General features: G+C 73.7%; 39 protein-coding genes, 1 tRNA gene and 1 pseudogene. 20 read left to right on the top strand and 21 right to left on the bottom strand.

Going from position 1 to position 45,590, the window contains the following annotated elements; all coding sequences use genetic code 11:
- Window positions 1-407: 407 nt before the first annotated feature.
- Window positions 408-1,643 (bottom strand): serine hydrolase domain-containing protein, encoded by a 1,236-nt coding sequence (locus ACFWMZ_RS24110; RefSeq protein ID WP_383182360.1) that lies wholly within the window; start codon window positions 1,641-1,643, stop codon window positions 408-410.
- 333 nt (window positions 1,644-1,976) lie between these two features.
- On the opposite strand from ACFWMZ_RS24110, the gene ACFWMZ_RS24115 reads away from it, so the two are divergent.
- Window positions 1,977-2,447 (top strand): SsgA family sporulation/cell division regulator, encoded by a 471-nt coding sequence (locus tag ACFWMZ_RS24115; RefSeq protein WP_383182358.1) that lies wholly within the window; start codon window positions 1,977-1,979, stop codon window positions 2,445-2,447.
- 90 nt (window positions 2,448-2,537) lie between these two features.
- Here ACFWMZ_RS24115 and ACFWMZ_RS24120 read toward each other — a convergent pair whose 3' ends face one another.
- Window positions 2,538-4,790, bottom strand: a complete 2,253-nt coding sequence (locus tag ACFWMZ_RS24120) for an MMPL family transporter (protein ID WP_383182356.1) — start codon at window positions 4,788-4,790, stop codon at window positions 2,538-2,540.
- A 186-nt stretch (window positions 4,791-4,976) separates the two neighbouring features.
- Window positions 4,977-5,549: a TetR/AcrR family transcriptional regulator gene (locus ACFWMZ_RS24125; RefSeq protein ID WP_383182354.1), complete on the bottom strand. Its 573-nt coding sequence runs from the start codon at window positions 5,547-5,549 to the stop codon at window positions 4,977-4,979.
- Window positions 5,550-5,774: 225 nt separating this feature from the next.
- Here ACFWMZ_RS24125 and ACFWMZ_RS24130 point away from each other — a divergent pair, with 225 nt between their 5' ends.
- Both ACFWMZ_RS24130 and ACFWMZ_RS24135 read left to right on the top strand, forming a co-directional pair.
- Window positions 5,775-9,125 carry a S41 family peptidase gene (locus ACFWMZ_RS24130; protein ID WP_383204003.1) on the top strand — a complete coding sequence of 1,117 codons (3,351 nt, stop codon included), beginning with the start codon at window positions 5,775-5,777 and terminating at the stop codon, window positions 9,123-9,125.
- Window positions 9,126-9,225: 100 nt separating this feature from the next.
- On the top strand, window positions 9,226-9,420 hold the full coding sequence (locus ACFWMZ_RS24135; RefSeq protein WP_383182350.1) for a hypothetical protein: 195 nt from the start codon (window positions 9,226-9,228) through the stop codon (window positions 9,418-9,420).
- 72 nt (window positions 9,421-9,492) lie between these two features.
- Here ACFWMZ_RS24135 and ACFWMZ_RS24140 read toward each other — a convergent pair whose 3' ends face one another.
- Genes ACFWMZ_RS24140 through ACFWMZ_RS24150 form a run of 3 tightly spaced genes read right to left on the bottom strand, consistent with a single transcriptional unit; the run spans window position 9,493 to window position 12,856 of the window.
- Window positions 9,493-10,368 carry an SDR family oxidoreductase gene (locus ACFWMZ_RS24140; RefSeq protein WP_383182348.1) on the bottom strand — a complete coding sequence of 292 codons (876 nt, stop codon included), beginning with the start codon at window positions 10,366-10,368 and terminating at the stop codon, window positions 9,493-9,495.
- Window positions 10,365-11,303: an alpha/beta fold hydrolase gene (locus tag ACFWMZ_RS24145; protein WP_383204006.1), complete on the bottom strand. Its 939-nt coding sequence runs from the start codon at window positions 11,301-11,303 to the stop codon at window positions 10,365-10,367. Before ACFWMZ_RS24145 ends, ACFWMZ_RS24140 begins: the two co-directional genes overlap by 4 nt.
- Complete coding sequence (locus tag ACFWMZ_RS24150; RefSeq protein ID WP_383204008.1) at window positions 11,300-12,856, bottom strand: flavin-containing monooxygenase; 1,557 nt, start codon at window positions 12,854-12,856, stop codon at window positions 11,300-11,302. The genes ACFWMZ_RS24145 and ACFWMZ_RS24150 overlap by 4 nt, the downstream gene beginning before the upstream one ends.
- A gap of 132 nt (window positions 12,857-12,988) precedes the next feature.
- Here ACFWMZ_RS24150 and ACFWMZ_RS24155 point away from each other — a divergent pair, with 132 nt between their 5' ends.
- Complete coding sequence (locus tag ACFWMZ_RS24155) at window positions 12,989-13,672, top strand: MerR family transcriptional regulator (RefSeq protein WP_383204011.1); 684 nt, start codon at window positions 12,989-12,991, stop codon at window positions 13,670-13,672.
- Between the two features lie 114 nt (window positions 13,673-13,786).
- Here ACFWMZ_RS24155 and ACFWMZ_RS24160 read toward each other — a convergent pair whose 3' ends face one another.
- Window positions 13,787-14,581, bottom strand: a complete 795-nt coding sequence (locus tag ACFWMZ_RS24160; protein ID WP_383204014.1) for an exodeoxyribonuclease III — start codon at window positions 14,579-14,581, stop codon at window positions 13,787-13,789.
- Between the two features lie 63 nt (window positions 14,582-14,644).
- On the opposite strand from ACFWMZ_RS24160, the gene ACFWMZ_RS24165 reads away from it, so the two are divergent.
- Entirely contained in the window at window positions 14,645-15,187 is a 543-nt protein-coding gene (locus ACFWMZ_RS24165; RefSeq protein WP_383204017.1) for a GNAT family N-acetyltransferase, read from the top strand.
- A gap of 76 nt (window positions 15,188-15,263) precedes the next feature.
- Here ACFWMZ_RS24165 and ACFWMZ_RS24170 read toward each other — a convergent pair whose 3' ends face one another.
- The 3 genes from ACFWMZ_RS24170 to ACFWMZ_RS24180 form a co-directional block, all read right to left on the bottom strand.
- Window positions 15,264-16,067 (bottom strand): alpha/beta fold hydrolase, encoded by an 804-nt coding sequence (locus ACFWMZ_RS24170; protein ID WP_383204020.1) that lies wholly within the window; start codon window positions 16,065-16,067, stop codon window positions 15,264-15,266.
- A gap of 261 nt (window positions 16,068-16,328) precedes the next feature.
- On the bottom strand, window positions 16,329-16,982 hold the full coding sequence (locus ACFWMZ_RS24175; protein WP_383182334.1) for a hypothetical protein: 654 nt from the start codon (window positions 16,980-16,982) through the stop codon (window positions 16,329-16,331).
- Window positions 16,983-16,996: 14 nt separating this feature from the next.
- Window positions 16,997-18,493: an alpha/beta hydrolase gene (locus ACFWMZ_RS24180; protein ID WP_383204023.1), complete on the bottom strand. Its 1,497-nt coding sequence runs from the start codon at window positions 18,491-18,493 to the stop codon at window positions 16,997-16,999.
- Between the two features lie 192 nt (window positions 18,494-18,685).
- Between ACFWMZ_RS24180 and ACFWMZ_RS24185 the strand changes: the two genes are divergently transcribed.
- Both ACFWMZ_RS24185 and ACFWMZ_RS24190 read left to right on the top strand, forming a co-directional pair.
- Complete coding sequence (locus ACFWMZ_RS24185; protein ID WP_383204027.1) at window positions 18,686-19,882, top strand: sensor histidine kinase; 1,197 nt, start codon at window positions 18,686-18,688, stop codon at window positions 19,880-19,882.
- A gap of 60 nt (window positions 19,883-19,942) precedes the next feature.
- Window positions 19,943-20,560 (top strand): response regulator, encoded by a 618-nt coding sequence (locus ACFWMZ_RS24190; protein WP_383182365.1) that lies wholly within the window; start codon window positions 19,943-19,945, stop codon window positions 20,558-20,560.
- An 83-nt stretch (window positions 20,561-20,643) separates the two neighbouring features.
- Here ACFWMZ_RS24190 and ACFWMZ_RS24195 read toward each other — a convergent pair.
- The 7 genes from ACFWMZ_RS24195 to galU form a co-directional block, all read right to left on the bottom strand.
- Window positions 20,644-20,717, bottom strand: a tRNA-Ala gene (locus ACFWMZ_RS24195).
- A gap of 73 nt (window positions 20,718-20,790) precedes the next feature.
- A complete protein-coding gene (glpR, locus tag ACFWMZ_RS24200) occupies window positions 20,791-21,954 on the bottom strand; it encodes a gephyrin-like molybdotransferase receptor GlpR (RefSeq protein ID WP_383204030.1) in 1,164 nt (387 codons plus the stop codon).
- Window positions 21,955-22,176: 222 nt separating this feature from the next.
- Window positions 22,177-22,779, bottom strand: coding sequence for a GNAT family N-acetyltransferase (locus ACFWMZ_RS24205; RefSeq protein WP_383182326.1), 603 nt, complete (start codon window positions 22,777-22,779; stop codon window positions 22,177-22,179).
- Between the two features lie 17 nt (window positions 22,780-22,796).
- Window positions 22,797-23,315 carry a molybdenum cofactor biosynthesis protein B gene (locus tag ACFWMZ_RS24210; protein WP_383182324.1) on the bottom strand — a complete coding sequence of 173 codons (519 nt, stop codon included), beginning with the start codon at window positions 23,313-23,315 and terminating at the stop codon, window positions 22,797-22,799.
- Window positions 23,312-23,845, bottom strand: coding sequence for a cyclic pyranopterin monophosphate synthase MoaC (moaC, locus tag ACFWMZ_RS24215; protein ID WP_383182322.1), 534 nt, complete (start codon window positions 23,843-23,845; stop codon window positions 23,312-23,314). Before moaC ends, ACFWMZ_RS24210 begins: the two co-directional genes overlap by 4 nt.
- Window positions 23,846-23,927: 82 nt before the next feature.
- Entirely contained in the window at window positions 23,928-25,358 is a 1,431-nt protein-coding gene (gene glp / locus ACFWMZ_RS24220; protein ID WP_383204033.1) for a gephyrin-like molybdotransferase Glp, read from the bottom strand.
- Between the two features lie 4 nt (window positions 25,359-25,362).
- Complete coding sequence (gene galU, locus ACFWMZ_RS24225) at window positions 25,363-26,265, bottom strand: UTP--glucose-1-phosphate uridylyltransferase GalU (RefSeq protein ID WP_383182318.1); 903 nt, start codon at window positions 26,263-26,265, stop codon at window positions 25,363-25,365.
- Between the two features lie 144 nt (window positions 26,266-26,409).
- Here galU and ACFWMZ_RS24230 point away from each other — a divergent pair, with 144 nt between their 5' ends.
- Window positions 26,410-26,988 (top strand): 5-formyltetrahydrofolate cyclo-ligase, encoded by a 579-nt coding sequence (locus ACFWMZ_RS24230; RefSeq protein WP_383182316.1) that lies wholly within the window; start codon window positions 26,410-26,412, stop codon window positions 26,986-26,988.
- Between the two features lie 81 nt (window positions 26,989-27,069).
- On the opposite strand, the gene ACFWMZ_RS24235 is transcribed toward ACFWMZ_RS24230, so the two are convergent.
- Window positions 27,070-29,925, bottom strand: coding sequence for a penicillin acylase family protein (locus tag ACFWMZ_RS24235; protein ID WP_383182314.1), 2,856 nt, complete (start codon window positions 29,923-29,925; stop codon window positions 27,070-27,072).
- Between the two features lie 316 nt (window positions 29,926-30,241).
- Here ACFWMZ_RS24235 and ACFWMZ_RS24240 point away from each other — a divergent pair, with 316 nt between their 5' ends.
- The 6 genes from ACFWMZ_RS24240 (at window position 30,242) to mscL (ending at window position 36,598) form a co-directional block, all read left to right on the top strand.
- Window positions 30,242-31,696 (top strand): potassium/proton antiporter, encoded by a 1,455-nt coding sequence (locus ACFWMZ_RS24240; RefSeq protein ID WP_383182312.1) that lies wholly within the window; start codon window positions 30,242-30,244, stop codon window positions 31,694-31,696.
- A gap of 260 nt (window positions 31,697-31,956) precedes the next feature.
- Window positions 31,957-33,279: an MFS transporter gene (locus ACFWMZ_RS24245; RefSeq protein WP_383204036.1), complete on the top strand. Its 1,323-nt coding sequence runs from the start codon at window positions 31,957-31,959 to the stop codon at window positions 33,277-33,279.
- Window positions 33,280-33,346: 67 nt separating this feature from the next.
- Entirely contained in the window at window positions 33,347-33,709 is a 363-nt protein-coding gene (locus ACFWMZ_RS24250; RefSeq protein ID WP_383182308.1) for an FmdB family zinc ribbon protein, read from the top strand.
- Window positions 33,710-33,907: 198 nt separating this feature from the next.
- Window positions 33,908-34,798, top strand: a complete 891-nt coding sequence (locus ACFWMZ_RS24255; RefSeq protein ID WP_383182306.1) for an S-methyl-5'-thioadenosine phosphorylase — start codon at window positions 33,908-33,910, stop codon at window positions 34,796-34,798.
- Between the two features lie 693 nt (window positions 34,799-35,491).
- A complete protein-coding gene (locus ACFWMZ_RS24260; protein ID WP_383204039.1) occupies window positions 35,492-35,926 on the top strand; it encodes an RcpC/CpaB family pilus assembly protein in 435 nt (144 codons plus the stop codon).
- 141 nt (window positions 35,927-36,067) lie between these two features.
- Window positions 36,068-36,598: a large conductance mechanosensitive channel protein MscL gene (gene mscL / locus ACFWMZ_RS24265; protein ID WP_383204042.1), complete on the top strand. Its 531-nt coding sequence runs from the start codon at window positions 36,068-36,070 to the stop codon at window positions 36,596-36,598.
- Between the two features lie 143 nt (window positions 36,599-36,741).
- On the opposite strand, the gene ACFWMZ_RS24270 is transcribed toward mscL, so the two are convergent.
- Window positions 36,742-36,921 (bottom strand): hypothetical protein, encoded by a 180-nt coding sequence (locus tag ACFWMZ_RS24270; RefSeq protein ID WP_383182300.1) that lies wholly within the window; start codon window positions 36,919-36,921, stop codon window positions 36,742-36,744.
- Window positions 36,922-37,294: 373 nt separating this feature from the next.
- On the opposite strand from ACFWMZ_RS24270, the gene ACFWMZ_RS24275 reads away from it, so the two are divergent.
- Window positions 37,295-38,554, top strand: a complete 1,260-nt coding sequence (locus tag ACFWMZ_RS24275) for a P1 family peptidase (RefSeq protein WP_383182298.1) — start codon at window positions 37,295-37,297, stop codon at window positions 38,552-38,554.
- A 482-nt stretch (window positions 38,555-39,036) separates the two neighbouring features.
- A complete protein-coding gene (locus ACFWMZ_RS24280; protein ID WP_383182296.1) occupies window positions 39,037-39,789 on the top strand; it encodes a DUF6227 family protein in 753 nt (250 codons plus the stop codon).
- 346 nt (window positions 39,790-40,135) lie between these two features.
- Here ACFWMZ_RS24280 and ACFWMZ_RS24285 read toward each other — a convergent pair whose 3' ends face one another.
- Entirely contained in the window at window positions 40,136-41,134 is a 999-nt protein-coding gene (locus ACFWMZ_RS24285) for an RNA polymerase sigma factor RpoD/SigA (RefSeq protein ID WP_383182294.1), read from the bottom strand.
- 131 nt (window positions 41,135-41,265) lie between these two features.
- Here ACFWMZ_RS24285 and ACFWMZ_RS24290 point away from each other — a divergent pair.
- Window positions 41,266-41,900, top strand: a pseudogene (locus ACFWMZ_RS24290) (GNAT family N-acetyltransferase).
- Here ACFWMZ_RS24290 and ACFWMZ_RS24295 read toward each other — a convergent pair.
- Window positions 41,897-42,679, bottom strand: a complete 783-nt coding sequence (locus tag ACFWMZ_RS24295) for a dioxygenase (protein WP_383204045.1) — start codon at window positions 42,677-42,679, stop codon at window positions 41,897-41,899. The pseudogene ACFWMZ_RS24290 and the gene ACFWMZ_RS24295 overlap by 4 nt on opposite strands.
- 89 nt (window positions 42,680-42,768) lie before the next feature.
- Here ACFWMZ_RS24295 and ACFWMZ_RS24300 point away from each other — a divergent pair, with 89 nt between their 5' ends.
- The 3 genes from ACFWMZ_RS24300 to ACFWMZ_RS24310 all read left to right on the top strand — a co-directional run bounded on the left by ACFWMZ_RS24300 (window position 42,769) and on the right by ACFWMZ_RS24310 (window position 45,549).
- Window positions 42,769-43,287 (top strand): MarR family winged helix-turn-helix transcriptional regulator, encoded by a 519-nt coding sequence (locus ACFWMZ_RS24300; RefSeq protein ID WP_383204047.1) that lies wholly within the window; start codon window positions 42,769-42,771, stop codon window positions 43,285-43,287.
- A 349-nt stretch (window positions 43,288-43,636) separates the two neighbouring features.
- Window positions 43,637-44,914, top strand: coding sequence for a M6 family metalloprotease domain-containing protein (locus ACFWMZ_RS24305; RefSeq protein ID WP_383204050.1), 1,278 nt, complete (start codon window positions 43,637-43,639; stop codon window positions 44,912-44,914).
- 200 nt (window positions 44,915-45,114) lie between these two features.
- On the top strand, window positions 45,115-45,549 hold the full coding sequence (locus ACFWMZ_RS24310) for a hypothetical protein (protein ID WP_383182286.1): 435 nt from the start codon (window positions 45,115-45,117) through the stop codon (window positions 45,547-45,549).
- The last annotated feature ends 41 nt before the right edge of the window (window positions 45,550-45,590 follow it).

A 45,590-nucleotide genomic window follows, 5' to 3' on the forward strand; every position in this document is an offset into this window, starting at 1 on the left:
GAGGGCGGGGACGGGCCGGGGTGCCCCCGCAGCAAACTGACAACCTCGGCCGCCTTGAAGCGACTGACCCTTGAGCTGTCAGTTTGTGAGGAGGTGCCCCGGACCGGCCCCGCCCGCGCCACCCGGCGAACGAACCGCGAACCCCAAGCCCGGCCGGCGCTTGAGGCCATCTTGGGCCGGCACGGGCGAGCCGCGGCGCAGCCACACCCCAGCCCGGCCGGCGCTTGAGGCCAGCAGTGACCGGCACAGCCGAGACGGGCAGACGGCCAAAAGACAGCCCGGCCGGCGCTTGAGGCCAATCGGTGACCGGCACGGACGAGCGGCGGCGCGGCCAAAGACAGCCCGGCCGGCGCCTGAGGCCACAGCCGCGCCGCGGCGCAGCCAGGGCCCGACCGCCCCGGGGCCGGCTAGCCGCCCCGGGGCCCGCCGCGGACGGCCCGCACCAGAGCCTGGGCCCGAGGATCGTTGGTGACGGTCTTCTGCAGGCCGTTGGTGACATAGCCGAAGGCAACCCCACTCTCGGGATCGGCGAAGCCGAGCGACCCCCCGCGCCCGGGATGGCCGAAGGACCCGTCGGCGAGGAGCGGCGAGGCGGGGCCGTGCAGCATGAAGCCGGGTCCGAAGCGGGTGGGGACGACGAGGACGCGGTCCGGCCCCTCGGACTCGACGGTGCGGGCGAGGGCGAGCGTGGCCGGGGCGAAGAGCCGCGGCCCGTGCTCGACGGCACCGATGAGGGAGGCGTAGAAGCGGGAGAGGGCGTGCGCGGTGGCGATCCCGTTGGCGCCGGGGAGTTCGGCCGCGTGGTACGCCGGGGAGTTCTCGTCGGCCGCCGGCTGGACGGCGTCGAAGGCCCGCCGGGTGAGCGAGTCGGGGTCGCGGTAGGCGGCCTGGACGTTCCGCTTCGGCCGCAGCCGGGGCCCCTGCCCGGGGTGGTCGGGAGCGTCCACGGGCCCGGAGCGGCCGACCCGGTCCTTCTCGGCGGCGGGCAGCCCCACCCACAGGTCGAGGCCGAGCGGCCCGGCGATCTCCTCGGCGACGTAGCGGCCCAGCGATTCCCCGGTGACGCGGCGGACGAGTTCGCCGGTGAGCCAGCTGTAGGTCTGCGCGTGGTAGCCGTGCTCCGTGCCGGGCTCCCAGACGGGGGCCTGCGCGGCGACGGCCGCCGCGCCGGTGCCGGGGCGGGCGGCCTCCTCGGGGGTGAGCGGCCGGTCGAGGACGGGGACGCCGGCGCGGTGGGCGAGGAGGTGCCGGACGAGGGTGCGGCCCTTGCCCTTGGCGGCGTACTCGGGCCAGTAGGTGCTGACGGGCGCGTCGAGGTCGAGGCGGCCGCGCTGGTGGAGGAGGAGCAGGGCGGCGGCGGATACGCCCTTGGTGACGGAGTGGACGACCTGTGCCGTGCCGCGCTCCCAGGGGGCCGTGCCGTCGTGGTCGCGGGTGCCGGCCCACAGGTCGACGACGGGGCTGCCGTAATGGTGGACGGTGACGGCGGCGCCGCGGTCGCCGAGCTGGGCGAAGTTGCGGGTGAAGGCGGCGCGGACCGGCTCCCAGCCGGGGGCGACCGTGCCGTGGACGGCGACGGGGGCCGGCGCGGGCTCCTGCTCGTCGGGGGTGGGGTGGCCGGTGGCCTCGGCGGTCTCGTTCACCGTCCCATGGTCACAGACGCGGAGGTGGGGGCGTACGGGGGTCCGGGAGGGCCGGTTCGGCGGCCCGGTCACCGTGGGCAGGCGGGAGCACACGGAGAGCGGGAAAGTAAAGGTTTCGTCAGGTGGATTTCAGCCTTTTATGGGATATTCGTCGCATAAGGGCCGAGCTTCTGGGCGATAACAGCACAGGAGTACAGGGGTTCCGACGCCGTCGACGGACCGGGCGGCACCGTACGTACCGGTCCGGCCCGCACGCCGGGCGGCCGGAACCCACCGGACGAGTGCCGCGACGGCCCGGCCACCGGCCGCCTTCGCCCCAGGAGGACAGAACCGATGACTGCCGCAGTCGAGCAGCGCGCCCGTGGATACATCGTCACCGACGGCAACGACCACTTCGCCGTCCCGGTCCTGCTGCGGTACGCCCCCGAGGCGGCGGGCGAGGAGTGCCCGGTCGTCCTCCACTTCCCCGGCGGCGGCTTCGCCTCCCCGGACCGGGAGATCGCGCGCGCCCTGCTGGAGACGGGGCTGCGCAGCCCCTGTACGGAGGGCGCGGTGCGGGTGTGGCCGTGCGGGCGGGTGCAGACCGTCGTGGAGTTCCACGGTCCCGGCGACGAGCCGCTGGTCATCCAGTTCGACGCGGTGGTCCTCATCCGCTTCCTGCGGCGTACGCACGCGGAGGGCCCGCTGGCGGAGCCCGCGGTGGCGGCCGCCCCCGTCGCCACCACGCCCTCGTCCGGCCAGACCGGCTCCGCCACCGCGCCCGCCAAGGCGGGGGGTCCGGCCCCGACCGTCACACCCGGCTGACCAGGCGGACCGGCCACCCCCGGCGCCGGGCCCCCAACGCGGGAAACCCCGCGCCGACGAGCGGCGCGGGGCTCCCGAGGGGACGCGGGATCAGACGGAGACCGTCTCCCGGTCCTCCTTCCCCTCGGCCGAGGGGCCGTCCAGCTTCTTGCGGAGCTTGTCGCCCTCCACGTCGAAGTCGGGCAGGGCGCGGTCCAGCCAGCGCGGCAGCCACCAGGCGCGCTTGCCGAGCAGGGCGAGGACGGCCGGGACGATCGCCATCCGCACCACGAAGGCGTCGAAGAAGACGGCGATGGCGAGGCCGAAGCCGATCATCTTGATCATCTGCTCGGTGGAGCCGATGAACCCGGCGAAGACCGCGATCATGATGACCGCCGCCGCCGTCACGACACGGGCGCCGTGGCGGAAGCCGGTGGTGATGGCCTGGGCGGGCGACTCCCCGTGGACGTACGCCTCCCGCATGCGGGTCACCAGGAAGACCTCGTAGTCCATGGCGAGGCCGAAGACCACGCCGACCATCAGGATCGGCATCACGCTCATGATCGGTCCCGGCTGCTCGACCCCGAAGAGTCCGCCGAGCCAGCCCCACTGGAAGACCGCGACGACGGCGCCGAGTGCGGCGACCACGGAGAGCAGGAAGCCGAGCGCGGCCTTGAGCGGCACCAGGATCGACCGGAAGACCACCATCAGCAGCAGGAAGGCGAGGCCGACGACGAGCGCCAGGTACGGCAGCAGCGCGTCGTTCATCTTCTGCGAGAAGTCGATGTTCATCGCGGTGGCGCCGGTCACCAGGACCTCGGCGCCGTCCTCGGCCTTGAGCTCGTCGCCCAGGTCGCGGATGTCGTGGACGACCGTCTCCGTCTCGGTGGAGTTGGGCCGGTCCTTGGGGATGACGGTCAACATCGCGGTGTCGCCGGCCTTGTTCGGCTGCGCCGGGGTCACGGCGACGACGTGCTCGTTCTTGGCGATCTCCCCGGAGATCTGCTTCAGGGCGGCGTCGCCGTCCCTGCTGTCCTTGAGGTCGGCGACGACGACCAGCGGGCCGTTGAAGCCGGGGCCGAAGCCGTCGGAGAGCAGGTCGTACGCCTTCCGCGGCGAGCTGGACTGCGGCTGGGCGCCGTCGTCCGGCAGGCCCATCTCCAGCGAGGCGGCGGGGATCGCGATGACGCCCAGGCCGATCACACCGGCGAGCAGCACCATGACCGGGCGGCGCTGCACGAAGCGGGCCCAGCGGGTGCCGCCGTTGTCGCGCGGCGCGTCGCCGACGACGACCTCGCCGGTGGTGGCGGCCTGCTCCGCGGCGGCCTTGCGCGCCTTGCGGTCCTTGCGCGAGACGATCCGCTCACCGGCGAAGCCGAGGAAGGCCGGGATGAGGGTGATCGCGACGAGGACGGCCAGCACGACGGTGCCGGCGGCGGCCACACCCATCTTGGTCAGGATCGGGATGTTGACGACGGCCAGGCCCGCCAGGGCGATGACCACGGTCAGGCCGGCGAAGACCACGGCGGAGCCGGCGGTGCCCACGGCCCGCCCGGCGGCCTCCTCGCGCTCCCGGCCCTCGGCCAGTTCGGCGCGGTAGCGGGAGACGATGAAGAGGGCGTAGTCGATGCCGACGGCGAGCCCGATCATCATCGCGAGGGTCGCGGTGGTGGAGCCGAGGTCCATGACCGAGGCGAGCGCGGTGATGGTGGAGACGCCGATGCCGACGCCGATCAGCGCGGTGATCAGCGGCAGTCCGGCGGCGACCAGCGAGCCGAAGGTGACGACCAGGACGATGCCCGCGACGACCACGCCGATGACCTCGGTGATCCCGGTCTCCGGCATCACCATCAGCGCGTCACCGCCGATCTCCACGGTCATGCCGCCCTCACGGGCGTCCTCGCCGGCGCTCTCCAGGGAGTCGCGGGTCTCCTCGGTCAGCTCGAAGGAGCTGACGTCGTAGGTGACGGAGATGTAGGCGGTGGTGCCGTCCTGGCTGACCGCCGGGGCCTTCGGGTCGAAGGGGTCGGCGACGGACGCGATCTGGTCCGAGCCGTCCTTCAGCTCCTTGACGATGCCGGAGACCTCGGCCTGGTTCTCCGGGGCGGTGATCTTCTCGCCCTCGGGCGCCTTGAAGACGACGCGGGCGGAGGCCCCGTCGGCGCTCTGGCCGGGGTAGCGCTCTTCCAGCAGGTCGAAGGCGCGCTGCGCCTCCGTGCCGGGTATGGAGAAGGAGTTGGAGGTCGCGGTGGACGCGGAGGCGGCGCCGAATCCGGCGAGCGCCAGCAGCGCCACCCACACCAGGGCGACGAGGCGGCGGCGCCGGAAGGCGAACCGGCCGATCGAATACAGGAAAGTGGCCACGGAGGGCGTACTCCCGTTCAGGTCGTAGGGGTCGGGACACAGGTGCTCAGCCCGACGACGAGAGCGGCGTGTCGGTCAGGTACGGGCGGGCGGGTGCCTGCCGCGCCGGGGGCGCGGCGTGTTCGTACGCGGCTGCGCTGTGCGGTTGTTGCGGCGCCCGGCCCCTGGCCGGGGCGGGCGGCGCGGTCAGACTCCGAGGGCGGGGAAGACCACGGAGTGCACGTAGTGGCGGAGGAAGGCCCGGTCCACCGGCCGGTTCTCGATGAGCAGTCGCGCGGCGAGCGCGCCGATCATCATGTGCGGTACGTAACCGAGCGCCGGGTTGTCGGCCGCGACCTCGCCGCGGTCGACGGCCCGGCGCAGCAGTGTGTCGACGCCCTCGGTCTCCGGGTTGACCAGTTGGTGGATCAGCGCGTCGTGGAGTTCGGCACTGGCCGACGCCGCCTGCATCAGGCCGCGCATCAGCGCGGTGTCCTGCTCCAGGCGGTCGTCGTCGGTCATCTCCAGGACGGCTTCGAGGTCGCCGCGGAGCGAGCCGGTGTCCACCGCGTCGAGGAGGACCGGCTTCTCGCATCTGAGCGCCCGCACGACCAGTTCGGCCTTGCTCCCCCACTGGCGGTAGAGGGTGGCCTTGCTGATGTGGGCGCGGGCGGCGACGGCGTCCATCGTCAGGGCGTCGTACCCCACTTCACGGAGCAGGTCGAGCACGGCGGCGTAGAGCTCGCCCTCCCGCTCGGGTGTGAAGCGTGTGCCTGCCATGCTGGTGTCTCCTTGCCGCCTGCCGGCTCCGGGGCGCGGGCGCGCACCGGTGACGAACCCGTCCGCGAAACGAAACCGTTTCGTACAGCCGTATCTGACGGTACCCCGCTGGGGAAGCCCGCGGCGCCTCTTCCCGTGTGCCCTCGGCCACACGGCCGCAGACGCGGGAGCGGACGGCGGCCCGGCGCCCGAGTTGCCGCCCCGGCGCGGCGGGAAAAGCATGGAGTGGTGAGTGCCGACGCCGCATACCTCCGCTTCCCCGACCTCCACGAGGACCGCCTCTGCTTCGTCGCCGAGGACGACCTGTGGCTGGCCGACCTGCCCGGCCCCGGGCAGTCCGCGCCGGGCCGGGCGTGGCGGGTGACCGCCGACCGCACCCGCCTGGGTCTGCCGCGCTTCTCGCCGGACGGCAGCCACGTCGCGTACACGTCGTGGCGCAGCCTCGACCCGGAGATCTACCTCGCCCCCACCGCCGGCGGCCCGGTCCGCCGCCTCACCTACTGGGGGAACCAGGACACCCGGGTCCGCGGCTGGTACCCGCCGGGCCACGAGTCGGTCGGCGAGATCATCGCCGTCTCCTCCCACGGCCAGCCCTTCTCCTACGTCACCTGGGCGTACAGCCTGCTCACCGACGGCTCACCGGGGAGCAAACTCCCCTGGGGCCCGGTCACCGACCTGACCGTCGGCCTGGTCGGGGGCGAGTACCGCACCCTGCTGCTCACCGGCACGCCGCCGCACGAACCGGCGTACTGGAAGCGGTACCGGGGCGGGGCGCAGGGACGGCTGTGGCTGCACGGGGAGCGGCTGCTGCCCGGTCTCGACGGGCACCTCGACTCGCCGATGATCGTCGACGGCCGGATCGCCTTCCTCTCCGACCACGAGGGCATCGGCAACCTCTACTCATGCGCCCCCGACGGCACCGACCTGCGCCGCCACACCGACCACGACGCCTTCTACGCCCGGCACGCCTCCAGCGACGGGCACCGCGTCGTCTACCAGTGCGCAGGCGACCTGTGGATCGCCGACGACCTCGCCCCGGACTCCGTGCCGCGCCGCCTCGACGTCCGCCTCGGCGGGCCGCGCACGGGCCGGCGCCCCTACCAGGTCCCGGCCGCGCAACACGTCGGCGGCCTCTCGGTGGACGCCACCGGCCGGGCCAGCGCCGTCAACGTCCGCGGCAGCCTCTACTGGCTGACCCACCGCGACGGCCCCGCCCGCACCATCGCCGACGCCCCCGGCGTCCGCACCCGCCTGCCGGAGATGCTCGGCTCGGGCGGCACCGTCGCCTACGTCACCGACGCGGGCGGGGACGACGCCGTGGAGATCGCCTACCTGCCGCGCGCCACCGGCGGCCGCCCCAAGCGGCGGCTGGCGGGCGGGCGCCTGGGCCACGTCCTGGAGATCGTCGCCGACCCGGCCGGGGAACGCATTGCCCTCGCCTCCAACGACGGGCGGCTGCTGATCCTGGACGCCACCGACCCGGTCGGCGACACCGTGCTGGCCCCGGCGCCCGAGGGGGAGCGGGCCCCGGAGGCCGAGGTGGTCATCGAGGACGACGCACCGCTGACCGAACTGGTCCGCTCCGCCAACGGGCCCGTCCGCGACCTGGCCTTCTCCCCCGACGGCCACTGGCTGACCTGGTCGCACCCGGGCATCGGCCGCTCGCTGCGGCAGATCAGGATGGCCCGGGTCACCGAGAGCGACCCGCAGATCGTGGACGTCACCAACGGCCGCTTCGAGGACGAGAGCCCGGTCTTCACCCGCGACGGCCGCTACCTGGTCTTCCTCTCCTGGCGCGGTTTCGACCCGGTCTACGACGTGCACACCGGCGACCTCTCCTTCCCGCTCGGCTCGCGCCCCTACCTCGTACCGCTCTCCTCGGCGACCCCCTCGCCGTTCGCCCTGCTCCCCGACGGGCGCCCGGCGGCGGGCGGCATGGACCCCTCGGACGCGGACCCGGAGGACGGCGCGGCCATGGTCGAGGTGGAGGGGCTGGAGAGCCGGGTCACGCCGTTCCCGGTGGCCGCCTCCAAGTACTCGTCGCTCTGCCCGGTGGCGGGCGGCGGGGTGGTCTGGCTGCGCTGGCCGATCTCCGGCGCGCTCGGCGAGACCTTCGCCAACCCGGCCGACACCTCCGGGCGCCCCACCCTCGAACACTTCGACATCGTCCGGGGCCGCCGCACCGAACTCGTCCGCCACCTCGACTCGTTCGCCCCCAGCGGCGACGGCACCCGCCTGGTCGTGCTGGACGAGGGCGATCTGCGCGCCATGCCCGCCACCGAGCAGGGCGACGACGACACCTCGGTCTGGCTCGACCTGCGCCGCATCCTGCACGAGGTCACCCCTCCCGCCGAGTGGCGCCAGGCGTACGCGGAGGCCGGGCGGCTCACCCGGGACTACTTCTGGGACCCGGAGATGTGCGGCATCGACTGGCCGGGCGTCCTCGACCAGTACCGGCCGCTGGTGGAACGGGTCGCCACCCCGGACGAGTTCGCCGACCTGCTCCGCGAGGTCCTCGGCGAACTCGGCACCTCGCACGCCTACGTCTCCCCCGCCCGCCGCAACGAGGGCCCGCCCCACTACCAGCGCGCGCAGGGCCTGCTCGGCGCCAACCTGGTCCGGGTCGGCGACCAGTGGCTGATCCGGCGCATCCTGCCGGGCGACTCCTCGGACACCAAGGCCCGCTCCCCGCTGGCCGGGACCGGCATCCGCGAGGGGGCCGCGCTCACCCATGTCGACGGGCGCCCGGTGGACCCGGTGACCGGGCCGTACCCGCTGCTGGCGGGGGCGGGCGGCACCACCGTCGAGCTGACCTTCCGCGCGGCCGAGGGCGGGCGTTCGCGCCGGGTCGCCGTGGTGCCGCTGGTGGACGAGCGGCCGCTGCGCTACCAGGACTGGGTGGCCCGGCGCCGCGAGGTGGTCCGCGAGCTGTCCGGCGGGCGGTGCGGCTATCTGCACATCCCGGATCTGGGCGGCTCGGGCTGGGCCCAGTTCAACCGCGACGTGCGCATGGAGGTCTCCCGCCCGGCGCTCATCGTGGACGTCCGCGGCAACGCCGGAGGCCACATCAGCGAGCTGGTCATCGAGAAGCTGACCCGCACCATCCTCGGGTGGGACCTCACCCGAGACGCGCAGCCCGTCTCCTACACCTCGAACGCGCCGCGCGGCCCGATCGTCGCCGTCGCCGACGAGGCGACCTCATCCGACGGCGACATGATCACCGCCGCCATCAAGCTGATGGGGCTCGGCCCGGTGGTCGGTTCACGGACCTGGGGCGGCGTCGTCGGCATCACCGGCCGCCACCGGCTGGGCGACGGCACGGTCATCACGGTGCCGATGAACGCCGCCTGGTTCGAGGCGTACGGCTGGGGCGTGGAGAACCACGGCGTGGAGCCCGACCTGGAGGCGCTCCGCACGCCGCTGGACTGGGCCGAGGGGCACCACGCGGTCCTGGACGACGCGGTCCGCCTCGCCCTGGAGCTGCTGGAGCGCGAGCCCGCGAAGAACCCGCCGGACCACTCCGGCGTACCGGACCTGGCGAGGCCGCCGCTGCCGCCGAGGCCGCAGGACGAGTGAGCGGGCACCGGGGGATGCGGGCGGCGGCCGGGCGTGCCAGGCTGGACATTGTTCACATATGCCGCCCGTCGCCACCAGGGAGTGACCCGCCATGGGCCTCATGGACCAGTTCAGGAACAAGGCCGAACGCCTCGCCGACCAGGCCAAGGAGAGGATGTCCTCCTCCAAGGACGCCGCCTCGAAGGAGGCCGGCTCGCACGACCGGTCCGACTCCGGACGGTCGCACGGCAAGCACAGCCGCTCCCGCGAGGGCCACGAAGGCCACCCGAGGCGCGGCCACCACCACAACCAGTGACGCCACCGTCGGCACACCGGGGCCCGGTCCGTCCCCACGGACCGGGCCTCAGCGCTTCCCGGGAGTGGCCGCTCAGCCCGCCCGGTGCTTCTCGTCGGCCGCGCCGCCCGACCCGACCAGTCCGGTCGGGACCTGGCCCAGCCGGGGCCCGAACCGCCTCATCTCACGCTGCCCGACGGTGGCGATGATCCCCGGCAGGTACCCGCGGACCGACTGCATCCCGCGCAGCCACCGCTGGGCGTACACCTTGCTGGAGCGCCGCTCGATCCCCGCCACGATCCGGTCGACGGCCGGGTCCAGCGGGTACGTCTTGTTGGCCGGCCACGGCAGCCGCTGACGCAGCTCGCGCATGACGTCGTCCTCGTCGGCCCCGCGCACCATGTCGGTGTCGGTCCAGCTCAGGTACCCGATGCCGACCTTCACCCCCTGGTACGCCACCTCGGCCCGCAGGCAGTTGGCGTACGCCTCGACGCCCGACTTGGAGGCGCAGTACGCCGACATCATCGGCGCCGGGGTGATGGCGGCGAGCGAGGCGATCTGGAGGAGGTAGCCGCGGCTCTCCTTCAGCACCGGCAGGAAGGCCCGCGCGGTGACGGCCGAGCCGATGAGGTTGACCTCGACCACCCGGCGCCAGGCGACCGGGTCGGACTCCTCGAAGGGGCCGCCCGCCGCGACACCGGCGTTGGCGACCACGATGTCGATCTTCCCGAACCGCGCCTTGACCTCCTGCGCGACCTGCGCGAGCGCCTCGTGGTCGGTGACGTCGGCGTACCACCAGTCGGCCTCCGAGGGCAGCCGCCCGGCGACCGCCTTCAGCTCGTCCGGCTCCAGGCCGATCAGCGCCACCTTCGCGCCGCGCGCCGACAGCTTGCGGGCGAGCAGCTCCCCGACCCCGCGTGCGGCGCCGGTGACGACCGCGACCTGTCCCTCCAGGCTGACCTTGCTCATGCCCCCTCCTTCACCTGTGTGTCCCCGGCCCGCGGACGCGGGTCCCCGGGCGTGATGTACGTGGCGGCCAGCTCCCGGAGGCGCGCGGTGACGGCCTCGGGCGCCTCTATCGGCGTCATGTGGCCCTGGCCGGTGAGTTCGGTCAGCCCCAGCCCGGCGGGGAGCGCGTCGGCGAGCGCGCGGGCGTGCACCGCCGGGGTGAGCCGGTCGGCGGTGCCGACGAGGACGGCGGTGGGCACGGTGAGCTCCCGCACCCCGCGCCGCAGGTCCAGCTCGGCCAGCACCTTCGACCAGCCGACCCGGGCCCGGCGCGGGCAGGCGTGCACGATGCGGGCGCAGGCGTCGACCCGCTCCGGCGCCGAACCGGGGCCCATGGTCCCGTACTTGAGGAGCTTCTTGGAGAGCGGTGTGACCGGGCCGAGCGGGGCCCGGGCGCCGAGCACCTTGCCGGTCAGCCAGGTCCGGGCCCGTCCGGGCCGCAGCGGCAGCACCGTCGACTCGGCGACCAGGTCGGCCGGGCCGGTGGAGCAGAGCAGTACGGCGGCGGCGTGGGCGCGGAAGGCGGGCCGGCCGGCGGCGGCCATCAGGGTCATGCCGCCCATCGAGTGCCCGGCGAAGACGGCTTTCTCGCCGGGGGCGAGGGTGGCGGCGGCGACCGCTTCCAGGTCGTCGGCGAGGGCGCGCGTCGAGTACGCGGTGTACGCGGCCGGGACAGGGCTGGCGCCGTGGCCGCGCTGGTCGTAGGCGATGACGCGGTGGTCGCGGGCGAGTTCGGCGATCTGGGCGGCCCAGAAGCGGGTGGAGCAGGTCCAGCCGTGGGCGAGGACGACGGCGGGCGCGCCCTCGGCGCCGTGCACCTCGACGTGGATGCGGGCTCCGTCGGCGGAGACGGCGGTCAGCTCCCGGTGCGGGGACGCCGTGGCACGGGGGCTCACGCGCCCACCCCGGCCTTCTTGCCGCGCGGGCCCTTGTCCTTGGGGGCGGAGCCGGGGGCGGGGCGCAGCACCTCGTACTCGGAGAGGTCGACGCGGCGGGTGGCGTTGCGGAACTCGGTGGTGGTGCCGGGCCAGACGGTGGTGTTGCGGCCGTTGGCGTCGAGGTACCAGCTGTTGCAGCCGCCGGTGGCCCAGACGGTCCGCTCCATCCGCTCCTGCACCTTGGCGTTCCACGCGGTGACGGCCGCGTCGCGGGCGTCGAGTGCGGCCTTGCCGCCGAGCACGTCGAGCTGGCGGAGGTAGTCGGCCATGTAGTTGAGCTGGGACTCGATCATCAGGATCATCGAGGAGTTCCCGAGGCCGGTGTTGGGGCCGATGATCGTCATCCAGTTGGGGAACCCGGCGGCGGTGGCGCCGCGCAGCGAGTTCATGCCGTCCTTCCAGGTGGCGGCCAGCGTCTCGCCCTGGTCGCCGACGACGCGTTCGGCGATCGGCATGTCGGTGACGTGGAAGCCGGTGCCGAAGATGATCGCGTCGACCTCGACCTCGCTGCCGTCGGCGCCGACCAGGGTGTTGCCGCGGATCTCGCTGAGCCCGGAGGCGACGAGGTCGACGTTGGGCTGGGCGATCGCCGGGTAGTACGTGTTCGACAGCAGGATGCGCTTGCAGCCGATGCGGTAGTCCGGGGTGAGCTTGGCGCGCAGCGCCGGGTCCTTGATGGCGCGGGCGATGTTCCGCTTGGCCAGCGTCTCGACGGCGCCCAGCTCGCCGGGCCGCTTGGTGAAGGCCTGCACCTGGAGTTCGCGGATGCCCCAGAGGATGCCTCGCCGCGCGGTGGCGGTGACGGGCAGCTTGCGGTGCAGCCACCGCTCGGCGCCGGTGACCTTGCGGTCCATGCGCGGCATGACCCACGGGGGCGTGCGCTGGAAGAGGGTGAGCCGGCCGACCTCCGGCTGGATGGCGGGCACGATCTGGATGGCGGAGGCGCCGGTGCCGATCATGGCGACGCGCTTGCCGCGCAGGTCGTAGTCGTGGTCCCAGCGGGCCGAGTGGAAGATCTTCCCGGGGAAGGTGTCGATCCCGGGGATGTCCGGCAGCTTCGGGTCGGAGAGCGGCCCGGTCGCGGAGACCACGACGTCGGCGGTGAGCGTTCCCTGGCTGGTCTCCACCTCCCACAGGAGCCGCTCGGTGTCCCAGCGCATCATCTTGACCTCGTGGTCGAAGCGGATGTGCGGGCGCAGCCCGAAGGTGTCGGTGACCTGCTCCAGGTACGCGCGGATGTGCCGCTGCCCGGAGAAGGTGCGCGGCCATTCGGCGTTCGGCGCGAAGGAGAAGGAGTACAGGTGCGAGGGGACGTCGCAGGCGCACCCCGGGTAGCTGTTGTCGCGCCAGGTGCCGCCGACCGAGCCGGAGCGCTCCAGGACGACGAAGTCGGTGATTCCCTCGCGGCGCAGCCGTACGGCGGCGCCGAGGCCGCCGAAGCCGGTACCGATCACGACCACCCGGACGTGCTCGTTCCGTTCCGCCTGCTGTTCCTTGTTCTGCACGGCCATGGCTTCGCCTCCCGCAACTTCTACCATCGCGCCAGCAATCACTGGCATGATTGGGAGAGTAGGGCAGCGGCATACCGATGGGTAGGGGTACGACAGAGGAAAGTTACCGGCGGTACGGCATAGGGTTCCCGCGTGGACGACGAAGGAGAGCGCGAGTACCGGACCGCCGAGCTGGCCAAGGCGGCCGGCATCACCGTGCGCACCCTGCGCTTCTACCGCGAACGCAAGCTCCTCCCGCCACCCCGCCGCGAGGGCCGCATCGCCTGGTACGACCACCACCACCTGGCCCGGCTGCGGACCATCGCCGCCCTGCTGGAACGCGGCCACACGCTCGGCGGCATCGCCGAACTCGTCACCGCCTTCGAGGAGGGCCAGGACGTCGGCGCCCTGCTCGGCGTCACGCCGACCGAGGAGACCCCGGTCCGCCTCTCCCCCGAGGAACTGGCCGACGCCTTCGCGGGCGAGGTCACCCCGGAGAACTTCGCCGAGGCCCTCAAACTCGGCTACCTCGCCACCGACGGCGACGAGATCGTCCACATCAGCCGCCGCCTCCTGGACGTCTCGGTCGCCCTCATCCGCGAAGGCGTCCCGCTGGCCGCCGTCATGGAGGCGGGCTCCCGCGTCCGCGTCCACGCCGACGCCCTGGCCTCCCTCTTCCTCGACACCATGGCCACCCACGCCCCCGAGGCCGACGTCGACCGGCTCAGGCCCCTGGCCAAGAGCGTGGTCGAGGCCGAACTGTCACTGGCCATGGACCGGCACATGGCGGGGAAGCTGGAGCGGGAGGTGAAGGAGGAGGCGGGAGGCGAGGGGTGAGGCCGGGGGCAGGGCTCGACCGAGGCCGGGAGCGCGGAGGGGCGAGGCGGGGGCGCCGGGCACGCCTCAGCGCCGCCGAAACCCCCGCCGCGCCCCCGGGACCGTGGCGTCAGCTCACTCGTAGACCACCGTCACCGGCGCGTGGTCCGACCATCGCTCCCCGTGCGTCGCCGCCCGCTCCACCTGACCCTTGACCGCCCGGGCGGTCAGCCCGGGGGTGGCGACGTGCAGGTCGATGCGCCAGCCGGAGTCGTTGTCGAAGGCGCGGCCCCGGTAGGACCACCAGGAGTACGGCCCGGCCTGGTCCGGGTGGAGCTCACGCATGACGTCGGCGTACCCGGCCTCGGCGTAGACCCGGTCGAGCCAGGCCCGCTCCTCAGGGAGGAAGCCGGAGGACTTGCGGTTGGCGCGCCAGTTCTTCAGGTCGGCCTCCTGGTGGGCGATGTTCCAGTCACCGCACACCACGACCTCACGGCCGTCCGCGGCGGCCCGCGCCCGCAGCCCCCGGAGGTACTCCAGGAACTCGGCCATGAACCGCTCCTTCTCGTCCTGCCGCTCCGTCCCCACCTCACCGGAGGGCAGGTAGAGGCTGGCCACCGTCACACCGGGCAGATCCGCCTCCACGTACCTCCCGCTCCCGTCGAACTCCGCGCTGCCGAACCCGACCCTCACCCGCTCCGGCGCCCGCCGCGTGAGCAACGCCACTCCGGCCCTGCCCTTCGCCGCCGCCGGCGCGAAGACGACGTGCCAGCCCTCGGGCGCCCGTACCGCGTCGGGCAGTTGGGACTCCTCGGCGCGCACCTCCTGGAGGCAGACGACGTCGGCGTCCGTGGCGGCGAGCCACTCGACGTAGCCCTTCTTGGCCGCGGCACGGAGGCCGTTTACATTCACAGTGGTGACGGTGAGCATCCCGGCACCCTACCGAGGCCGCACCTCGCCTCCCCACCTCCGCATAGAAGTACTCTGATCCGCATGACCATGCACACTCTGCGCCCGGTCGCCTTCGACCACCCCGACGCCGTCAAGCTGAACGACGAGGTCCAGCTCGAATACGCCGAGCGCTACGGCGACGACGGCGACGCCACCTGGCTCGACCCCGGCATGTTCGCCCCGCCGCGCGGCCTGTACCTGCTCGCCTACGACGAGCGGGGCCGCCCGGTGGCCTCCGGCGGCTGGCGCACCCAGGACGCCAACGAGGAGGCGTACCGCGACGGCGACGCCGAGCTGAAGCGCATGTTCGTCGTCCGCGACGCCCGGGGCCACGGCCTGGCCCGCCGCATCCTCGCGGTGCTGGAGGAGGACGCACGGGCCGCCGGACGGACCCGCATGGTCCTGGAGACCGGCACGAAGCAGCCCGAGGCCATGAACCTCTACGTCTCCAGCGGCTACACCCCGTGCGACAAGTTCGGCCTGTACCGCTTCGACGAACTGAGCCGCTGCTACGCCAAGCCGCTCGCCCCCGCCGCCCCGGCGGCACCGGCGGCCCAGCCCCAGCCGTCCGAAGCCACCGCCTGACCGGGAGCACCACAGGGCCGCCGGGGACGCCCGGCCTCAACGAGAGCCGCAGAGCGAGGGCGCTCGTCCCCTCAGCTCAGCCCAGCCCGGTCACGAACTCCACCAGCGCCCGCCCGGTCTCCTCCGGCTGCTCCAGGTGCGGCAGGTGCCCGGCGCCGTCGATCACCGTGAGCGTGGCGTGCGGCACGAGCCGCCGGATCGCCTCGGCGTCCGCGACCGTCGTGAAGGAGTCGTCGGCGCCGACCACGATCAGCACGGGCTCCGTCACGGCCGCCAGCGTCGCCTCGTAGTCCTCCCGGTCCGCCCGGCCGCGCAGCGCGGCGGCGGCGCCCTCGGGGTGGGTGCCGCGCATCATGCGCAGCACGTGCCCGGCCGCCTCCGGCTTCGCCTCGACGTTGTACGGCGCGACCATCTTGCCGATGACCTCGTCCGCGTACCCTCCCATCCCCTCCGCCAGCAGCCGGTCGGCCAGCGCGTGCCGGTTGGCCCTGCCCTCCTCGGTCTCGGCCGGGTAGGAGGTGTCGGCCAGCACCAGCGCCCGCACCCGCTCCGGGTACAGCCGGCGGATCTCCATCGTGATCTGCCCGCCCATGGAGACCCCGCCGACCACGGCGGACTCCACACCGAGGTGGTCGAGGAGGGCGACCACCTCACCGGCGAACACCGGGAACGGCGTACGCCCCGGCACCACCTGGCTCTCCCCGTACCCCCGCAGGTCCGGCAGCACCACCCGGCACCCGGCCTCGGCCAGCCGCTGGGCCTGCGCCCGCCACAGACTCCGGTCGAACGGATGCCCGTGCACCAGCACCACAGGAACCCCGCCCTCCCCGCCCCACACCTCGTACGCCAACTTCACACCGTCGACCTCGTAAGTCCCCATACGAGGCAGCGTAGATGAGCCCGCCCCGGAAAACCGCCCACCGAGCCCACCCCTCCAGCCCAGCCGGCGCTTGAGGCCACCCCCCTCCAGCCCAGCCAGCGCTTGAGGCCACCCCCCTCCAAGCCCGGCCGGCGTTTGAGGCCATCCGTGACCGCCACCCCACACAGCACGCACAAAACCCAGCCCGGCCGGCGCTTGAGGCCACCCCCTCCAAGCCCAGCCGGCGCTTGAGGCCCCCCCTCCAAGCCCAGCCGGCCGAGGCTACCCCGCGGCCCCGTCGAGCACCCGGCTGTGCCGCAACCGCAGCGCCCGCTCGGTGGCCGCCATCACACTCCCCACCGCCAGCCCGGCATTCCCCCACCAGGACAGTCGCACCGGCGAGGTGAACGTCCCCACGTGCCGCGCCACGGGCTCGGCCTCGGTCAGCGTCCCCGCCGTCTGCAGGACCGCGAGCACCAGCGCCACCCCCAGCACCAGCACCGACCCCACTCCCACCGCACGGCTCAGCGCGGGGTGGTTCCGGTCGAACCGCGCCCGGCGCCCCTCGGCGGAGGCGGGATCGGGGGTGAGCTGGCGCTCGGCCCCGTCGGCGGTCACGTAGTGGCAGCGCTTCAGCCCGAAGCCGCTCATCGCCACCTCCACGTGACCCCCCGGCACGGGGAAGACGGCCGGCAGCCGGCAGACGGCACGGTGGACCCCGTCGCGGTACAGGTCGGCCTTGACCTCACCGGACGACTGGTTCTGCCAGTGCCGCACGTCGACGGCGTACTCCACCACCTCGCCGTCCGCCTCCGCCAGCCGCAGGCGGAGCAGCGCCCGGAAGGGCACCTGCCACCAGCGGAACCGCTTCAGGCTCCGCCCGTCCCCGGGCTCGACCCGCCGCAGCACCCGGCGCCGCCGCCATTCCCCGAACATGCCGCCCCCTCAGGTCACTCGCCGGGCTCGGCCGCGCAGGCGAGGTCCCGCGCCGGCCGGTCCCCGGTGGTCAGGTACGTCGTCACCGCGTCGTTGGCGCAGGCGTTGCGGCCGAACACGTAGACGCCGTGCCCGCCCTGGTCGGCCGTGACCATCACGGCCCGCTTGCCGAGCGCCCGCCGCGTCTCGCGGGCCCCGGCGAGCGGGGTCCCCGGGTCGCGCTCGTTCTGCACCATCAGCACGTTCGACGGGCCCCGGTCACCGACCTCCACGGGCTGCTGGAGCCACTTCCCGGGCCAGAACGCGCAGGGGCCGATGTTGGCCGAGGACCCGCCGATCATCGGGTACCGCTGCCGGTCGGCCGCCACGGCGCGCTGGTACTCGCGGATCGACCGCGGCCACTCCCCCTCGCCGCAGATCACGGCGAACCGCGCGGACATGAAGTTGTCCATGTCCGGGAACGGCGGCTCTTCCGGCAGCGGCCGCCCCGTGTCGAGCGCCTGCCAGGTCTCGGCCAGCGCCGGCATGTTGGCGTCGGCGTAGAGGAGGTCGAAGGTGACCCCGCGGAAGGCCGTCCCGTCATACCCCTGGACCGGCTCCTTCTCCAGCCGCTCCGCCAGCTCGAAGTAGGTCGCGGTCACCTCCTCCGGTGTGCTGCCCAGGCCGTACTCGGGGTGGTCGGCGGCGTACTTCGCGAAGAACGGGAACCGCTCCTCCATCCCGGGGCCGAACAGCCGCATGGCGTCGGCGTCGACACCGCCGGGCCCCAGGTTGCTGTCGAGTACGATCCGGTCGCCGCGCTCGGGGAACAACGAGGCGTACACGGCGCCCAGATGCGTACCGTACGAGGCCCCGACGTACGAGATCCGCCTCTCGCCCAGTGCCGCCCTGATCCGGTCCATGTCGCGGGCGGTGTTCGCGGTGTTGATGTGCGGCAGCAGCGACGCCGACGGCGAGTCGGCGCACCGCTCGGCGACCTCCCGGGCAGGGGCCGCCGCGCGTACGACGTCGGCCGCCGTGTGCGCGTACGAGGGGAAGTTGCCGCGATTCTGCTGTTTTTCCGTCAGCTCGCAGCTCACCGGCGTGCTGCGGCCGACGCCACGCGGGTCGAAGCCGATGACGTCGTAGGAGTCCAGCACCTTCTGCGGCAGCCCCGCGGCGGCGAGGACGGCCGGGTAGCCGAGCCCTGAGATGCCGGGGCCGCCCGGGTTGGTCAGCAGCACGCCGCGGCGCTGCGAGGGCTTCTCACTCGCCAGCCTGGAGACGGCGACCTCGATCTGCCGGCCGTCCGGATCGTCGTAGTCCAGCGGCACTTCGAGCGTCGCGCACTCCATGGGGGGGAAGTCGGCGGACGCCTCGGTCTCCGCCGCACCCGCCGCGCCCCCCGGGTTCTCCGCACACGGCACCCACCGCAAGGCGTCCGGTGTCGGCGCCGCCGTGGCGCTCGGGACCGCGGTCACCGTCACCGCGGTGGCGGCGAGGGCGACGGCGAGGGACAGGATTCTGCGCATGTGAGGTCCTCCTGTGGGGCGGGGCGTCGTTCGGCTACGGTGCCGATCGTGGCCGCGCGGCACCGCCGCGCACATCGGCCGGCGGGCTCGAACCACCCCCGACCCGGGTCGAAGGAGCCCTACGACTCCGGTCGAGGGCACCCCCTCCCGAGGACCGCTGTGCGGGCGGCCCGCGCTCGCGACAATGGCGGGATGGCAACGACGACGATGACCGCGGGGGCCGCGTCCCGCCACGAGGGCTGGCAGCACGCCTGGCGGCTGCTGGCGGCGGTGGTGCTGGGCGTCTTCTTCTGGTTCCTCACCGCCCTCCAACTGCCACGGGGGTACGTGCACGACGGCGGGTACTGGTACGTCGTCGGTGATCCGCTGGTGGCACTGGCCTGCCTGACGGCCCTCGTGTGGCGGCGGCGGTTCCCGCTGCCCGTCACCATGGCGGTCGCGATGGCCTCGGCCGTCTCGGTCCTCGCCACCGGCGCGGCGTTCCTGGCGCTCACCTCGATCGCCACGCGCCGCCGCCCGGTGGAGACCGGGGCCGTCATGGCGGCCTACGCGGCGGCCTCGCTGCTCGCCGTCGAGCTGTACCCGGTGCGCGACTCGCCCCCGTCCTTGTGGCACCACCTCCTGCTCGCCGCACTGAGCGCGGGGATCGCGGCGGCCGTGGGCGTGGCGGTCGGCGCACGCCGCGCCGAGGTCAGCTCCCTGCGGGAACGGGCACGGAGCGCGGAACGGGAGCAGACCGCACGGGCGGCCCAGGCCCGCACCCAGGAGCGGAACCGGATCGCCCGCGAAATGCACGACGTGCTCGCCCACCGGATCTCCCTGGTCGCCATGCAGGCCGGGGTGCTGGACCACCGCGGCGACCTCACGGCCGGGGAGAACCGCCTGCTGGTCCGCGGCATCGTCGACAGCTCGCACCAGGCCCTGGAGGAGCTGCGCGACGTCCTCGGGGCGCTGCGCTCCGACCCGGGCCACCCGGAACCGCCGCAGCCCTCCCTCGACCGGCTCCCGGACCTGGTGGCCGAGGAACGCGCCTCCGGACGCGACGTCACCCTCACCACCACGGTGTCGGGAGAGCCGCCCGACACCGTGGGCCGCACCTGCTACCGGATCGCCCAGGAGGGCCTGGCCAACGCCGCCAAGCACGCCCCGGGCGCACCCGTCCGCGTCCTCGTCGAGGGAGAACCCGGCCACGCGGTGCGCGTCAGCGTCCGCAACGCCCCCGCCACCACGACCGTCCGCCTGCCGTCCTCGGGGTTCGGCCTGCTCGGCCTCCTGGAACGCGTCGCCCTCGCCGGCGGAACACTCGACCACCGCCCCACCCCGGACGGCGGATACCTCCTCACCGCGCGACTACCCTGGCCGGACCACCACCGCGAGAAGAGGGCATGAGTGGACGACCACGGGCCGCCGGTACGCGTCGTCATCGTCGACGACGATCAACTGGTCCGCATGGCCCTGCGCCTCATCATCGACGGCGAACCGGATCTGACCCTGGTCGCCGAGGCGTCCGACGGCGACGCGGCCCTCACCGTGGTGGACGAACACCGGCCTGACGTCGTCCTGATGGACGTCCGCATGCCAGGCCGCGACGGCCTCAGCGCCACCCGGGAACTTCTCGACCGCCCGTCCCCGCCCCGCGTACTCATGCTGACCACCTTCGACGCCGACGACCTGGTGCTCGGCGCCCTGCGCGCCGGCGCCCTCGGCTTCGTCCTCAAGGACACCCCGCCGGCCCGGATCGTCGAAGCGGTACGCACCGTCGCCGCCGGGCATCCCGTGCTCTCCCCGGCGGTCACCGCCCGGGTGATCGCGGCAGCCACCGGCCCGCACTCCTCGCACGCCCGCACCTCGTCCCGCGAGGCCGCCCGGGAGAAGCTCTCCACACTGACCGACCGTGAACGCGAGACCGCCCACGCCATCGCGGAGGGCCTCGGCAACCCGGAGATCGCCGCACGCCTCCACATCAGCGTCGCCACCGTCAAAGCGCACACCGGCGCCCTCTTCACCAAACTCTCCGTGGAGAACCGCGTCCAGATCGCCCTCCTGGTCCGCGACGCGGGGGGATGAGCTCCGTCCGGCACCCGCCGCACGCCCCGGGAACGACAAAGATCCCGCCCGATCAAGAAGATCGGACGGGATCTCGTGCTGTGTGGACCTGAGGGGATTCGAACCCCTGACCCCCTCGATGCGAACGAGGTGCGCTACCGGACTGCGCCACAGGCCCTTGCAACGGGTGAAACTTTAGCACCCCGATCGGGGTGGCCGGTAATCCGCTCCCCGCCGACCAGCGGTGGGCGTCATTCGTTGGCCGCGCGCGGCCGCTCGCCCTCGTCGTACTGGTCGAAGAGGGGGGTGCGGCCCCGCTCCCGCGAGCGGCGGGCGGAGGCGGCGCGGCGGGCCGGGGCGGCTTCGGCGGGCTCCTCGGGGGCCTCGCCCGCGGGGGCCTCACCGCCGGCGGCGTCCGGGGCCGCGCTGGACCGGGCCGAACTCCAGGTGTCGGGAGCGCCGAGGTCGACGGGCGGGGTGGCGCGCGGGGCGACCGGGGCCGTGACGTAGGTGGGGAGGGGGACGGGGACGGGCTCCCAGCTCTCGCCGTCGGCCGGGTGGCGGCGGGCGCGCTGCTGGTCGACCCACTCGGCGTGGTCGGTCTGCTCGACCAGCGCCCTGCGGTCGGCGGCCAGCGCGGTGCGCTCCGGGTCGGGGGCGGGCGCGGGGGCCGGCTCCTCGGCCTCGTCGGCCTGCTCGGCGGGCCGGCGCTGGGGGCGACGGCCGCGCTCGCGCAGGTGCCGGGCGGCGGCCTCGGCCTGGCGGCGGTCCATCGCGTAGACGAAGCGGCGGCGCTCCTGGCGGCGCAGGTACGCGATGTAGGAGCTGAGGAGGATCGCGGGGAGGGCCGGGGCCCACAGGAGGGCGAGGCCGCCGACGGCCGCGGCGACGGCGCCGAGGGTGAAGGCGAGGAAGAGCAGCATCGTGGTGCGGCGGCGGCGCGCGAGGACCTTGGAGCGCCGGGCGCGCGCGGTGGCGCCGGGAGCGGAGGGGCGGCGGGCGGGCGCCTGCTGCGGTTCGGGCCGCTCCTGCTGCGGTTCGGGCCGCTCCTGCTGCGGGGCCTGCTCGGGCCGGGGCGCGGTGCGGCGCGGCGGCGCGGGCTCCTCGCGTACCGGTGGCATGGCGAAGGCCCGGACGTCGACCGAACCGGTCGCGGCGTCCGGGGCGCGGGTCGCGCCGTCTGCCGGGTCGCCCTCCTCGGAGGGCTCGCCGGTGTCGGCGGCGCGGGCCTGGGCGGCACCCTTGGCGTAACGGCGCTCCATTCCCGCGCGTCCGGACAGGAGCCGGATGGCGGTGCTGAAGCGTTCCGTCGGACGGGCTTCGTTCAACTCGTCCTGCCGGCGGAGCCACATGGGCACCAAGTAGGCGGCCCAGGCCCCCACGATGACTGCGTAAATGAGGCCGCTGCTGCTCACAACTCACACGGTAGAGGGGTTTCGTTGAGGCCATCCGCCAATTGGACCGGTGTGTCGCACGATCCGGCTGATATCTCCAGAGTTTTTTCCTACTGATGTGATCGAACGATCGCACTCCGCGACTATCAGGTGATCGATCCTTAAAGAATTCGAACGCTTATTCGTATTCTCGGGATCACGGCCGTGGTGTGCGGTTTCGGCGGGCGCGCGCGGCTTCCCGGATCAGGCGGTGGGGTGCGGACGGGCCCGGCGCCAGCGGCGGAGGACACCGTCGGGTACTTCCTCGGCCGTGAGAGCGAATACCAGGTGGTCGCGCCAGGCGCCGTCGATATGCAGATAGCGCGGGCGAAGCCCTTCCTCGCGGAATCCGAGTTTCTCGACGACGCGGCGGCTCGGGCCGTTCTCCGGGCGGATGCACACCTCGATCCGGTGCAGCCCGACCCCGCGGAAGCAGTGGTCGACGGCGGCGGCGACCGCGGTCGGCATCACGCCGCGGCCCGCGACGCCCTGGTCCACCCAGTAGCCGATGTGGGCGGAGCACATCGAACCCCAGGTGATCCCGGCGACGGTGAGCTGGCCGACGAGGCGGCCCTGGTACTCGATGACGAAGGGCATCATCCGGCCCGCCCCGGCCTCCGTGCGCAGATGGCGGACCATCTGACGGAAGGTCGGGCGGTGGATGACCGGTCCGAAGGGGGTGGGCGGCGGGATGGTCGCCTCCCAGGGGCGCAGCCAGTCGCGGTTGCGCCGGTTGACCTCGCGCCAGGCCCGCTGGTCGCGCATCCGGATGGGCCGCAGCAACACGTCGCCCTCGCGCAGTTCCACCGGCCAGTACCGCGGGTTCAGTGCGCCCTCCCCGGGGCGGGCGGGCCGGCGGGGTGGTCGCCGCCCCGGATCTGGTCGACGGCGTGCGGCAGCAGGCGGCCGAGGACGGCGAGCCCGTCGCGGACCCCGCCGGTCGAGCCGGGCAGGTTGACGACGAGGGTGCGTCCGGCGAGACCGGCGAGACCGCGCGAGAGGGAGGCGGTGGGCACCTTGGGCAGGCCCTCGGCGCGGATGGCCTCGGCGATGCCGGGGATCTCGCGGTCCAGCAGGGGGCGGGTCGCCTCGGGGGTGCGGTCGGTGGGGCTCAGCCCCGTACCGCCGGTGGTGACGACCACGTCGTACCCGTCGGCGACGGCGGTGCGCAGGGTGTCGGCGACCGGGTCTCCGTCGGGGACGACGCGCGGGCCGTCGACGGTGAAGCCGAGGCCGGTGAGCGCCTCGGCGATGAGCGGTCCGCCGCGGTCCTCGTAGACGCCTGCGGCGGCCCGGTTGGAGGCGGTGACGACGAGGGCGCGGGGGGCGGGGGCGGCGCTCATGCGGCGGGTCCCCCGCCCGGCTCGCGCCGCCAGGTGCCGGACTTGCCGCCGGTCTTCTCCTCGACGCGGACGTCGGTGATGACGGCGCCCTTGTCGACCGCCTTGACCATGTCGACGACGGTGAGCGCGGCGACGGTGGCGGCGGTGAGCGCCTCCATCTCGACGCCGGTGCGGTCCGTCGTCTTCACCGTGGTGAGGATCTCCACGGCCTCGTCGGTGACGGCGAGGTCGACCTTGACGCCGGAGACGGCCAGCGGGTGGCAGAGCGGGATCAGGTCGGGGGTGCGCTTGGCGCCCATGATGCCCGCGATGCGGGCGGTGGCGAGGGCGTCGCCCTTGGGTACGCCCTCGCCGCGCAGGAGTTCCACCACGCGGGGCGAGACCAGGACCCGGCCGGAGGCGCGGGCGGTGCGGGCGGTGACGTCCTTCGCGGAGACGTCGACCATGCGGGCGGCGCCTGCCGCGTCGAGGTGGGTGAGCTGGTCCTGCTCAGGGGGGCCGGGGGTCTCCCCCGGTGTAAACGCTGTCATGTGCTGTGCGACTCCCGGTCCGCGGCCCACCGCGCCCATGTCGGCCTGTGTGGGCGACCACCGTACCCGCACCGGGGAGCGCTCAGCTGAGCAGGATGACCTCGACCTCGCTGCCCCACTCGGCCTTGGCCGTCCCCTCGGGGAGGACGATGAGCGCGTCGGCGTGGGCGAGGGCGCCGATCAGGTGGGAGCCGGCGCCGCCGACGGGCCGCACCTCGGGCCGGTCACCGCCGGTGTGGACGCCGCGCAGGAACTGGCGCTTGCCCTCGGGCGAGGTGAGCGGCGCGGGCTCCTCGTCCTCGGCGGAGTGCGGCGGCGTCAGGGTGGCGCGGACGGTGGGCCGGTGCAGGTCTTCGAGCCCCATCATGGCGCGGATGGCGGGCCGGACGAAGAGTTCGAAGCTGACGTACGAGGAGACCGGGTTGCCCGGGAGGGTGAGGATCGGGGTGCGGTCGGGGCCGATGGTGCCGAACCCCTGGGGCTTACCGGGCTGCATGGCCAGGGTGCGGAAGTCGACGTGGGCGCGGTGGGCGGCCCGTTCGTCCTCGGCGCCCTCCTCGCCCTCCGGGGCCTCGGCCTCCGCCGCCTCCGGCTCCTCGCCCTCGTCGCCCTCCTCGGCGACGGCGGTGAGGGCCTCCTTGACCACGTCGTACGCGCCGACGCTGACGCCGCCGGTGGTGACGAGGAGGTCGGCGCGGATGAGCTGGTCCTCGATGGTGGCGCGGAGGGTATCGGCGTCGTCGGTGACGGCGCCGACGCGGTAGACGATGGCGCCCGCGTCCTTGGCGGCGGCGGCCAGCGCGAAGCTGTTGGAGTCGTAGATCTGACCGGCGGCCAGCTCCTCGCCCGGCTGGGCGAGTTCGCTGCCGGTGGAGAGGACGACGACGCGCGGGCGCGGGCGGACCCGGGCGGCGGGGCGGCCGATGGCGGAGAGCAGGGCGATCTGCGGCGGGCCGAGGACCGTGCCGGCTTCCAGGGCGACGTCCCCGGCGCAGACGTCGCTGCCCCGGGCCCGCACGTGGGCGTGGGGGGTGACGGCGCGGTGGACGCGGACCTGGCCGCCGGAGCCCTCGGGTGACGCGCTGTGCGGGGCCATGGCGCGCGCGGGCCCCGCTCCGGTGCCGCCGTCGGTCCATTCGACGGGGACGACCGCGTCGGCCCCGGGCGGCAGCGGCGCGCCCGTCATGATGCGGGCGGCCTTGCCGGGGCCGACGGTCAGCCCGGTGCCGCTGGAGCCGGCCGCGACGTCGCCGATGACGGTGAGGACGGCAGGGGAGGCTTCCGCCGCCTTCTCGGTGTCGGCGGCGCGGACCGCGTAGCCGTCCATGGAGCTGTTGTCGAAGGGGGGCAGCGCGACGGGCACGGTGACCTGCTCGACCAGGACGCAGCCCTGGGCGTCGAGCAGGTTCAGCTCGATGGGCTCCAGGGGCTGGACCGCGGTGAGGATGTCGTCGAGGTGCTCGGCCACCGACCAGGTGCGCGCGCCGGTGGCCTGCTCAGTCGTGCTGCTCAAGGTGCTACATCTCCTCGGTGACGTAACTGCGGAGCCAGGCCCGGAAGTCGGGGCCCAGGTCTTCACGTTCGCACGCCAGTCTGACGATGGCGCGCAGGTAGTCGCCCCGGTCGCCGGTGTCGTAGCGGCGGCCCTGGAAGACCACGCCGTGCACGGGGCCGCCCTTCGTCTCGTCCTCGGTGAGCTTCTGCAGGGCGTCGGTGAGCTGGATCTCGCCGCCCCGGCCGGGCCCGGTCTCCCGCAGTATGCCGAAGATGGAGGGGTCCAGGACGTACCGGCCGATGATCGCGTAGTTGCTGGGGGCGTCGGCGGGGTCGGGCTTCTCGACCAGGCCGGTGACGCGGACGACGTCGTCCTCGCCGGTCGCCTCGACGGCGGCCGAGCCGTAGAGGTGGATCTGCTCGGGCGCGACCTCCATCAGGGCGATGACGCTGCCGCCTTCGCGCTCCTGGACGTCGACCATGCGGGCGAGCAGCGGGTCGCGGGGGTCGATCAGGTCGTCGCCGAGGAGGACGGCGAAGGGCTCGTTCCCCACGTGCGGGGCGGCGCAGAGGACGGCGTGGCCGAGGCCGCGCGGGTCGCCCTGGCGGACGTAGTGCATGGTGGCGAGGTCGCTGGACTCCTGGACGCGGGCGAGGCGGGCCTCGTCACCCTTGCGGCTGAGGGCCTGCTCCAGCTCGTAGTTCCGGTCGAAGTGGTCCTCCAGGGGGCGCTTGTTCCGCCCGGTGACCATGAGGACGTCGGAGAGCCCGGCGGCGACGGCTTCCTCGACGACGTACTGGATGGCCGGCTTGTCGACGACAGGAAGCATTTCCTTCGGCGTGGCCTTGGTGGCGGGGAGGAAGCGTGTCCCGAGGCCCGCGGCGGGGATGACCGCTTTGCTGATCCTGGCGTTCGACTCAGTCATGCCGCTCACCATAACCGCTGGGTATGCCGGATATCTGTTGATCCGACAAAATGACCCGAATATATGCAGATTGCCGAGGTTTGGTACGCGATGACGAGCGGTACCGATGCTGACAAGCGCAGGTTGCGCCAGGATCTCCTCGCGATGAGATCCCGGTTGACTGCAGATGACGCACGGGAGGCCGCCGCGGTTCTCGCCCGGCGCGCCCTCCTCCTGCCCGAGCTGGCCGGTGCCGGCACGGTCGCGGCGTTCGTCTCGGTCGGCGGTGAGCCCGGCACGGACGCGCTGCTGGAGGAGTTGCGCGGACGCGGGACGCGGGTGCTGCTGCCCGTCCTGCTCCCCGACGACGACCTGGACTGGGCGGTGTACGAGGGCCCGGCCGCCCTGGCCGAGGTGGGCCGGGTGGGCCGGCTGACGCTGCGGGAGCCGTCGGGCCCCCGGCTCGGCCCGGAGGCGGTGACCGGGGCGGACGCGGTCCTGCTGCCGGGGCTCGCCGCCGACCGGGCCGGGCGGCGGCTGGGCCGGGGCGGCGGGTCGTACGACCGGGTGCTGGCGCGGCTGGCGGCGGCCGGGGCCGAGCCCGCGCTGCTGGTCCTGCTCCACGACCACGAGCTGCTGGACGAGGTGCCGACGGAGCCGCACGACCGCCCGGTGCACGTGGTCCTCACCCCCTCCGGCACGCACCGCGTACGGGAGCGGCGCGCGGGAGGGCGCCGGGACTGACGGCAGGTGCACGCGCAGGGCCCCCGCGGCCGGAAGCTGTTCGCGGGGGCCCTGCCGGCCGTGGCTCCGGCCGCCCTGAGGTCAGGGCTTGAGCACCAGGGTGTCCTGGGTGGCCTTCTTCACCGCCTTCTCGGTGAACGCCCAGGGCAGCAGTTCGCCCTTGGCCCACTTCTCCGTCTGGTCGGTGTAGTGCGCGTTGTAGACGTGGCCGGAGGCGCCGGTGAGGTTGATCCACTCGGACTTGTCGAGGTCGCCGAGGTTGACGACCATCCGCATGGACGGCACCCAGACGACCTCGTACCCGGCGGCCGCGTTCCACCCGGTGGCGTTGACGGTGGCCTCGCCGCCGCCGAGGTCCCACGGGCCGCGGTTGAGGACGCGCTGGAGCAGGGCCGGGCCGCTGGTGCCGAGCGTCTGGTTCTTCAGGGTCAGCTGGTGGAGCCGGCCCCAGTTCCAGGAGTCCACGTCCTTGCCGAGCTTGGCGGTCAGCTCCCAGCGGGCGTCCTCCATGGCCCGCTCGAAGAGCTGGTCGCGGGTCTTGGTCTCGTCGTCCGTGCGGGTCGCCGGGGAGCGCCACCACTCGCTGTCCTCGTCGGCGAGCTGCTGGCGCACCACCTCGAACCAGCGGTCGCCGCCGTCGGGCTGGGCGGAGTCGCCGGAGCGCTCGCCGCACTCGCGGACCTTGCGGGTCTCGTCGTCGGGGCCGGTCTGGCTGGCCGGCTCGACGTTGAGGCACTGGCCCTTGACGCGGACCTCCTTGGGCAGCTTGTTGCCGAAGCCCAGCTTGAGGATGTTGCGCCAGACGGCGTTGAAGTAGGCGGCGGGCGCCGACTCGGCGGTCTGCGTGTAGTCCCAGCCCTCCAGGAGCTTCTGCGCCTCGCGGACGTGCTTGTCCTTGACGTCGATCTTCAGCAGGTAGGGCGTGAGCAGCTTGGCGATGGTGCTGCTGTCGTCGAGCTGCATGGTGCGCATGTCACCCATGGAGATCTTCCCGCCGTCCTTGGTCTTCGACCTGACCAGGTCGTTGATCCGCTGGCTGCGGGCGCCGTACCCCCAGTCCTCGGTGAGGAGGTACGGGTACTTCTCGGCGTCCACGACGGCCTGGTTGGCGGTGACGATGTAGCCGCGGTCCGGGTTGTACTCGTAGGGCAGCGCGTCCTGCGGGATGTAGCCGGTCCACTTGTAGGCGGGGTCCCAGCCGGGCGCGGGGAGCGTGCCGTCGTGGCCCTCGGCGCGGACCGGGACGCGGCCCGGAGCCTGGTAGCCGATGTTGCCCTCGGTGTCGGCGTAGACGAGGTTCTGCGAGGGGACCTCGAAGAGGGCGGCGGAGGCGCGGAACTCCTTGAAGTCCTTGGCCTTGTTGAGCTGGAAGACGGCGTCCATCGAGCGGCCGGGGGTCAGCGCCGTCCAGCGGAGCGAGACGCCGTAGCCGTCGCCGCGGTCGGGGGCGGCGGACTGGACGGGCGCCTTCTTGCCGACCTTGCCGAGTTCGTCGTTGCGGTCGGAGACCAGCGGGCCGTTGTCGGTCTCGCGGACCGTGATGGTCCGGCTCTTGCCCCCGGCGACCTTGATGGTCTCGCGGCGGGTCTCGAACGGGACGGTCTTGCCGCCGTACTGGTAACCGCCGGAGTTGATCTTCTCCAGGTACAGGTCGGTGACGTCCGCGCCGAGGTTGGTCATGCCCCAGGAGATCTGGTCGTTGTGGCCGATGACGACGCCCGGCATGCCGGAGAAGGTGTAGCCGGAGACGTCGTACTGGCACTTCTCGGAGACGCTGCGGCAGTGCAGGCCCATCTGGTACCAGAGGGACGGCAGTTGCGGGGAGAGGTGCGGGTCGTTGGCGAGCAGCGGCTTGCCGGTGGTGGTGTGCTCGCCCGCGACGACCCAGGAGTTGGAGCCGATGCCGTTGCCGTTGGGGCCGAGCAGGGCGGGGACGTTGTCGAGGACATCCGACAGACCTGAAAGACCGGAGAGCTGGCTCTGCATGCCGGGGTCGGCGCCGGTGCCGGCGTCCGTGCCGGTGCCGGTGCCGGTGTCTATCCCGCCCTCGGTTCCGGTTCCCGCCTCCGTTCCCGTACCCGTACCGGTGCCGGGAGTTACGGTCCCGTCCTGGGTCTCGGCGTTCCCGGCGTCGCCCGCGTTCTCGGTCGGGGTGGCCGACGGGTCGTACTTGCCCGTCGCCGGGTCGACGGCGCCCTTGTCGACGATGGGCTTGTTCCGGTCGACCGGGTAGTCCGGGTAGAGGTCGGCGATCTCGGCCGGGCCGAGGCGGCTGGTCAGCAGGGAGCGGTCGATCTCGTCCTGCATGTTGCCGCGCAGGTCCCAGGCCATGGCCTTGAGCCAGGCGACCGAGTCGACCGGCGTCCAGGGCTCGGGCTGGTAGTCGTTGGTGAAGCCCAGCGCCGCGTACTCGACGGAGCGCTCCTCGGGGCTCTTCGTGGAGAGGTAGGCGTTGACGCCGTCGGCGTAGGCGCGCAGGTACGCCTTGGTGCTCTTGGACAGCTTGGTGTCGTACTCCTGCTTGGCCACCCGGTGCCAGCCGAGGGTGCGCAGGAAGGCGTCGGTGTCGACCTGGCTCTCGCCGAACATCTCGGAGAGGCGGCCCGCGGTGGTGTGCCGGCGGACGTCCATCTCCCAGAAGCGGTCCTGCGCCTGGACGTAGCCCTGGGCGCGGAAGAGGTCCTCGTCACTGTCGGCGTAGAGGTGGGGAATGCCGTTGCCGTCCCGGCGGACCTCGACCGGGGCGCTGAGGCCGTCGAGTTCGAGGGATCCCTTGGTCTGCGGGAAGGCCGACCGGACCGTGCTGACGCCCCAGTACGCGCCGTATCCGACACCCGCGACGAGTGCGAGGACCAGGACGAGGACGATCAGGCGGGCTCGGCGACCCTTTCTCCTGCCGGGCGCATGGCCGGATGAGGCGGTGGTGGTGGAGGGCATCGCTGTCCTTGCTGTCCTTCGAGCGGCATGCGGTCCGCGTGGGCCTGAGGAGTGCTGGAGCAACCATAGGCGCAGGGCGGGGGCGGGCAGGACGCGGAGTGGGGAACCGTCCGGCCCAGGTGGGCGCGGGGGTTGGGCGGCTCGTCCGGGGGCGGGCGCTGTGCGGGGTGTGGGCCCGGGCGCACGATGCGCCGCAATCGCCGTCAAGGAGCCGTTAACGATTAGGTAAGGTAACGAAGTACCTCGCCCCACCGCAGGGAAGGAACGGCCACTGACTGTCCACGATCTCAACCAGCTCCTGCTCCTGTGTTCGCTCGTGCTGCTCGTCGCCGTCGCGGCGGTGCGGGTCTCCTCACGCAGCGGCCTGCCGAGCCTGCTCGTCTATCTCGGCATCGGCGTCGCGATGGGCGTCGACGGCATAGGCCATCTCTCCTTCAGTGACGCGGAACTGACCCAGGTGATCGGTTACGCCGCCCTGGTCGTCATCCTCGCCGAAGGCGGACTGGGCACCTCCTGGAAGGAGATGAGACCGGCGCTGCCCTCGGCCGCCGCGCTCGCCCTGGCCGGGGTGGCGGTGAGCGTCGGCGTCACGGCGACCGCCGCCCACTACCTGGCGGGGCTGGAGTGGCGCCAAGCGCTGATCATCGGCGCCGTCGTCTCCTCCACCGACGCGGCCGCCGTCTTCTCGGTGCTGCGCCGCGTCCCGCTGCCGTCGCGCATCACCGGCACGCTGGAGGCCGAATCGGGGTTCAACGACGCCCCGGTGGTCATCCTCGTCGTCGCCTTCTGCACCGCCGGACCCATCGAGCACTGGTACGTGCTGATCGGCGAGATCCTGCTGGAGCTGGCCGTCGGCGCCGCGATCGGCCTCGCCATCGGCTGGCTCGGCGCGCTCGGCCTGCGCCATGTCGCCCTGCCGGCCTCGGGTCTGTACCCGATCGCCGTCCTCGCCATCGCCACCAGCGCCTACGCGGCCGGGGCCATGGCCCACGGCAGCGGCTTCCTCGCGGTGTACCTGTGCGCCCTGGTGCTGGGCAACGCCAAGCTGCCGCACGCCCCCGCCACCCGCGGCTTCGCCGACGGGCTGGGGTGGATCGCGCAGATCGGCATGTTCGTGCTGCTCGGCCTCCTGGTCACCCCGCACGAGCTGGCCTCCGACGTCCTCCCGGCGCTCGTCATCGGCCTGGTGCTGACGGTGGTGGCGAGGCCGCTGAGCGTCTTCGTCAGCCTCACGCCGTTCAAGCGGCCCTGGCGCGAACAGGCCCTGATGTCCTGGGCGGGGCTGCGCGGCGCGGTGCCGATCATCCTGGCGACCATCCCGATGGTGGCGGGCGTGCGGGGCAGCGAACGGCTCTTCAACATCGTCTTCATCCTGGTCGTCGTCTACACCCTCATCCAGGGGCCGACGCTGCCGTGGCTCGCCCGCAAGCTGCGCCTGGCCAACGACGCCGAGGCGGCCGACCTCGGCGTGGAGTCGGCACCGCTGGAGCGGCTGCGCGGCCACCTCCTCTCGGTCGCCATACCGGAGCGCTCCCGGATGCACGGCGTGGAGGTGAGCGAGCTGCGGCTGCCCGCGGGCTCCGCGGTCACCCTCGTGGTCCGCGACGGCCGCAGCTTCGTGCCGACCCCCTCGACGCTGCTCCAGCGCGGCGACGAACTGCTGGTCATCGCCACCGACCCGGTGCGCGACTCGGCGGAGCAACGGCTGCGCGCGGTGGGGCGCGGCGGCAAGCTCGCCGGGTGGCTGGGCACCTCCGGCAAGGAGGAGTGAGCGCGGGGCCCGCCTGGGGCGAGGGCGGGCCCCGGGCCCGGGGGGGGCGGCTTGTGGGCAGGTTTGCCCCGCGAGCGGCTGTACGATGAACGAACCCTGAACCGACCAACTCTGCCTGACGCGGAGCTGGCGCGACCGTATGGCGGCCGTGGAGTCCTCCCCACCGGGTGGCCCGGCATCTACCGCAGTTCCGCGCGTTAGTGGACAGCTCTCGGCGCCCGTCATCGGGCACGCCCTCAGGCGGCAGAAAGGGACGGGCCGTGGAATCCACGGTCACAGTCGACCCCTCCGGCGGGCGCCCCGAGAAGCGCCCCGGATACGGACAGCTGCTGCGCACCCCGAAGGCCTGGACGTTCCTGCTGCCGGGCTTCGCGGCCCGGCTGCCGTTCGCGATGCTGACGATCTCTCTCGTGCTGCTGGTGCAGCACACCACCGGCTCCTACGGCGTGGCCGGCTCGGTCGCCGCCGTCGCCGGTGTCTCCATGGCGCTGCTCGCGCCGCAGGCGGGCAAGCTCGCCGACCGCTTCGGGCAGCGCGCCGTCCTCGTACCCGGCGTCCTCCTCCACTCGGTGGCGGTCGCCCTGCTGACGGTCCTCGCCCTGTCGGGCGCCCCGCTGTGGACGCTCTTCGCGGCGGCGGTGCCGACCGGCGCCTCGGTGCCGCAGATCGGGCCGATGGTCCGCTCCCGGTGGGCGGCGCGGCTCGGCGAGACGCCGCTCGCCGGGACGGCGGCCGCCTTCGAGTCGGTCACCGACGAGCTGACCTTCGTCCTCGGCCCGGTGATCGCCACGGCGCTCTGCACCGGCGTGCACCCGGCCGCCGGACTCGCAACCGAGGGCGCCCTCTCCCTGATCGGCGGCCTCCTCTTCGCGGCCCAGCGCTCCACCCAGCCCGAGGTCACCGCCCGGGCGGCCGGCGACAAGAGCGCCGGCCCCGCCCGCTCCGCCCTCTCCATCACCGGCGTACGCGTCCTCGCCGTCGCCTTCCTCGGCATCGGCACGGTCTTCGGCGGCCTCCAGGTCTCCCTGACCGCCTTCGCCGAGGAGGCGGGCCACCCGGGCATGAACGGCCTGCTCTACGGCGTCTTCGCGGCGGGCAACACCCTCGCCGGCATCGTCTACGGCGTCGTCGCCTGGTCGGCCCCGCCGCAGCGCCGCCTCCTCGTCGGGTACGCGGCGCTGGCCGTCACCGCCTCCACCCTGTGGGCGATGCCCTCCCTGGCGCCGCTGGCGGTGGCGGGGCTGCTCACCGGGCTGTGCGTGGCGCCGGCCCTGATCACCGGCTACACCCTGATCGACAGCCTGGTCCCGCCCGGTGCCCGTACGGAGTCCTTCACCTGGCTGACCGGCGCGGTCGCCCTCGGGCAGGCCGGGGCGGTCACGGCGTCGGGCACGCTGGCCGACGCCTTCGGGGCACGGGCCGGGTTCGCGGTGCCGCTGGCCGGGACGGTGCTGGCGCTGATCGTGCTGGTGGCGCTGCGTTCCCGGCTGGTGCCCATGACCGGCGGCGCGGGCCGCCGGCCGGTGGCGTCCGGCGGAACCGGGCGTGGTATCGGTCACCGAACCCCGGCGGCAGTGGACTGAGGGCGCGGAATGCGTCACTATGGATCGTCGTTAGCACTCAATGAGTGAGAGTGCCAGGAGGAAGCAAGTGCCGACGTATCAGTACCAGTGCACCGAGTGCGGCGAGGGCCTTGAGGCGGTGCAGAAGTTCACCGACGACGCGCTGACCGTGTGCCCCAGCTGCGAGGGCCGCCTGAAGAAGGTGTTCTCGGCCGTCGGTATCGTCTTCAAGGGATCCGGCTTCTACCGCAACGACAGCCGGGGAGCCTCGTCCAGCAGCGCCCCCGCCTCGTCGTCGAAGTCCTCGGAGAAGTCCGAGAAGGCCGACTCCGGGACGTCCTCCTCTTCTTCGTCCTCGTCGGAGAAGGCCTCGTCCTCTTCCTCCTCCGGTGCGTCGACGTCCGGCTCGGGTTCCTCCGGGTCCGGTTCGACCAGCACGGCGACCGCCTGAGGCGAGGCTCGCGAGCCTCGCCCGACGCGAGGCTCCTGGGCTCCGGCGGGTCCCGGCCACGCCGCCTCTGTCTTCCGCGCTTCTTCGCGACCCCGTCCTCCCGGCTCCGGCCGGGGGCGGGGTCGTCGGCGTGCGCGGGCCGGGCGCGCGGCGGGGTGCGGTCGGCGGCACGGCGGGGCGGCCGCTACCGTACGGGCCATGGCGAATACGGCGCAGACGACGGCGGACGGCGGGGCCGGCCCCCGCGCGGAGATCGGGGTCATCGGCGGGTCGGGGTTCTACTCCTTCCTCGACGACGTGACCGAGGTCCAGGTCGACACCCCTTACGGAGCCCCCAGCGACTCCCTCTTCCTCGGTGAGGTCGCCGGACGCCGGGTCGCCTTCCTCCCCCGGCACGGCCGCGCCCACCACCTGCCGCCGCACCGCATCAACTACCGCGCCAACCTGTGGGCGCTGCGCTCGGTGGGCGTACGCCAGGTCCTCGGCCCGTGCGCGGTCGGCGGGCTGCGCCCCGAGTACGGCCCCGGCACCCTGCTGATCCCGGACCAGTTCGTGGACCGGACGAAGAGCAGGCTCCAGTCGTACTACGACGGCCTGCCCGTCCCGGACCCGCAGGCGCCCGGCGGGGAGCGGGTCCCCGAGGTCGTCCATGTGTCACTGGCCGACCCCTACTGCCCGGCGGGCCGCAAGGCCGCGCTGATGGCGGCCCAGGGGCGGCAGTGGGACGCGGTCGACGGGGGGACCCTCGTCGTCGTGGAGGGGCCGCGCTTCTCGACCCGCGCGGAATCGCTCTGGCACCAGGCGCAGGGCTGGTCGGTGGTGGGCATGACCGGCCACCCGGAAGCCGCCCTCGCCCGCGAACTGGAGCTCTGCTACACCTCCCTCACCCTCGTCACCGACCTCGACGCCGGCGCCGAGACCGGCGAGGGCGTCTCCCACGAGGAGGTGCTGCGGGTCTTCGCGGCCAACATCGAGCGGCTGAGGGCCGTCCTGTTCGACACGGTGGCCGGGCTGCCGGACGGGGAGGGACGGGGATGCCTGTGCGCGGGGGCGCTCGGGGGGCGGGAGACGGGGCTTCGGTTGCCGTAGGGGGCTTTGGCCCGCAGGGCCGCAGGGCCGCAGGGCCGCAGGGCCGCAGGGCCGCAGGGCCGCAGCCCGCAGCCCGCAGCCAGGTGATTGTTCGCCGGGGTGGTGTGTGGAGCGGTTCGGTTGGGGAGGGGGCCGAGTGGGGGCGTGTGGCGGAACTTCCCGTTCGGGTGCCCGAGTTGTCCACAACCCCGCCCCCGTCCCCAGCCCCCGGCAGGCCGCGTGGTCCCGGCGCATTGTGAGGGAGCCAGTTCCCCTCACGACAGGTGGTGCCCTGTGCGCTCCTACGTCCCCGACCGCTTCCCCACGCCGTCCGCGCCCCGCACCGCGGCCCCGGCTCCCGCCTCGCCCGGTCCCGCCACGGCCTCCACACCGGCAGCGCCCGCCCCTGCTCCGGTCCCGCTGAGGTTCCCGCAGGCCGGCGCCGCCCCGAAGGCCGCCCTCCCCGACCCGCTCCCCCAACCTCCCGACCTCACGTCCCCCTCCCCCGGCCCCCACCTCGGGACCCCCACCGTGCCGGGGTACGGGGTGCCGCCTCCGGGGCGCGTGGCCGCCTTCGCCCCGGTGCGGGTCCGTGGCGGGCCGGGGTCCGGTCGTCTGGGCCGGTGGCGCGGGCGTGCCCTGGTGGGGGGCCTGCTGGGGGGCGCGGTGTGGCTGGCGGCGCCCGGGCTCCCGGCCTCCCAGAAGCCTCCGGGCATGGACGAGAAGGCGGCGGCCCCCGCTTCGGCGAGCGTCCGGGCGGCCGAGGCGGGTGCGGGCGGCCGGTTCGTCACGGCACCGGTGCGGCTGGCCGACGGCGGTGCGGCCGGGTTCCTGCGGGCGGGCGACCGGGTCGATGTCCTGGCGGCCGACGGGGCCGGCCCGCCCGGCGACGGGTCGCCGCGCAAGGCCCGCCGGGTCGCCTCCTGTGCGGAGGTTCTCCGCGTGCCGGGCGCCCCTGTGAGCGGCGGGAGCGGCGCGTCCGGTGAGGCTCCGTGGCCCGAGTTCGGTGAGCCCGGCGGCTCCGGCGGGGCGCTGGTGCTCCTGCGGGTGCGCCGTGCGACGGCCGAGGCGTTGGCCGGTGCGGTGACGGGCGCCGCGTCCTCCTCCGGAGCCGGGGGCGGCGGGCGCTTGGTGGTGGCGGTGTGCTGAACCTTGTGCGAATGCTTCACGTCCTGCTCACCCCACGGCCGTCAAGTCCCTCGATCGTGGGATGCGATTGGACAGGTCGGCCCAAGGCTGGCGTAGGTTGCGGAGCTGATTCCTCCGCAAACGTCAGTGAAGAAGGGCCCCGTGGTGAGCGAGAAGAAGGAACCGAGCCTCCTGGACGGCTTCAAGGCGTTCCTGATGCGCGGAAACGTGATCGATCTGGCGGTCGCGGTGGTCATCGGCGCCGCGTTCACCAAGATCGTGAACTCTGTGGTGGAGGGGATCATCAACCCCCTGGTCGGTGCGATCGGCACCCAGGACCTGAACCGCTACAGCTCCTGCCTCTCCGGCCCGTGCCGTTACAACCAGGAGACCGGCGAGGTGCTCGACGGCATCCCGATCATGTGGGGCAACGTCCTCAGCGCCGCCCTGAGCTTCCTCATCACGGCGGCGGTCGTGTACTTCCTCATGGTCCTGCCGATGGCGAAGTACCTGGCCCGGCAGGCCGCCCGCAAGGCGGAGAAGGAGGGCGTCGCGGAGGCGATGGAGATCACCGAGCTGGAGGTGCTGAAGGAGATCCGCGACGAGCTGGTCGCGCAGCGCTCCGGCACCCCCGGGTCTGCCCCGCGCGAGGACGGTCCCGGAACCACGGGCCCGCAGCCGCCGCAGGCCTGATCCGTAGCACCGCCACGGCGCTCACCTCAGCCGTCGTGCGGGGCCCTCGGTCGGGCCGGGCGCCCGTCCGCTCGTCCCCGGTACGTGGCGCGTCCGGCGGATCGCCGGAGGCGGGTCAGGGCCGAGCGGTGGCGGGATTCGGCTCAGATGTGGTGCGGGGGCTTCTCGTCGAGGAAGCGCGCCAGGTCCGCCGCCGAACCTCCGGTGGCGGGCTGCTCGCCCCAGCCGCGGTCGGTGTCGTCCGAGGACGGACGGCTCAGCGGATCGTCGAAGTCAAGGACGTCCTTCGGATCGCGCGGCTCGGGGTTCTGGGCGGTGCTCATGGCTCCAGCGTACGTCCGGCCGGGCCGCCCGCGTGGGGGCACCGAAAGGTGCGGTACGTGCGGTACGCCACCTCGGGATGCGGCCCCGCCGAGCGCGGCGGGCGGGACGGACGCGGGCCCCGCCCCGGGGGCACGGCCGCAGGCGGTGCTGCCGGTGGCGGCGGGGCTGGTGCGGGCCTGCACTCTGCTGGCGGGGTGGGCGGTGTCCGCGGCGGGGGTGGTGTGTGCCGCCGCGGTGGCGGGGACGCGGAACACCGACAGAGCCCGGAACGGGGGCCGGTCGGGGGGGGACGACGGGGAGGAGGGCCGAGGCTGATCGCGGACGAGGCGAGGGCGGTGGTGGAGGCCGGACCGGCCGGGTACGGATGGGGGCATGACGCGACGACCTGACCCCTCGGCCACCGGAAGCGACGGCGACAGCGACGGCAGCGGCAGCCGCGCCGAGCCCGGGCCCGGCTCCCCGGACTTGTCCGCCGGGCCCGCCTCCCCCGTTCCCGGGCCGCGGGACGCGCTGACGGATGTGGCGGGGCTGCGGGTCGGCCATGCCACGCGCAGCGGCGGCGGCTGGCTGTCGGGCACGACGGTGGTGCTGGCGGAGCGGGGCGGGGCGGTGGCCGCCGTCGATGTGCGCGGCGGCGGCCCGGGGACGCGGGAGACGGACGCCCTCGACCCGCGCAACCTGGTGCAGCGGGTGGAGGCGGTGGTGCTGACGGGCGGCTCGGCGTTCGGGCTCGACGCCGCCTCCGGGGTGGCGGCCTGGCTGGAGGAGGAGGGCCGGGGCGTACGGGTGGGGCCCGGCCCGCACCAGGTCGTCCCGGTGGTCCCGGCGGCCTGCCTCTTCGACCTGGGACGCGGCGGTGACTGGCGGGCGCGGCCGGGAGCGGCGCTGGGCCGGGAGGCGGTGGAGCGGGCGGCGGCCGGGGGCCCGGTCGGACAGGGCGGGGTCGGCGCGGGCACGGGGGCGGTCGCCGGTGGGATGAAGGGAGGCGTGGGGACGGCGAGTCTGCGGCTGGCCTCGGGGCACACGGTGGCGGCGCTGGTGGTGGTGAACGCGGTGGGCGCGGTGTGCGATCCGGCGACGGGGGTGCTGTACGGCAGGTACTTCGACCAGCGGCCGGGGCCGGGCGGCGGGGTGGTGTGGCCGTCGCCGGAGGTGCACGAGCGCGCGCGGGTTCGGTTGGCGGCGGCGGTCGCGGAGACCCAGCGGCGCGGGGCTCCGACGGTGCGGCCCGGCGGCGAGGGCGCCCCGCCACCCGGCGTGCGGCCGTCCGGGCAGCCTCCGCTGAACACGACGATCGCCGTGGTGGCGACCGACGCCGGACTGACCCGCGCGCAGGCGCAGAAGCTGGCCGGCACCTCGCACGACGGGTTGGCGAGGGCAGTGCGGCCGGTGCATCTGCTGCACGACGGGGACACGGTGTTCACCCTGGCCACCGGCGCCCGGCCGATCGACGGGGAGGCGATGAACGACGTCCTGGCGGCCGGTGCCGACGCCATGACCCGAGCCATCGTGAAGGCGGTCCTGGCGGCGGAGTCGGTGGAGACGCCGGGCGGCGTGTTCCCCTCGTACCGGGAGCTGTACGGGGATCTCGGCGCGGAGGGCCCGCAGGCCTCGCAGGCCTCGGCGGACTGAGCCGCTGGGCAGCCGGGGACGGTCGCCGGCGACCCGGTGCGCCCTCGCACGCCCCCGCGGGGCGCCCGCCCGAGCCCGCCCCGCGCGCTCACCGCCCGTCGCGCGGCTGCCCGCCGCGCCCGGGCCTGGTCCGACGGGCCGACCACGCCGTACCCACTGTCCCTGTCCGGCCCGCCCGCCCGTGCGAAGGGCGCGCGCTCCGGCCCGGCAGGTGTTCCCGCGGCGTGCGGGAACGCCCGTGCGCCGGGGGCCGCGCGCTGCCGCCCGGCGGGGCGTGAGTCGGGCTGGAACCGGTCGGGATGAGAAGCGCCAAGGGGGGTACAGACACGCATGGGTGACGGTGCGTCGCCTGAGAGAAGGCTGCCCTTACTGCGGGAACTCCGGCAGGGGTCCACGCGTTTTCCGTTTCCCGGGCAAGATGTCCGAACCAGGGACTACGGTATGCACCCACCAGGTGACATGGAGCAACGCCGGGAGAAACCTTGAGCGTTCCGTACGAGACATGTGGGACCCACGAGGCATGCGAGTCGCCGGACGCCCGCCTTCAGCGGCTCCTCGCCCGCACCCTCAACTCCTTCGAACTCCCCGACGAGACGCTGTCCCGGCTCGACACGGCGCTCGCCTATGACAGTTGCCTGCACTCCGCCGCGCACCACAGCGACGGCAGGCGCCGAGAGACGTACCGGCACGTGTGGCTGGTGGCCGACGGCAGTGCCGTCACCCTGTGGGAGCTGGCCCACAACACCGGCCCGGACGGGCAGCTCCAGCACGAGGTGTACACGGACCAGGAGGAGCTGCGGATCGCCACGGCCAGGCTGCCGCTCCCGAACACCGAACCCGAGGCGCTGGATGACCCGCCGTCCCTGGTGGTGGACGACAGCACGGTGGAGCCGCTGCCCGAGCGCGAGTACGAGTGGGGCGACTCCCCCGACCACGCACGGCGGGTGCTGCGACGGGCGGAGAACGCCGACCGGCCCGGCGAGGAGGTGGCCGTTCTGCTCACGAGGGCCTTCGCCCACCAGATCACCCAGGCGTTCGGCTGGCTCGACCCGCTGCGCGGCCGTCGCTCCGGCTTCTCCCTCTACGAGCACGCGTTCCTGCTCGCGGACGGCCGGGAGCTCAGCCTCTGGGAGGTGGAGCACACGGCGACGCCCGACGGCCGGCACATGTGCGAGGTCTACGAGACGGAGGACGCGGCCCAGGCCGCGATGGAGCGCAGGGCCGCCTCGCTCTGAGGGGCCGGTCCTGCCGGCCGGACGGGTGGGGCCGGGGTGGTGGGGCCTGGCGGCCGGTGTGATGCCGTTCGGGCGTCCGGCGTGGGGGCTGGGGCGGCGCCGCAGGAAGCCTCGTAGAAATGGCGCCGGACAAGGAGGGACCCCAGCACCCCGGGGGGGATGGAGTGCTGGGGCCGGGCCCCGGCACCAGGGGGGGCGGGTGCCGGGGGTTCAGGGGAGCCAGGTGGCTCTGGGGCCACACTGGCTCATATGGGTCGAGCGTAGGGCGAGCCACGCCGGTGCGCAGGGCCGGGAGGGCCGATCGGGGGGCGGGGCCCCTCGACGGCCCGGTCGGGCCGCCGAGTGATCAGGCCGCTGCGTCGAAACCGGTGTCGTGGGCCATGCGCTTCAGCTCCAGGAGGGCGTGCTTCTCGATCTGCCGGATGCGCTCGCGGGTCAGGCCGTGCTGCTTGCCCACCTCGGTGAGGGTGCGCTCGCGGCCGTCCTCTATGCCGTACCGCATCTTGATGATGGAGGCGGTGCGGTCGTCGAGCTGGCCGATCAGGTCGTCCAGCTCCTCGCTGCGCAGCAGCGTGAGGACGGACTGCTCCGGGGAGACCGCGGAGGTGTCCTCCAGGAGGTCGCCGAACTGGGTGTCGCCCTCGTCGTCCACCGACATGTTGAGCGAGACCGGGTCGCGGGCCCAGTCGAGGACGTCGGTGACGCGCTCGGGGGTGCTGCTCAGCTCGGCCGCGATCTCTGCGGGCTCGGGGTCCCGGCCGTTCTCGCGGTTGAACTCGCGCTGGACACGGCGGATGCGGCCCAGCTCCTCCACGAGGTGGACGGGGAGCCGGATGGTGCGTGACTGGTCGGCGATGGAGCGGGTGATGGCCTGCCGGATCCACCAGGTGGCGTACGTGGAGAACTTGAAGCCCTTGGCGTAGTCGAACTTCTCGACGGCGCGGACCAGGCCGGCGTTCCCCTCCTGGATGAGGTCGAGCAGGGGGAGGCCGCTGCGTGGGTAACGGCGGGCTACGGCGACGACGAGGCGGAGGTTGGACCGGATGAAGACATCCTTGGCCCGCTCCCCTTCGGCGACGAGCGCTTCCAGCTCCTCGCGGGAAGCTCCGGCGGAGTCGCTGTCGACCTCGCCTTCGAGGATCTTCTGGGCGTAGACCCCGGCCTCGATGGTCTGGGACAGCTCCACTTCCTTCGCGGCGTCGAGCAGCGGTGTGCGGGCGATCTCGTCGAGATACATGCCCACAAGGTCGCGGTCGGCGATCTCGCCGGTCGCGCGAACGCTGCCTGCCGCGCCGGTCTCGCCGGAGGCGGCGGGCTGACGACGGGCGACGGCACGGGTTGCCATGCGTGCTCCCTTGCGATGAGTGGTGGACGACCTGACGGACTCCACATCCGGCGGCCCGGTTGCGGCATCCGTAGGAATCAACGATTGCAATCCGGACAGAATTCCCAACCTGCTCATTGTTTTTCCGGATCATGCAGTACCCTGTCCGGCCACAGGCGGGGAAGGTGATCGACTTGGCACCGTGCGAGACGGTGGAACCGCAGGTCAGGCCGGGGGTCGAGGAGGACCTCGCGGGTCTCACGGACCTCTACAACCACTTCATTCTCCGGACACCGATCACCTTCGACACGGTGGCGCTTACCCCGAAGGAACGCATGCAGTGGTTCCTCTCCCACCCCAAGGACGGCCCGCACCGGCTGATGGTTGCCACGGAGTCCTCCCTGCCGGGGCCGAGGGTCCGGAGCGGCTGCTGGGGTATGCGACGAGTTCGCCGCTCAGACCGAAGGCGGCGTACTCGACCTCGGTGGAGGTGACCGTCTACTGCGCCCCGGACGCGGGCGGGCGCGGCGTGGGGAGCGCGCTGTACAGGGCGCTCTTCGCGGCGCTGGCCGGGGAGGATCTGCACCGGGCGTACGCCGCGATCACCCAGCCGAACGAGGCCTCGCACCGGCTGCACACCCGCTTCGGCTTCCGGCCGCTGGGGACGTACGAGGAGGTGGGGCGGAAGTTCGGGCGGTACTGGGACGTGCGGTGGTACCAGAAGGAGCTGGACGGACCGCCGGGCCGGGAGGCGCCCGGCCCCGGCCGCGAGGCAGACACCACCTAGCCGAACTGCACCGACCGCTTGGCGAGCCCCATCCAGAAGCCGTCGATGACGCTGCGCTGGGTGGCGAGGTCGCCGGTGGCGTCGGCGGCGCCGAGGGTGACGAAGAGCGGGGCGAAGTGCTCGGTGCGCGGGTGGGCGAGGCTGCCCGCGGGGGCGGTGTGCGTGAAGTCGAGGAGCGCGTCGACGTCGCCGCCGTCCAGCGCGCCGCGGCCCCAGTCGTCGAACTCCGCCGACCAGGACGGCGTACCCGCCTGCCGGAGCGCGGCCAGGTTGTGGGTGAAGAAGCCGGAGCCGACGATCAGCACGCCCTCGTCGCGCAGCGGCGCCAGTCTGCGGCCGGTCTCCATGAGGCGGCGCGGGTCGAGGGTGGGCAGCGACATCTGGAGGACCGGGATGTCGGCGTCCGGGTACATCTCGACGAGGGGGACGTACGCGCCGTGGTCCAGGCCGCGGTCGGGGATGTCCTGGACGGGGGTGCCGGGGGCGGCCAGGAGTTTGCGGACGGAGTCGGCGAGGGCGGGGGCGCCGGGGGCGGCGTACTGGACGCGGTAGTAGTGCTCCGGGAAGCCCCAGAAGTCGTGGACGACGGGGAGGGTGCGGACGGCGCCGAGGGCGAGCGGGGCCTCCTCCCAGTGGGCGGAGACCATGAGGATGGCGCTCGGGCGGGGCAGGTCGGCGGACCAGGCGGCGAGCTGGCCGGGCCAGACAGGGTCGTCGGCGAGGGGCGGGGCGCCGTGGCTCAGGTAGAGGGCGGGCATCCGCTCGGTGGGGGCGTTCATGGCGACTCCTGATACTTGAACTCTCAAGTTCTATGGACCGTAACGCCCTTTTGTTCAACTTTCAAGGAGACTTTCGTAGAGTGGATGACATGACCACCTCCCCCGGCGACCGGCCCGAGCCCCCGCGGCCGCGCTGGCTCTCCGACGACGAACAGCGCACCTGGCAGGCGTACCTGCACGCGACCACCCTGCTGGAGGACCACCTCGACCGGCAGTTGCAGCGCGACGCGGGGATGCCGCACGTCTACTACGGGCTCCTGGTCCAGCTCTCCGAGGCGCCCGAGGGGCGGCTGCGGATGACGGAGCTGGCCGAGGGCGCCAAGATCACCCGCTCGCGGCTGTCGCACGCGGTGGCGCGGCTGGAGAAGAACGGCTGGGTGCGCCGCGAGGAGTGCCCCTCCGACAAGCGCGGGCAGCTCGCGGTCCTCACCGACGAGGGCGAGGCGATGCTGACCCGGTCCGCTCCCGGCCATGTGGCGGCGGTCCGCCAGGCCCTCTTCGACCGGCTCACCCCGGAACAGGTCGAGTCCCTCGGCGCGATCATGGCGACCGTCGCCGAGGGACTCCAGCCGTCGAGGACCGGGGCGGACCTGCCGTGGCGGCGCTGACCTCGCGCCGGTAACCGGCCCGCCCCGGCCGGGCCGGTCAGCCCAGGTGGACGGCGACCGGAGCGGCCTCGGCCTGCTCGTCGGCGCCCCTCCCGTTGCCCGTACCGCCGGACGCGGCGGCCGGGCCGCCGGGGCGCCGGGGCGCTCGGCAGGAACCGCATGCGGACGGGGAGCGCCTCCGCTCACTTCCCGTCCGGCGCCCGGATGCCGATGCGTGATCCACTTCACAAAGGGGCCCGGACAGACACCCGTTCGGTCGCAGCCAGCGAGCGGCCGTTCACCCTCCGGCAGAGGGTGAACGGACAGGTGCAGCCGGGCCGGTCGGCTGCCGCGACCGGAAGGCCACCGCATGTCGCGCACCCGCCAGCGGATATCCGGAACCCGGCGCAACGTCGTCCTCGCCTCGGTCACCGCCGCCGCCCTCGCGATCACCACCTCGGCGAGCACCGGCCAACTGCTGGAGGGGCCGCCCACGGCCGGGCCGGCCGCCATGGCCCGCTCGACGGTGCTGGGGCCGTGCATGATCAGCGGCCCGATGGGGGTCCAGATGTCGGAGGGCCTGCCGACCGCCCCCGGCTACACCCGCTCCACCGGCACCGTCCGCGCCCTCAACCTGATGATCGACTTCCCCGACGCCCCCGGCGAGGGCAGCGCCCAGGACCGGCTGGCCGAGTTCTTCCCGCAGACCACCGACTGGTTCCGCACCAGCTCCTACGGCCGCCTCGACTACCGCCCCGAGGCCCCCGTATCCGGCTGGCTGCGCATGCCCGCCCCCTTCGCCGCGTACGGCATAGACCGGGGCGCGCCCTTCGACCCGGGCTACCGGGAGCTGGTCCAGGACATCGTGAGCGAGGCCGATGCCGAGGTGGACTTCAGCGAGTACGACCTGCTCAACATCCTGATCACGCCGAACGCCGGGCCGTCCGCTCTGGAGACGGTGCTGTCGGTGACCTTCGCGGGGAACCAGGAGGCGCCCGTCGCCGACGGCGTCCCGGTCGCCAACGCCTCGTTCGTCTACAGCCGCCAGGACGACGGCTCGGGCTCCTTCGACCAGACCGGCTACCGCGTCCTGCCGCACGAGAACGGCCACGTCTTCGGCCTCCCCGACCTCTACACATCCGAGGGCGGGGCGGCGGTCGGCCACTGGGACATCATGAGCGAGGACTGGGGTGCCAACAACGACCTGCTGGGCTGGCACAAGTGGAAGCTCGGCTGGCTCGACGACGACCAGGTCCGCTGCGCCTCGACCCCGGGCACCACCGAGCACCGGCTCCGCCCGCTCGCCGAGAAGGGCGGCACCAAACTCGTCTTCGTCCCGCTCTCCGGCTCCACCGGTTACGCCCTGGAGGTCCGCACCCAGGACGGCAACGACGAGGCCGTCTGCCGCCCCGGGGTGCTCGTCTACCGCGTCGACGCCGAGGTCGACACCGGGCTCGGCCCCATCGAGGTCGTCGACTCCGCCCGCGACAGCGGCGGCTGCACCCGGCGCCCCAACGTCCACGCCGAACTCTCCGACGCCCCGTTCCGCCCCGGCGAGACCTTCCGCGACGACGAGGACGGTGTCCGGGTCACCGTCGCCGGAGCCGACCTCGAAGGCACGTACACGGTGCGCGTCAGCCGGAAGTGAGCGGAGGCCCGCGTGAGGGGCGCGGGAGGTGTGAGCCGGACGGCGGAGCACGCGAGCGCGGACGCGGCGCTCCACACCGAAACGGGCGTACGGCCGCCCGGACGGCCCAGTGCGCGTGACCCGGTCGGCCCCCTGTCGTTGGCGTCATCGTCCGCCGAGACCGGCGGACACCCCCGCGACATCCCCGATCTAGGAGCATCATGCGCAACCGCCGCACCGCCCGCGCCGCCACCCTCACCGTCCTGATGAGCGGTGCCGCGCTCGCCGCCGCGGGTGCCGCGCAGGCCGACACCGGACAGCCCGCGCAGCTGAACACCCCGGGCGCCTCCGCCCAGGACACCCTCCAGGGTCTGCCGGTCGTGGGCGAGCTGGCCAACGGCCTGCCCACCCAGGCGATCTCCAACCTGGTCCCCGGCGGCCTCCCCACCGACCAGGTGCTGGGCAACCTCCCTGCGGACGCCCTCACCGGCCAGCTGCCCACCGCCACCGACGCGGTCACCGGCCAGCTCCCCACCACCGCGAACGCGGTCACCGACGCCGCCTCCCGCGCGCTCCCGGGCGACGCGGTCGGCAACACCCTCCCCACGGACGGCCTGCCCACCGACGCGCTCCTCGGCGGCCTGCCGATCGGCTGACCCCGCCCGCCACGGCGCGGGGGCGCCGACGACTTCCTCAC

The sequence above is a fragment of the Streptomyces sp. NPDC058373 genome, from assembly GCF_042723275.1.
Taxonomy (GTDB): Bacteria; Actinomycetota; Actinomycetes; order Streptomycetales; family Streptomycetaceae; genus Streptomyces.

Excerpts from the sequence above, each read along its gene's own strand:
- ACFWMZ_RS24115 (WP_383182358.1), top strand. The coding sequence starts at position 1,977 with ATGACTGCCGCAGTCGAGCAGCGCGCCCGTGGATACATCGTCACCGAC.
- ACFWMZ_RS24125 (WP_383182354.1), bottom strand. The coding sequence starts at position 5,549 with ATGGCAGGCACACGCTTCACACCCGAGCGGGAGGGCGAGCTCTACGCC.
- ACFWMZ_RS24135 (WP_383182350.1), top strand. The coding sequence starts at position 9,226 with ATGGACCAGTTCAGGAACAAGGCCGAACGCCTCGCCGACCAGGCCAAG.
- ACFWMZ_RS24140 (WP_383182348.1), bottom strand. The coding sequence starts at position 10,368 with ATGAGCAAGGTCAGCCTGGAGGGACAGGTCGCGGTCGTCACCGGCGCC.
- ACFWMZ_RS24150 (WP_383204008.1), bottom strand. The coding sequence starts at position 12,856 with ATGGCCGTGCAGAACAAGGAACAGCAGGCGGAACGGAACGAGCACGTC.
- ACFWMZ_RS24160 (WP_383204014.1), bottom strand. The coding sequence starts at position 14,581 with ATGCTCACCGTCACCACTGTGAATGTAAACGGCCTCCGTGCCGCGGCC.
- ACFWMZ_RS24165 (WP_383204017.1), top strand. The coding sequence starts at position 14,645 with ATGACCATGCACACTCTGCGCCCGGTCGCCTTCGACCACCCCGACGCC.
- ACFWMZ_RS24170 (WP_383204020.1), bottom strand. The coding sequence starts at position 16,067 with ATGGGGACTTACGAGGTCGACGGTGTGAAGTTGGCGTACGAGGTGTGG.
- ACFWMZ_RS24175 (WP_383182334.1), bottom strand. The coding sequence starts at position 16,982 with ATGTTCGGGGAATGGCGGCGGCGCCGGGTGCTGCGGCGGGTCGAGCCC.
- ACFWMZ_RS24180 (WP_383204023.1), bottom strand. The coding sequence starts at position 18,493 with ATGCGCAGAATCCTGTCCCTCGCCGTCGCCCTCGCCGCCACCGCGGTG.
- ACFWMZ_RS24185 (WP_383204027.1), top strand. The coding sequence starts at position 18,686 with ATGGCAACGACGACGATGACCGCGGGGGCCGCGTCCCGCCACGAGGGC.
- ACFWMZ_RS24190 (WP_383182365.1), top strand. The coding sequence starts at position 19,943 with ATGGCCCTGCGCCTCATCATCGACGGCGAACCGGATCTGACCCTGGTC.
- ACFWMZ_RS24210 (WP_383182324.1), bottom strand. The coding sequence starts at position 23,315 with ATGAGCGCCGCCCCCGCCCCCCGCGCCCTCGTCGTCACCGCCTCCAAC.
- moaC (WP_383182322.1), bottom strand. The coding sequence starts at position 23,845 with ATGACAGCGTTTACACCGGGGGAGACCCCCGGCCCCCCTGAGCAGGAC.
- galU (WP_383182318.1), bottom strand. The coding sequence starts at position 26,265 with ATGACTGAGTCGAACGCCAGGATCAGCAAAGCGGTCATCCCCGCCGCG.
- ACFWMZ_RS24230 (WP_383182316.1), top strand. The coding sequence starts at position 26,410 with ATGAGATCCCGGTTGACTGCAGATGACGCACGGGAGGCCGCCGCGGTT.
- ACFWMZ_RS24235 (WP_383182314.1), bottom strand. The coding sequence starts at position 29,925 with ATGCCCTCCACCACCACCGCCTCATCCGGCCATGCGCCCGGCAGGAGA.
- ACFWMZ_RS24255 (WP_383182306.1), top strand. The coding sequence starts at position 33,908 with ATGGCGAATACGGCGCAGACGACGGCGGACGGCGGGGCCGGCCCCCGC.
- ACFWMZ_RS24260 (WP_383204039.1), top strand. The coding sequence starts at position 35,492 with ATGGACGAGAAGGCGGCGGCCCCCGCTTCGGCGAGCGTCCGGGCGGCC.
- ACFWMZ_RS24270 (WP_383182300.1), bottom strand. The coding sequence starts at position 36,921 with ATGAGCACCGCCCAGAACCCCGAGCCGCGCGATCCGAAGGACGTCCTT.
- ACFWMZ_RS24275 (WP_383182298.1), top strand. The coding sequence starts at position 37,295 with ATGACGCGACGACCTGACCCCTCGGCCACCGGAAGCGACGGCGACAGC.
- ACFWMZ_RS24285 (WP_383182294.1), bottom strand. The coding sequence starts at position 41,134 with ATGGCAACCCGTGCCGTCGCCCGTCGTCAGCCCGCCGCCTCCGGCGAG.
- ACFWMZ_RS24295 (WP_383204045.1), bottom strand. The coding sequence starts at position 42,679 with ATGAACGCCCCCACCGAGCGGATGCCCGCCCTCTACCTGAGCCACGGC.
- ACFWMZ_RS24300 (WP_383204047.1), top strand. The coding sequence starts at position 42,769 with ATGACCACCTCCCCCGGCGACCGGCCCGAGCCCCCGCGGCCGCGCTGG.
- ACFWMZ_RS24305 (WP_383204050.1), top strand. The coding sequence starts at position 43,637 with ATGTCGCGCACCCGCCAGCGGATATCCGGAACCCGGCGCAACGTCGTC.
- ACFWMZ_RS24310 (WP_383182286.1), top strand. The coding sequence starts at position 45,115 with ATGCGCAACCGCCGCACCGCCCGCGCCGCCACCCTCACCGTCCTGATG.